This window comes from uncultured Phascolarctobacterium sp. (assembly GCF_905212365.1).
GTDB lineage: Bacteria > Bacillota > Negativicutes > Acidaminococcales > Acidaminococcaceae > Phascolarctobacterium_A.
Map to the genome: position 1 here is coordinate 1 of NZ_CAJMEH010000013.1, position 41,158 is coordinate 41,158.

34 protein-coding genes, 1 tRNA gene and 1 pseudogene are annotated in these 41,158 nt (G+C 51.7%); 1 reads left to right on the forward strand and 35 read right to left on the reverse strand.

From position 1 onward, the window contains the following. The 17 genes and pseudogenes from QZ105_RS03620 to QZ105_RS03700 all read right to left on the reverse strand — a co-directional run. Positions 1–472 (reverse strand): annotated as a pseudogene (locus QZ105_RS03620) (hypothetical protein); the annotation flags it as partial. Next, entirely contained in the window at positions 472–1,248 is a 777-nt protein-coding gene (locus QZ105_RS03625) for a carbon-nitrogen family hydrolase (protein WP_293728492.1), read from the reverse strand. The gene QZ105_RS03625 and the pseudogene QZ105_RS03620, both read right to left, overlap by 1 nt. Next, positions 1,245–1,763, reverse strand: coding sequence for a YqeG family HAD IIIA-type phosphatase (locus tag QZ105_RS03630; RefSeq protein ID WP_293728493.1), 519 nt, complete (start codon positions 1,761–1,763; stop codon positions 1,245–1,247). The genes QZ105_RS03625 and QZ105_RS03630 overlap by 4 nt, the downstream gene beginning before the upstream one ends. Then, positions 1,760–3,307: a HAMP domain-containing sensor histidine kinase gene (locus QZ105_RS03635; RefSeq protein ID WP_293728494.1), complete on the reverse strand. Its 1,548-nt coding sequence runs from the start codon at positions 3,305–3,307 to the stop codon at positions 1,760–1,762. The genes QZ105_RS03630 and QZ105_RS03635 overlap by 4 nt, the downstream gene beginning before the upstream one ends. A gap of 3 nt (positions 3,308–3,310) precedes the next feature. Further along, entirely contained in the window at positions 3,311–4,015 is a 705-nt protein-coding gene (locus tag QZ105_RS03640) for a response regulator transcription factor (protein ID WP_293728495.1), read from the reverse strand. Between the two features lie 131 nt (positions 4,016–4,146). Further along, positions 4,147–4,872 (reverse strand): SprT family zinc-dependent metalloprotease, encoded by a 726-nt coding sequence (locus QZ105_RS03645; RefSeq protein ID WP_293728496.1) that lies wholly within the window; start codon positions 4,870–4,872, stop codon positions 4,147–4,149. Continuing rightward, entirely contained in the window at positions 4,869–5,795 is a 927-nt protein-coding gene (locus QZ105_RS03650) for an HD domain-containing protein (RefSeq protein WP_293728497.1), read from the reverse strand. The genes QZ105_RS03645 and QZ105_RS03650 overlap by 4 nt, the downstream gene beginning before the upstream one ends. A 20-nt stretch (positions 5,796–5,815) precedes the next feature. After that, positions 5,816–6,601, reverse strand: coding sequence for a Nif3-like dinuclear metal center hexameric protein (locus tag QZ105_RS03655; protein WP_293728498.1), 786 nt, complete (start codon positions 6,599–6,601; stop codon positions 5,816–5,818). Beyond that, positions 6,598–7,281: a class I SAM-dependent methyltransferase gene (locus tag QZ105_RS03660; protein ID WP_293728499.1), complete on the reverse strand. Its 684-nt coding sequence runs from the start codon at positions 7,279–7,281 to the stop codon at positions 6,598–6,600. Before QZ105_RS03660 ends, QZ105_RS03655 begins: the two co-directional genes overlap by 4 nt. Before the next feature lie 17 nt (positions 7,282–7,298). Continuing rightward, positions 7,299–9,032 carry an ABC transporter ATP-binding protein gene (locus QZ105_RS03665; protein ID WP_293728500.1) on the reverse strand — a complete coding sequence of 578 codons (1,734 nt, stop codon included), beginning with the start codon at positions 9,030–9,032 and terminating at the stop codon, positions 7,299–7,301. 120 nt (positions 9,033–9,152) lie between these two features. After that, on the reverse strand, positions 9,153–10,670 hold the full coding sequence (locus QZ105_RS03670) for a hypothetical protein (protein WP_293728501.1): 1,518 nt from the start codon (positions 10,668–10,670) through the stop codon (positions 9,153–9,155). Between the two features lie 4 nt (positions 10,671–10,674). Beyond that, complete coding sequence (locus QZ105_RS03675; RefSeq protein WP_293728502.1) at positions 10,675–11,514, reverse strand: hypothetical protein; 840 nt, start codon at positions 11,512–11,514, stop codon at positions 10,675–10,677. A 14-nt stretch (positions 11,515–11,528) separates the two neighbouring features. Beyond that, positions 11,529–12,287 (reverse strand): hypothetical protein, encoded by a 759-nt coding sequence (locus tag QZ105_RS03680; RefSeq protein WP_293728503.1) that lies wholly within the window; start codon positions 12,285–12,287, stop codon positions 11,529–11,531. 41 nt (positions 12,288–12,328) lie between these two features. Then, the gene (locus QZ105_RS03685) at positions 12,329–13,102 is read right to left on the reverse strand and encodes a hypothetical protein (protein WP_293728504.1); all 774 of its coding nucleotides are present in this window, start codon (positions 13,100–13,102) and stop codon (positions 12,329–12,331) included. Between the two features lie 158 nt (positions 13,103–13,260). Further along, positions 13,261–13,404: a hypothetical protein gene (locus tag QZ105_RS03690; RefSeq protein ID WP_293728505.1), complete on the reverse strand. Its 144-nt coding sequence runs from the start codon at positions 13,402–13,404 to the stop codon at positions 13,261–13,263. After that, on the reverse strand, positions 13,394–14,368 hold the full coding sequence (locus tag QZ105_RS03695) for a YafY family protein (RefSeq protein ID WP_293728506.1): 975 nt from the start codon (positions 14,366–14,368) through the stop codon (positions 13,394–13,396). The genes QZ105_RS03690 and QZ105_RS03695 overlap by 11 nt, the downstream gene beginning before the upstream one ends. A gap of 67 nt (positions 14,369–14,435) precedes the next feature. After that, complete coding sequence (locus tag QZ105_RS03700; RefSeq protein ID WP_293728507.1) at positions 14,436–14,621, reverse strand: hypothetical protein; 186 nt, start codon at positions 14,619–14,621, stop codon at positions 14,436–14,438. 163 nt (positions 14,622–14,784) lie between these two features. Here QZ105_RS03700 and QZ105_RS03705 point away from each other — a divergent pair. Beyond that, positions 14,785–14,860: transfer RNA gene (locus QZ105_RS03705), tRNA-Ala, on the forward strand. Positions 14,861–15,554: 694 nt separating this feature from the next. Here QZ105_RS03705 and QZ105_RS03710 read toward each other — a convergent pair. The 18 genes from QZ105_RS03710 to QZ105_RS03795 form a co-directional block, all read right to left on the reverse strand. Next, entirely contained in the window at positions 15,555–17,219 is a 1,665-nt protein-coding gene (locus tag QZ105_RS03710) for a nucleoside kinase (protein WP_293728508.1), read from the reverse strand. A gap of 1 nt (position 17,220) precedes the next feature. Further along, the gene (locus QZ105_RS03715) at positions 17,221–18,465 is read right to left on the reverse strand and encodes an aminotransferase class I/II-fold pyridoxal phosphate-dependent enzyme (RefSeq protein ID WP_293728509.1); all 1,245 of its coding nucleotides are present in this window, start codon (positions 18,463–18,465) and stop codon (positions 17,221–17,223) included. Positions 18,466–18,526: 61 nt separating this feature from the next. Next, positions 18,527–20,908, reverse strand: coding sequence for an endonuclease MutS2 (locus QZ105_RS03720; protein ID WP_293728510.1), 2,382 nt, complete (start codon positions 20,906–20,908; stop codon positions 18,527–18,529). Then, positions 20,909–23,374 (reverse strand): U32 family peptidase, encoded by a 2,466-nt coding sequence (locus QZ105_RS03725; RefSeq protein WP_293728511.1) that lies wholly within the window; start codon positions 23,372–23,374, stop codon positions 20,909–20,911. It abuts the gene before it with no gap. Between the two features lie 6 nt (positions 23,375–23,380). Beyond that, positions 23,381–23,626 (reverse strand): cell division protein ZapA, encoded by a 246-nt coding sequence (locus QZ105_RS03730; RefSeq protein ID WP_293728512.1) that lies wholly within the window; start codon positions 23,624–23,626, stop codon positions 23,381–23,383. Positions 23,627–23,635: 9 nt separating this feature from the next. Next, entirely contained in the window at positions 23,636–24,484 is an 849-nt protein-coding gene (locus tag QZ105_RS03735) for a protease inhibitor I42 family protein (RefSeq protein ID WP_293728513.1), read from the reverse strand. A gap of 38 nt (positions 24,485–24,522) precedes the next feature. After that, positions 24,523–25,992, reverse strand: a complete 1,470-nt coding sequence (gltX, locus tag QZ105_RS03740; protein ID WP_293728514.1) for a glutamate--tRNA ligase — start codon at positions 25,990–25,992, stop codon at positions 24,523–24,525. Between the two features lie 146 nt (positions 25,993–26,138). After that, positions 26,139–27,620 (reverse strand): tripartite tricarboxylate transporter permease, encoded by a 1,482-nt coding sequence (locus tag QZ105_RS03745; protein WP_293728515.1) that lies wholly within the window; start codon positions 27,618–27,620, stop codon positions 26,139–26,141. Between the two features lie 12 nt (positions 27,621–27,632). Then, complete coding sequence (locus QZ105_RS03750; protein ID WP_293728516.1) at positions 27,633–28,103, reverse strand: tripartite tricarboxylate transporter TctB family protein; 471 nt, start codon at positions 28,101–28,103, stop codon at positions 27,633–27,635. Positions 28,104–28,152: 49 nt separating this feature from the next. Next, positions 28,153–29,397 (reverse strand): methionine gamma-lyase family protein, encoded by a 1,245-nt coding sequence (locus QZ105_RS03755; RefSeq protein ID WP_293728517.1) that lies wholly within the window; start codon positions 29,395–29,397, stop codon positions 28,153–28,155. 20 nt (positions 29,398–29,417) lie between these two features. Then, on the reverse strand, positions 29,418–31,244 hold the full coding sequence (hflX, locus tag QZ105_RS03760; RefSeq protein ID WP_293728518.1) for a GTPase HflX: 1,827 nt from the start codon (positions 31,242–31,244) through the stop codon (positions 29,418–29,420). A gap of 52 nt (positions 31,245–31,296) precedes the next feature. Beyond that, complete coding sequence (locus QZ105_RS03765; RefSeq protein ID WP_293728519.1) at positions 31,297–32,892, reverse strand: DEAD/DEAH box helicase; 1,596 nt, start codon at positions 32,890–32,892, stop codon at positions 31,297–31,299. 25 nt (positions 32,893–32,917) lie between these two features. Continuing rightward, the gene (locus QZ105_RS03770; RefSeq protein WP_293728520.1) at positions 32,918–34,174 is read right to left on the reverse strand and encodes a competence/damage-inducible protein A; all 1,257 of its coding nucleotides are present in this window, start codon (positions 34,172–34,174) and stop codon (positions 32,918–32,920) included. A gap of 31 nt (positions 34,175–34,205) precedes the next feature. Beyond that, the gene (rimO, locus tag QZ105_RS03775; protein ID WP_293728521.1) at positions 34,206–35,528 is read right to left on the reverse strand and encodes a 30S ribosomal protein S12 methylthiotransferase RimO; all 1,323 of its coding nucleotides are present in this window, start codon (positions 35,526–35,528) and stop codon (positions 34,206–34,208) included. A gap of 11 nt (positions 35,529–35,539) precedes the next feature. After that, positions 35,540–36,532, reverse strand: coding sequence for an extracellular solute-binding protein (locus QZ105_RS03780; protein WP_293728522.1), 993 nt, complete (start codon positions 36,530–36,532; stop codon positions 35,540–35,542). Between the two features lie 17 nt (positions 36,533–36,549). Next, positions 36,550–38,400 (reverse strand): YgiQ family radical SAM protein, encoded by a 1,851-nt coding sequence (locus QZ105_RS03785; RefSeq protein ID WP_293728523.1) that lies wholly within the window; start codon positions 38,398–38,400, stop codon positions 36,550–36,552. A 9-nt stretch (positions 38,401–38,409) separates the two neighbouring features. Next, positions 38,410–39,165, reverse strand: coding sequence for a helix-turn-helix domain-containing protein (locus QZ105_RS03790; RefSeq protein ID WP_293728524.1), 756 nt, complete (start codon positions 39,163–39,165; stop codon positions 38,410–38,412). Between the two features lie 17 nt (positions 39,166–39,182). After that, a partial coding sequence (locus QZ105_RS03795; RefSeq protein ID WP_293728525.1) for a DNA translocase FtsK occupies positions 39,183–41,158 on the reverse strand: 1,976 nt, incomplete at its 5' end.

Genomic DNA, 41,158 nt, shown 5'->3' on the forward strand with positions numbered 1-41,158 from the left:
CAGCCTCCGCACGCAGCTGCTGCCACTCCTCGTCCGTATGGGCAGGAAAGCGAAACTCCTTAGGCCGCTCGCCCGTACCCTGGCCGAAAAAGTAGCGGCTGTAAATATGCCCGCCTACGCGGCAGGCAATGCCATAGCCGTCCTGATCGCGTTCAAAGCGCACATTGGCTTCCGTACCGCTCATCGGCCCGGCCTCCGTCATTAAATAGGAATCAAAATGCTCCTTGGTCAGCGGATAAATATTAGCGCCGCCAAAGGCCTTGTCGCTTCGGGAAAAGCGGTACAGCAGTTCCAGACGGCCTTCGTTTTCACGAATCAGAATATTTTCTCCGTTGCCGTAATAAAAGCCCAGAATATGCTTCACATCCTTGGGCGCATCCGGCGGCACTGCAGCCAACGCATTAAGACAGCCCGTTTGGGCATACAAAAGCAGACCGGCGACAAGTCCGGTCAAAAAATTTTGCAGCTTCATTATTGGATCAACTCCTTGCGCACATCGGCTAAAGCGTTAAGCCTGCCGCGCACCCTGGCAATATCTGCCAAATCGATGGTACAAGAAACGATTTCCTCCTCCATACCCGCTTCCGCAAGAATTTTGCCGCTGGGAGCAATAACCATGGAATGCCCGTAAAAAGGCGCACCCTTAAAGGAACCGGCGCAATTTACGGCAGCCACGAAGATATGGTTTTCCGCCGCTCTGGCCTGAGCCAAAAGGCGCCAAATATCGCCGCGGGCTTCGGGCCATTCCGCAGGGCAGAAGATGATCTGCGCTCCCTGCAGCGCCAAATGGCGGTACAGCTCAGGGAAGCGCAAATCATAGCAAATTGTTGAACCGCAGCACAAGCCGTCCAGCTCGAAGGCTTGAAAATTACTGCCGGGCGCAAAAAATCTTTCCTCATTAAAAAGGCCGAAAAGATGCGCCTTATCGTACATATTAACAATGCCGCCATCCTTAGCGATGGCAACGGAGGTATTATAAATCTTACCGCCGCGGCGCATGGGCACCGAACCGGCGATAATAGCGCACTGCTTTTCCGCAGCCAGCCGCTGCAATTCCCCGATAACGGGAGAAGCAGGCTCTTCCGCCTCCTCCGCCAGATGGCCAAGGCTGTAGCCGGTTGTCCATACCTCCGGCAGTACCAGCAGATCGTGGTCAGCCGCAGCGCTGCGCGCCAGCTGCAAGCCATGGGCCACATTGGCCGCTTTATTCTTTTCCAGAATTTCTAGCTGCAGCAGGGCGATTTTCATAATACGCGCTCCTTAGGCATCATATTGTTGCTTTGCAGACGGCCTGCGAAGAATTTTTCCAGCTTGCGGGTGCAGCGGGTAATAAAATGCTCTTTGCCGCCTAAGGATTCCACCCAAACTACCGGGTGTCCGGCAATTTTGGCTCCCAAAACGTCGGTCATCAGCTGATCGCCGATGAACAGAATCTTACCGCCGCCCATAGCTTTGGTAATCTGCTTGTAAGCCATCGGCATCGGTTTAGCCGCACGCATAATAGTGCCCAGTCCGGTTTGGCGGGTAATGCCTTTAATACGGTCACCGCCGTTATTGGAAATGAGCGCTACGTTAATGCCAACCTGGTGCAGCTGGCGAATCCAGGTCATGGCGCGGGGGCCGACTAAATTTTTGTCGCGCGGCAGCAAAGTGTTATCGATATCGACAACAATCTTCATATAGCCGTTGCGTTTCAGCCATTTAGCGGAAATGTCAAATAAGCTTTTTACTCTGTAATCGGGACATACATACTCTAAAATCATACTACCTTATCCTTTGGAAATTTTATTTCAAATGCGGTACCAGACCCGCATTTGCTGATTACTTCGGCGCTGGCGCCGTGGACGCGGATAATCTCCTTGGCGATGGCCAGCCCCAAACCCGTACCCGGAGTACTGCGGCAATGAGATTTTTCCACCTTATAAAACCGTTCCCAAATAAAGGGAATATCGGCTTCGGGAATCCCCTTGCCTTGGTCCTTAACGGTCAGCAGCACGCTGCCATCCTCAAGCTTATTCGCTCCTATTGATACAGTACCATTTTCTGGCGAATATTTCAAGGCATTATCGCCTAAAATAATAATTAACTGTACCATTTGATCGCCGTCGCCTAAAATTTTAATACTTTCATCGACATGCACGTTAAAAATAACGCGGCGCTTGACCGCCTTAACGCTCAATTTTTCGGCGACATTACGGATAATAACCGCCAACGGCAGCTCCTCCATATTATTAGTCGTCAGCGGATCGCTTGATTCCAGGCGGCTGATATCCAGCAGCTCGCGCACCATGCGCTCCAGACGCACTGTTTCTTCATTGATCAGCGTTCGATAACGCTGCAAAACCTCAGGAGCCGTCACCATACCGTCGCTGATAGCTTCGTTATAGCCGCGGATAATCGTAATCGGCGTCCGCAACTCGTGGGATACGTTAGCGACAAAGTCGCGGCGGATTTTTTCCGTGCGCTCCATTTTAGCGATATAATCGCTTAAATCCTTGCCTAAGGAGTTCAGCGCTTTCGCCAAATCGGCAATTTCGTCCTCTCCCTTCACTATAAGGCGGCGGGAATAATCGCCCAACGCCATGGCCGTAGCGCATTCCTTCATTTCCAGCACCGGCTTAATAATCAGACCAGAAAGCTTCTTCACGAGGAACAGGCTGAGCAGAATCGCCATAATACCCACGATCATTATATAAACATAAACATTGCGCAGAAATTTTTCAAACCCGCTCAAGGGCTCAATCATTAAAATAGCGCCCGTGTTTCCCGTTGGGATTCTGTAGGGCACGCCTACCAAAATAACCTGCTCCTTGTAATAGGGATGATAAATCTGCGACTGAAAGGATTTTCCTGCATAAATATCGTGCAGAATAATTTTTACCCGATAAGAAATGTTGCTGCCTTTAATATCCTGATCCAGCTTAATAGCGCTGTGTTGCAGTTCGCTTTCCGACGGCGCGCCGTATTTCAGGTACTGCCGCAGGGGATCGGTTTCGTCAGCCTTTTCCGGCCCATCGTAATAGGAGGCGGCGATCAGCTCGTACTTATCATTATACAGCCAGATGCGCGCGCCCACCAGACGGTCGACGGCAATAATATAGCGGTACAGCATATTCTTATCATCCATGCGGATAAAGGCCTCGATGGTCTCGCCCATTTCGTGACCCTTTTCGGCCAGCTCCTGCTCCTTGATCTCAAAGAAATAATCTGCGACCAGATAGGATATACCTGCCGTAACACCGACAACGATGATAACGATGATAACCATAAAGCTATACATCAGGCGGGTACTAAGTGACTTTCCCATGAACTATTTATCCTTGATCTCGAATTTATAGCCTACGCCCCAGATAGTGGTAATGTCCCACGTAGAATCGGGGGGAATGTTAAGTTTTTGCCTGATGCGTTTAATATGGGTATCCACCGTGCGCGTATCGCCGTAGTAGGAATAACCCCAGATAGTTTCCAGCAGCTGATTGCGGGAAAAGGCCTTGCCGGGATTGGAAGCCAGACACCATAAAAGCTCCATTTCTTTCGTGGTAAAGGTCATTTTATTGCCAAAGGCAGTAACCTGATATTGGTCCATGTCGATAATCAAGCCGTCGTAAGTAATGCGCGAAACGTCGCCGTTCTTTTCCTGAGTGCCGGTGCGGCGCAGCACGGCCTTCACGCGGGCCACTACCTCGCGGGAATTGAAGGGCTTGGTAATATAATCGTCCGCGCCGATTTCCAAACCGGCGATACGGTCGTCGTCCTCGTCCTTAGCCGTTACCATAATGATCGGCAGCTCGCTCATTTTGCGCACCTGCTTGCACACCTCGATACCGTCCAGAACGGGCATCATAATATCTAAAAGCAGGATATCGGGCTTTTCAGACTGCACCTTCAAAATAGCGGCGGCGCCGTCCTCGGCTTCAATAACCTCAAAGCCCTCTTTCTCAAAATATATGCGCAGGATCTCCCTAATCTGCGCTTCATCATCAGCAATTAAAATCTTTTGCTTTGCCATAATCATCACTCCTGACATCTACATGATGTTGTTATTTATTATAACACAAAATGATGTAAGCTTTAGCCACGTTCACAAAAGATTTACATAAATATGGCTATTTTATCAAAATTCACGTCAAAAACGAGTTTTGTCCATTAAAATACGGGCCGAAAGCTTTTTAATACCTGCTCGCGCCGCTTCCAGTCAGGCAAATAGGTGTCCAGCGTTCGTTTAAAAGCCGGGCTGTGATTGGGCACTAAAAGATGCGCCAGCTCATGCACCACAATCAGCTCCAGACAGGGCTGCGGCCAGCAGGCCAGCAAAATATTCAGGGTAACGGCCCCCGTCCGCACGTTGCAGCTGCCCCACAGGCTTTTCATCTGGCGCAGGCGCAGCTCCGTATAACGCACACCCATGCGCTGCTGCCATTGATGCAGCAGCGGCAGCGCAGCCTGCTCCGTCAGCCGCTTATACAAGTTTTTGACCGTAGCCGCCTGCCGCTCGCCATCCAGCGAACTACGCACATATAAATTAACCCTGTCCGGCAGCACCTGCATCCTGCGCGCTCCCGCATCCTCAATGAATCTGACCGGCAGCCGCCGCCCCCACAGGTAAAGCGAGCGTCCGTCAAAGGGCAGCGACATATCATAGCGCAACAGGCGGCGCGGCGTACTTTCCAAAGCCGTGGCCTTCTCCCGCAGCCAGGACAAATGCTCCTCTAAAAAGCGTTTAACCGACCGCTTGTCAATAGCCGCAGGCACCGACAGGCAAATGCTGCCGTCAGGCTTCAGGCGCAGAGTAAGGTTTTTAACGTCCTTATACTGCACCAGCACGGCAAATTCTGCCAGTCCTACCCGTTCCTCCTTATATATTCTGCTCACAGCTTCTCCATCAGCAGGTTGCGGCCCAGCATACGGTTATATTCCCACGCGCCCTTGCCCTCGCGCTGCTCAAACTGGTTCATAACGGCGTTGATCTCGTCGGCATAGTGAACGATGAAGGCCTCGCGGGTAGCGCAGGCCACAGGCGAACCCTTTTCGTTATCCCCGTGATGGGACAGCAAAATATGCTGCAGCTGCTCCAACCGGCTGGCAGGAATGCGCAGCTTAGCCGCCGCCTCCTGCACCATAAGGCTGGTCATGGCTATATGCCCCATAAAGCGGCCTTCGTTAGTATAAGGGAAGCCTATCTGCGAGGAAATTTCCCTGATTTTGCCCAAATCATGCAGCAGCGCTCCGGCAATAATCAAGTCCTTATCCACGCCCTCAATCTGGCCTGCCAGGGCTACGGCCAGATCTGTCACATCCACAGAATGCTGCAGCAAGCCGCCGATATAAGCGTGGTGCAACCGCGTGCCTGCCGGATTGCTGACAAATGCCTCGTAGGTATTGCCGCTGAAAATAGTTTCCAGCAGCATGCGCAGCCCGGGAGTACGCACCGCCTTAATATAATTAGCCAGCTTATTTTTATAAGCCTGCACGTCAAAATCGCCGTGGGGCAGCAAATTGCTGATATCGTCCTCCGGCACCAGATCTTCCAGGCGCTGCACAATAACCTGCAAGCTCATATCGTTGGCAAATTTATTGATATCCACCGCGCCGCCTATCATAAAAGCGGCCGGGCCCTCCAAATCGCGCATTTTATCCACCAGCACGGCGTCAAAGCAGATAAAGGGAATGCGACCGCTGTTGTCCTCCAGCAGCCCGCGGGCAAATACGCCGCCGTTAGAGGAATTACCTACCTTCTGTACCCGCACCAAAACAGCCTGACAGATTTTCGTACCTGCTTTAAAATTACTTATCACTTGCTTCACCTTCTATATTCTTAAACATGCCGAAGCAGCAGCGTTTCCTGCGCTACCTTTAAAACTACATTCCAATTTTTTTCTGCAAAGCGCAGCGAAAGCCTGTCGGCCAAATCCTCCAGCACCGGCCATTCTGTAGCCTGATGCCCCGCGTCGATAATATTCAGTCCGCTGAAAACCGCCTGCTGCGCCGTATGATATTTAACGTCGCCGGTCACCAGCGTATCGGCGCCCTTAGCCAAAGCTATCTCCGCCAAATCTGCGCCCGCGCCGCCGCAGACGGCTACCCTTTTAACTTTGCGCCCTGCGTCGCCCACAACCACATAATCAGCCCGCAGCGCTGCTTTTACAAAGGCTGCGAACTCGTTCAGGCTGCAGGGCTCCACGCTGCCTATACGTCCCAAGCCGGTTTGGCTGTCCAGCACATCGTCGTCGGCAATGCGCAGCCGCTTAACCAAAGAATCGTTGACGCCCTGCGCCACGCAGTCCAGATTAGTATGCGCGCTGTACACGGCAACGCCCTTTTCCGCCAGCTGTAAAAGCAGCTCCTGCTGCCAGCCCGCGTCCGTAATGCGTCCCAGCTTATGGAAAATCGCCGGATGATGGGTCAGCAGCATATCAGCTTTATAGTCAACAGCCTGCTTCACCGTCTCCTCCGTCATATCCAAAGCCAGCAGCAGCCTGCGCACCGGCCTGTCGCCGCGCCCCAGCATCAGTCCTATATTATCCCAATCCTCGGCCAGCTGCGGCGGAGCTATTTCCTCCAAAAGCCGGACCATATCCTTGACCGTAACCTGTGTTTTCACCTTTGCAGCACCTCCAATGCGGCTAACAAAGCCTGCAGCTCCTGATATTTAGCGCTAACGCGCGCTTTTTCGCTACGCTCCATATTAGTCAAAAGCTGGCGGCAGCCGTTAATCTGTCTTGCCAGCTGCTGCGCCAGCAAACGATGCCCCTTACGCAGCAGCACCGGCCCCACCGCGTACTCCGCAGCGGAATAAGCCTTGTCCTGTCCCGGTCTGGCGCAGATAATTTCGTAAAAATGCGGCGGATCGTCCACCAGCTCCTCGTCCGTCAGCTGCCAGCCGTTTGCCGTCAGCCATTGGCGCAGTCCGGCGGCTCCTGCCATGGGCTGCAACACCAGCAGCTTGGCAGAACGGGCAATTTCCGGCGCAGCGGCCAAAATACTGCTGATCGTACTGCCGCCCATACCGGCTATCACAATGCAATCAGCCTCGCCCGGCTGCAAAACCTCCAGCCCGCTGCCCTGGCGTACCTCCACACTATCCTGCAAACCATGCATGGCTACGGTAGTACGGGCAGCCATACACGGCCCTGCCGCAATATCGCCTGCCACCGCCCGGCTGATACGCCCCTGCTGCAGCAGCCACACCGGCAAATAAGCGTGATCCGTACCAATGTCGGCCAGCACGCTGCCCGCAGGCACCAAACGACCTATTGTTTCCAAGCGTTCACCTATCTTCATGCTAATCTCCTAATATGTCACTTATCAGCGCCGTCCTTTTTAGCAAACTGCGCCATATATAATCTGTAATACTCGCCCTTGGCCGCCATCAGCGATTCATGGGAGCCCTGCTCCACCACGCCGCTGCGGGACAGCACAACAATTCTATCCACATTGCGAATCGTCGCCAGCCGGTGCGCTACCACCAGCGTCGTTCTGTTATGGGACAGCTCGTTCAACGCGCCCTGAATATTCTTCTCCGTTTCGTTATCCAGCGATGAGGTCGCCTCGTCCAAAATTAAAATCGGCGGATTCTTCAAAAAGACGCGGGCAATAGCGATGCGCTGCTTCTGGCCGCCGCTCAGCTTGACTCCCCGCTCGCCCAAAGGCGTGGCGTAACCCTGGGGCAGCTGCTCGATAAAACGGTCGGCCTCCGCCAGCTTCGCCGCCCGCTCGATTTCCGCAGCGCTGGCCTCCGGTCTGCCATAAGCGATATTGCTGGTAACAGAATCGGAAAAGAGAAAAATATCCTGCTGCACGACGCCGATATTGCGGCGCAGGGACGCCAGCGACATGCTTCTGATATCGCGTCCGTCTATTAAAATGCGGCCCTGCTGCGGCTCGTAAAAACGCGGCAGCAAATTGCATAAGGTACTCTTGCCCACGCCCGTGCTACCTACAAAGGCCACGGATTCGCCTGCTTTGATGTGCAGCGAAAAATCGTGCACCACCGGCTCCTTGCCATCGTAAGCGAAGGTCACGTTTTCAAAGGTAATATCACCCTTCAAACAGCCTGCGTCCACAGCGTTTTCCGCGTCGGCAATCTCCGGCTTGATTTGCAGCAGCTGCTCAAAGCGCTGGTAGCTGGCTATACCCTTCTGGTAGCTTTCCGCCAAAGCGTTCAAACGCAAAACAGGCCGCACAAAAATATAAACATACAGCAAAAACGTAATCAAATCGCTGATCTGCATACGTCCCAAGGTTATCAGCACACCGCCGGCCACGATGATTACCAGATTGGTAATATTAGAAAAGAAGACCATGCTGGTATTGGAATGCCCCAAAAGATAGAAAGACTTTTTGCGCGCCGCCAGCAGCTTAGCCGCCACAACGTCCAGCTTGCCGCATTCCAGCTCCTCGTTATGAAAGGACTGCACCAAGCGTACAGCGCTCAAGCTTTCCGTCGTCTGCGCCGTCAGGTTGCCCACCTGCGAACGAGCCTCTCGCCCAGCCCGCTTCAGCTCGCGGTTGATAGTAACGGAATCGTAGGCCTTAGCCAATAGTAAAAAATTAACCAGCAGCGCCAGCTGCCAATTAATATAAAATAATATACCCACAGTGCCCAGCATAAAAATTGTGCACACCAGCAGGTAATTAGGCCCCAGGAAAATCAGCTCGCGTATTTCGCCCACATCGCCTACAATGCGCGACACCAGCTGGCCCACGCGCTGATTATCGAAAAAGCGGAAGCTCATGGACTGCACATGGCGGAACAGCTCCCGCCGCATATCCTGCTCGATGCGCGCGCCAATCATGCGCCCGTGGCACATCACCTGATAATTTATATAGCAGTTCAGCAGGTACAGCAATAAAAGCACCGCTGCGGCCCGCAGCAGCAAAGGAATATCGCCCAAAGGCAGCACTTCGTCCATGATATAACGCAGATACATCGGGAAAAACAGCTCGGCCAAGGCCGAAAGTACAGCTCCCGTCAGCGTCAGGGCTAATATTTTTTTGTAAGGAAGATAATAGCGTAAAAAGCGTTTTAGCATGCTTACCTCGTATAGATAAATTATCAGTATATTATACCATACGCGCAGCAAATTGGGTATGAAAAAATCCCTTCGGCGATGGAGGGCTCGAAGGGATGAAATAATATTAAGAAGCGTCTACTACATAAAAAATACATCTATATCTTGTTTAGTAACCAAAATCTCACCTTTATCAACTCCACATGCTGAAGCTAAATATTGGCTATACTTAAATCTGAGTTCAATATTTAATTTTTTATTAAAAGCAGCTTCCATGATATCACCAAATTCATTGTATTTTTTTATAATTTCAGTAATCTTACATTGCGTCTTAGTATCAAAAAATTCTATCTCTTTTTCTAAACGCTCCCTATATTGAGCCAGTAATACTTTTTCTTCATCTTTCACTAAAGGTTGAAGAATATCAGCGGCTACACTACCTGCTACGCTGCCTACAACGGCTCCAAGCATAGGTATCGGAATAACAGCCTGCCCTATCATACTTCCCAAAACAGACGCGCTAGTATTAAGGCAAATAAGTTTGCTATTGTCACAAAACTCTTCAAAAGAAATTTCACCTTGACGATAGCCATTTAATATTGCCAACATACCAAAACTAGCAGAAACAACACCACCGGCAATGGGCGCTGCAACATTAGCATAATTAGTTAGGCCATAAATAGCGAAACCGCTTATGCCCGCTTTTGCAGAGCTTTTTGTAGTTTCTAAACCAATCTCTTGCCAATCCGAAGCCGTAAAATCTTTTAGTGCTTTCCCACTTGCTCGCTTACGATAAACATTCAAAATCAATGCCAAAGCTCCGCCGACAGCAGCGCCAACCAAAGCGCTTTTGCCAGCTTCAGCTATATTAGCTCTATGGCTAGAATCTATATCCTTTATTTTCTCGTCTGCTTTGTCTTTTATATTTTTAACGATGCCTTGATTTTCCTGCTTCAGCCCCTCTCTAATATCGCTTAACGTCTCTTTAACTTTTCCTAACTGAACATCTGCGTATTTTACATGCGCTGATTTAACTATATCAGCAAAATCCATTCCACTTTCATCTTCTATTTTATGAATAGTTTCTAAAATTTTATTTATGCTATTAACATTTCTCCCAGAAAGCTCTCCATCGGACAGCAAATGCATAATATTATCATATTGATCTTTAGGTATATGATAATATGAGCCATCACCACGAGCAAAACCAATTCCTTCATATTTTCGTAAGTGTTCCAAAACATGCTTTAATGTATTTAATTCTTCATGACTAAATTTAGATTGAACGGCAGCATTATCAATCAAATAATCTGCTGGCGCATTAACAGTCCTACCAACCACATCCGGATCAATAACGGCTCTATCCATCAAGCCATGTAAAGCAGCTTCAGCATTTACTATTCCAACTTCTACTTGCTCTGCTATTTCCCCATGTTTAGTTGCCATATTACCTAAAATGTGATTAGGTGCATTCACAAAATCTTCTACTATATTAATTTTAGACAATGCTTCAGCAAGATTATTATCTTGGCGGCTCAAAACTCCAGCAGTTTCAGTAATTACTTGCGATTTAAGTCCAACAGCTTCATTTATCCTGTCTTGATTAATACGGTCAATTATCGCCGCAATAGTCTGCATTTTTACATTATTGGTATCCATCTGCTCATACCTTCTTCGACAATAAAGCTGCTAAGGCTTTAGCGCTATTGACAAAAGAACCTAATCTATATTTTTGTTGGTCGGTCAAAATACTATAATCAGATATATGCTGCTTCAATAAATCTATAAATTCATCATTTAACGCCCAGTACAGATTATTAATCTCAACAGTAATGTGTCTGATTTCCACTTTTTTAGGTTTGATTTCAGTAATGCCTTCAACGATGTCCCGCCTGCATTTTTCCGCCTGCTCTGCGTTCTTTTTATTTTTACTACTCAAAAAATATGCGCTTGTCAATAAAGCGCCACCGCAGACAAACCAACCCACAGGTCCTGCTAAAGCAAGTAAAGCCTTACCAGTAACCATACCGCCGCCTCCGGCGCTTAACGCGCCTCCTCCTAACCAAGCTAAAGCTGCATTTTGAGCTGCCGCGCCGGATAAAGTAGCTATAGCTGTTCCCGTAGAAGCATGTCCAAATGTAGTTGCTACAGCCATAGCGGCGGTAGGTCCCAACGTAGCAACTCCTGCGCCTGCTGTAGCAATCGCAACACCGCTATTTTCAGCGACAATAAGTTTTTTGCGTTCTATTTCTAAATGTTGTAGTTCTTTTGCAAAATTTTTCAAAGCATACTGAATTTCGCTTAATTCTGCTTGCATTTCTTTAGGAGTATTGGCAATCTTATTTACAAAAACTTCTATTTCTGTTAATAAATTATTAGCGCTTTGTTTTTTACTATATAACCTCTGAGCACTATATAGAACTGCTTCACGTATTTCATTGTATTCATATTCTATTTTCCGTAAATCTGCTAAACTTTCTTCTCGTAAATCGCTATTAAACATATCTTCCTGCCCCCTTAGTCCTCAACCATAGCACACCATTTTTGATATTGGCGCAAAGAAGCTACAAACACTACGATAGCAGTTAATCTTTGCCATTTTTCATCATTAAAGACGCTTTCTTTAAGAAAAATACTAAATAGAAAAAAAGGATTTAAAACTGAAGCTACACAAACAAAAGGAAATACTTTTCCTTTCATATTCAATCTATCAATACCATAATACACCCCCGCTTCTAAGAAAAGCTGATTGATAATAAAATAATGAAAAACTCCTGGTAATTGGTTATTGCTTAATAATTTTTCCAAACCACTCTTCAAAAACTCATTTTCAATAGCATAAAATTCATCCCTGTCTATTTTTCCATCCAGCCACAACTCCTTCAATTTATCTAAAGCTTTACTCTCTATCTCTTTCCATAGAGCCCTGCCAGCATGAATAATAATATTATCCCGCATTACTTCCATCAACTTTACCAATACTAACCGCTCCAAACATTCAACATCATATAAAGACAGAGCCTGTTGCGGAATATACTTTATTTGTAAATTTTTAGCTACATCCTTTAATATCTCGTCATAATCCGGTGAATATTCGTCGGAAAAGAATGCATATAACCCTCTGATTTCCTTGTTGAAAGCACTGGCTTTCCCAAGATTAGTCAAATCTTCCAAGATAATTTTACCATAGCTATCGCACAAGCGTGCGAGCATATTCCATTCCTCATCATTTTTTATTCTTTGCAAAACCATATCCAATGCGTCATTTTTACTCATACATCATTTCTCCTTTATCAAAAACTAAACTTAAAATATCTTTAATCAGCATTAAGTCTGTCAGCAAATCTTTGCTTCTGGCGCATAACACCAATGAACACAACCGCACCTATTGTTTTTTTCCAATTAGTATCGCCTAAGCAATATAAAATAGACATCGCTGTCAACAACCAGCCTATCGGTCCTAATAAAGTGGATAAAACTCTGCCAATTACCGGTCCCGCTACCGCTACGCCTATTCCTAAACCCAAATATCTACTAATAGCGAAAAAGATTTGGTTAACAAGCACATATAAAGCAAAGCCTGCAAGTCGCCCAGCAACAATCGTCGCTAAAGCACCACCGGACATACTAACTTTTTTGAGTTTTGCATATTCTTCAGCAGTAATTTTTCCTTCTGCATAAAGCTTGTCAACTCCCCGCATTGCATCCTTCTCTATTTTATCCCAAGCGGCAAATCCTTCTTCTTTAATTATCTTCTCCCTAGCTTGTTCTAATACATTAGCAATTATGCTGTTCTCCAAATTTTCAATATGTCCAATACTTAATGAAGCAGGTATATTCTTAATGGATAATTTTTTAGCCGTTTCTTTTAAAATTTCATCATAATCAGGCTCATAAGCGTTACGAAATATATTTACGAAAGTATTGCCATAATTACTACGTATTTCCTGATTGAAAAATTTCACTTTTCCCGACAAACTTAAATTTTCCAATTGTACGCTAGAACTGCAATCGCAAATCTTTAATAAGCTCTGCCAGTCCTCCTCATCTCTAATTTGTTGTAATACTACATCCAATGCATCGTTTTTCATAATAACCGTGCCTCCCTTAATAACACTTCATTAATTTTTCTATATTTTAATTATCATCCTTTAGCATATCCATCAATGCTTCTTGGATAAGCTCGACGTCAGCTCTGGCTTTCTCCATTTGCACCATCTTGATGGAAAACTCCTGAATAACCTTTCTCCTAATCCTCCTCCATAACCTTATACAAAGCGTATGCCCCTCCTGCCAGGGCCGCCACTCCTACGGCGCAGCTAAATAAGAACGGCGCTGCCGGAGCCAATAACACAATACCGCCACAGGAAATTATAATCTTATTATCTAACATTTTCTTTACCTCCTTCTACCTCGTCGCTAACTAATTCTACATTGCCGCCCTGACTGCGCAGCCACATATCTATGCCATTGCCAAAAACCTCTGCCTTAATCAGCCATCCCTGCTCATCATGCCTGGTAATTTCAGCTGTAGGCAGCCTGTCCAGCACAGCTTCTACAGAAGGTCCTTTATAATAAAGCTTAATGCGGCGCAATCTTCCTCCATACATAAATTGTACGCGCTTACGAAATTCTCCCTCTTCAAAGCGGTCTGCATAAGGAACTTTAAAATGCTTATCTGTAACAGTAAAATTCTGAATTCTATCGATACGATAAATCGTAGGATACGGATCATTATCAACACTATAATTAATCTTTTCGTCTTTCTGTTTCACAATAAAGCCCATCAAATAAAAATAAAACTCAGAAAACATTATTCCCACCGGCTGCAAAACACGCTGGACAATTTTATCATCCAAAGTACGATGATAACTCAGCAATACTTCTCTCTGTTCCCTGACAGCCTCCGCTAAGCGCCAGATATCGCGCAAAATAAGCTTTCCATGCTTTGGCTCCACATAATGCAGCCTTTCGTTGCCAATCAACGCTGCCGCTTTAGTCTGACTAGCCAAAGGCGTACAAGCAGCTCCTATTTTATCTAAAATGGGATACAGCTCTTCTTTAGTCAAAGCTCTGCTCTCCAATAAAATTTTCAAGACAGCAAAGCCCTCCTCCGCAGTCAAGGTATTCTTAGAAGCAGAAATAAGCTTGTAGCCCTGTAGCTTTTTATCATAAATTATATCCTGATTTATTTCCGCATTTTCATTCTGATCATGCAAAAAAGAACGCAAATCATCAATATCACGCTGAATTGAACGCACAGAGCAGCCAAATCTCTGCGCCTCCGCCTTGCGATTCAATAAATTGCCCTGCAGCAAACGTGTATATATACTTAACAATCTATCTTTAGTCATCATAATACCACCAATTCATGTAAAATATATTTTCGCTTGAACAAAAAAAAATTCATATCTATATTTTTCTCTATTCGTTTAAATTTTCCTGCCAATCAGTAAAATTTCCATAATAATTTTTACTATGTCGTTTGCCATCGCAACAAATCTGCTCCTCTACTCCGGTAATCCAACCACCAAATTTCATTGCCGGAATAAAAATAATCACAAAATCAATTATTCCCTTAAAGCCGTATTGCTGGAGTAATACCCGCATAATTTACCAACTCCTTCGTTCAAAGTTAAACTTATCTTTATATTATTAATTATACGCGCATACAGTGTCATATTTTGTCACTCTGTTGAAGAAGTATAAAAATAAACCGTAATTTTTTGTTGACAAAACGAACGGCAGCCTTTATAATTAGGTATATAGTTTTGGGGGTATAGCTCAGCTGGGAGAGCGCTTGAATGGCATTCAAGAGGTCAGCGGTTCGATCCCGCTTATCTCCACCACTTGTTAATCAGCAGTCCGCAAACACGGACTGCTTTTTCATGCGCTTAACCATCCAAACTACAACGCTTCGATCCCGCTTATCTCCACCACTGGAAACACAGGCCCTGCCTTATTTGGCAGGGTCTTATTTTTATTTGGCGTCCAATTTTCAAAACGCCCTGGTGCCCATTTGGTGCCCAAACACTTCAGGCAGCTATTTTAAGGACAGCTACACCTAACAAAGATAGCAAAAATATTCGTTGCTTTTTTAGCGCACTAATTTTCGTTTTCTTCTCTTGCGCGTATTCTTTGCACGTAGCACTATAGAATTTATCGGTTTATGGGAAAAATTAAACAATCCTAATTTTAAACTGGTCGAATTCGACCAGTTTAAACAAGAAGCTGGTTCTAACGCATCGGTATAACAGCCGCTCAATGGCGGGCTGCCAATCCAACCGCCAAAGGTAATGTCCGGGATGTCGCAACGATAGAGCAGCTTATCGTATTGGCAAACCTAGAATGCTTGAACGCCGAATACGTACAGGAAGGCTTATCACAGTCCGAACGAATTTTAAGGCTTAATAAAACTGCCGCTTTTCAGTTAAACGCCTTGCTATCCAAGCCGTTAAAAAGTGTGCATAATCTTAAAAGATTGCAAAAATGGTAGCAAAAGCCGGAGCTTAACGCTCCGGCTTTCTTTATACCCTTACCATATTAAAATGCGTCTTTAAAAATACTACCGCCGACAAATTCGCGCAGAATGGAATTATTGGGCATGGCGTTATCGTCGATCTGCTTGACATAATACAGCATATTCAGCAAGCGGCGCGCCGTCATATAAGCCCTGCCGGATTTGGGCTGCACCGCTTCCAGCAAGGGCACAGCGTACTTTTTCAATACGGCCAGCTCGTAAATCAGCGTCGTATTAAAAATCACGTCTGCGCTGCACTGGAACGGGAAAATATACTTTTCCTCGCCCTCACGCACGTCCTTCCACAAGGCCAGCGTAGCCTCCGCATCGTGGGAGCGGAACTGGCTGTCGCGCACAATGCGCCGCAGCAGGCGCACGTCAGTCGTATGGATGCGGTTATAGGCGTCGAAGGACATGGGCGTCAACGCGCTAACGTACAGCTTCATTTTATTAGCCGCAGGGATGGAGGCCGTCAGCTTTTCGTTCAAGCCGTGAATACCTTCCACCACCAGCACCGAATTATCCGTCATCTGCAGCTCGTTGCCGCGGTACTCGCGGCAGCCGGTACGGAAATTGTACTTGGGCAGCTTAATTTTTTCGCCCGCCAGCAGCTTCTGCAAATGCTCGTTGAACAGCTCTAAATCGATAGCCTCTAAACATTCAAAATCATAGCTGCCATCGGCCTTGCGCGGCGTGTCCACCCTGTTCAGGTAATAATCGTCCATGGATATCGGCATAGGCCGCAGCCCGTTGACAGCCATTTGAATGCTTAGCCGCTGCGCCGTTGACGTTTTTCCGGACGAAGACGGGCCAGCAATCAAAATAAGCTTCAGCTCATTTTTTCTGGCGGCAATCATATCGGCTATGCCCGCCAGCTTCTTTTCATGCAGCGCTTCAGCCACCTGAATGATTTTATCGGCATAGCCCAAGCTGATGATGTTATTAAGCTTACCGATAGTATTGCACTGAATCATTGCGGACCATTCTTCCGCCTCCTGGTAAGCGTCGTTAAGACGCGGCTGGTCCACAAAGGGCGGCAGCTGCGTCCAATCCCCCGTATCGGGGTAATTGATAATAACGCCGTCGTCGTAAGGTAATAGTTCAAAGTTCGGCACATAGCCCGCATTCGGACACATTGCGCCGAAAAAGTAGCCTGGCATATCCTGCAAATAATATACCGTCAGCGTAGCGTCATCCGGCAGTTCGTCAAGCAGCGCTTCGCTGTCCGGCGTGCGCAAACGGCTTGTTTTCCCCATCGCTTCGCTTTTAGCAAAGCGTTTCAGCGTAATCAGCTCTTTAGCCGCCGCCATTTGCTTCATATAAGCTTCGATGGCTTTGATATTCTCAGGCGTAAGCTTGATGCTGCTTTTATCCAGGCAATACAGGGCGCTGCCCAGGGTATTGCGTACCTCCAAATCCACGTCGGGATAAAGCTTATAGCACGCCGCCAACAGCATAAAGAGCAATGTGCGCGTATAAGTCCGCATGCCCTCCGCCGTGTTGACCTCGATAAAATCTACCGTGCCATCCGTATACAGCGGCTTTTGTAAATCCACCGCTTCGCCGTTGAATACGCCTTCCACGATGGGCGATTTAAACTTATCCTGTATGGATAAAGCCAAAGGCAAAAGGCAGCTGCCTTCCTCCACCTGCCGCAGCTGCCCGTTCGGCAGCTTCCAGGCTAACATATTACCGCTCCACGGCTTGCATAGCCGCATTCACTTTGGCAGCCATACCGGCAATTTTCTTCAAAGGCACTGCGCATACAGCGATACGCACACCGGCAGCCAAAGGCACGGCAAAAATATTGTCCTCATGCAGCTTTTCGCAGATAGCGTCCGGGTTCTTAGCCGGAATAGACAGGAAGAAGCCTGCTACATAGGGCAGCATGGGCAGGCCGCATTCCTTAGCTTCTTTAGTAAAGAGGTCGGCGCGGGCCTTAATCATCTGATAGTAGTAATCGCGTTCCTTGCATACGGCGTCCAACAGCTGCGGGTCGCTGTAAATAGCGGCCAGAGTACGCATAGCGGGGCGGTTGATGTTGGACCAAGTAGCGCGGCTGGTATATTGGTTGATGGCGGCAAATTCTTCAATAACGTCCTTATCGGAGGAAATGCCGATCATAGCGCCCGTGCGCTGGCCGTACATGGTAAAGCCCTTGGACATGCTGTAACCGACGATAGCCAGAATATTAGCGGGGAGGTTGGACAGCTTTTTAAAGATTTTGCGCACTTCTTCCTTTTCACCGGCATAATCGATATAGGCTACGTCCAGGAAGAAAACGATATTTTTACCCGGTACGGCAGCCTCTTTCAGCACGCTCAGCACGCCGTCCATATCCTCCTCGGACAGGCTGTAACCCGTAGGATTATGCGCAGGCGTATTCAGCAAGTACAGCAGATTGTCCTGCTGCGCCAGCAGCTCGTCCACCTTCGCCTTCAAAGCGGGAAGATTGAATTTATTATTTTCGTCCAGCATTTTATAGGTGGTGAATTTGCGGCCCATATCGTCGCACAGCACCTTATAAGCGCCCCAGTACCAATCGGAGCACAGAGCGGTTTCGCCCTCGTCCAGATAGTTCCAGATGGCATGGTGGATAGCGCCGGTGCCGCCTGCGGTAGCTACGGCGGCAATATAGCCGTCGGGACGGGAATTGCCGAAGGCCGCGGTCAGTACGCAGTCCAAATATTCCGGCAGGCCGCTGATGGGAGCGTAAGCAATCAGCTCGTTGGTGCTCAGGCCGCGGTAAACCTTTTCGACGGTCGGCAGGCAAACCAGCTGCTCCTCCTCGTCCAGAATAGCGCCAATGGTAGCGTTGGTAACTGCGTCCTTGCCGTATTTGGCAGCGGCAGCCACAGCAGCGGCGTTAGCGCCAAAAATCTTATCCTGAGCAGATTTTCCCTTTGCATGCTTTGCAGCAATACTCATAGCCATGATTAAAACCCCTTTCACAATAGCCTTGTTTAAAATTTATTAGTAAACCCTGATGAACAAATTACAGGTCGATTACCGTAGCGCCGCTGCCGCCAGCCTCCAAGGCTGCCGTTTCCAGCTTTTTCACAAAGCGGTTAGTGCTTAAATAAGCCGTCAAACCGGCGCGCAATGCGCCCGTACCCTTGCCGTGAATCAAGCGCAGCTGGCCGATACCGGCGATTAAAGCGTCGTCGATAGCCTTATCCACCACGGGAATCGCCTCGTCCAGCGTCATGCCGCGCAGGTCGATTTCCTGCCGCGCGCTGCCGGACTTCGCTACAAACATCTGGTGCGCATAGTTGGCTGCGGCGTTCTTACTGAAGCCCTTGCGCTTCTTGGGCGCAGCGTCCGTACTAACGGGCTGCGCTTTCGTCAGCAGGCATTTGGCGGCAGGCACATTCATCTTCAAAATGCCCACCTGCACCGTTACCTCACTGCCCTTAACGTCGGTAACGACGCCGTTCTTGCCCAAGGAAATCACAAAGACATTCAGCCCCTTCTTCGCCGTTTTAGCGCTTAAAGGCGCGCCCTCCGGCAGCGGAGCGTCCTCGCTCAGGGTCTTGTTCAGCTTTTTGCGCGCTTCCTCCGCCGCCTGCTCCAACCGCTTGGTGTCGAAGTCCGCCTTCATAGAACGCAGCTCCTTAAGTACCGCTTCGGATTCCCGGCGGCTGCGGCGGTAAATTTCGTCCGCTTGCTCCCGCGCTTTACGCAGCATTTCGTTCTTGCGCCGTTCAAATTCCGCCTTGGAATAGGCCAGCGCGTTGCGCAGCTGCTCGCTTTCGCGGCGCAGCTCCTCGATTTCCTTGCTGCCGCTTTCGTAACGGCGGCGTTCGCTGTCCAGCTCCTGCAGCACATTTTCCATATGCACATGCTCCTGGTTCAGCAACAAGCCGGCACGCTCTATAATGCCTTCGCTCAGGCCCAAACGGCGGCTGATATTGAAAGCGTTGCTGCTGCCCGGCACGCCCATCAGCAAACGATAGGTCGGCCGCAGCGATACGGGGTCAAACTCCACGCTGGCGTTTTCCATGCCATCGTGTCCGTAAGCGAATGTTTTCAGCTCGCTGTAATGAGTCGTCACCATGGTCAGCACCTTTTGCTCGTGCAAATGCTCCAGCATGGACATAGCCAGCGCCGCGCCCTCGTTGGGGTCCGTACCGGCGCAGATTTCGTCCACCAGTACTAAATCGCCGCTGCGCACCTCGTTTAAGATGCTAATAAGATTAGTCATGTGGGCCGAAAAGGTACTCAAGCTCTGTTCGATGCTCTGCTCGTCGCCAATGTCGGCATAAACGGCGCGGAACACCGGCAGCTTGGCGCTCAGCGCCGGTATGAACATACCAGTCTGCGCCATCAGGGCGAACACGCCCACGGCCTTCAGCGCCACGGTTTTACCGCCCGTATTAGGGCCGGTAATCAGCAGCATGGTAAAGCGGTCGCCCAGCTCCACGTCCAGCGGCACCACCGTATCCTTGTTCAGCAAGGGATGACGTCCCTGCTGAATAGCAACGCCGCTGCCCAGCACCATCATGGGACGCACGGCGTGCTGCTCCTGCGCCAGCAAAGCCTTGGCGCAGATTACGTCCAACTTAGTGAAAAATTCCAGCGTCACCAGCAAGGCGCCAGCTTCCGCGCCTACGTTCTGCGTCAGCTGGCGCAGAATACGCTCCACCTCTTGTCGCTCTTCGGCAATATAACGCTTGATATCGTTATTCAGGTTGACAACAGCCAGCGGCTCGATAAACAGCGTCGCGCCCGTACCCGACTGGTCGTGAACGATGCCGGGGAAGTTCATTTTATATTCCTGCTTAATGGGAATAACGTAGCGGTCGCCGCGCATCGTCACCAGATTATCCTGAAAATACTTCTGATTATTGGGGTCGTGCAGAATACTGTCCAGCTTATCCTTAACTCTGTTTTTGGCAATCTGGATAGCTGTACGCAGACCGTTGAGCTTAGGTGAAGCGCTGTCCTTGATTTCGCCGTGCTCGTCCACAGCGCTCTCAATCTGCTTTTCCAAGCGGCCGAACTGCTGCATCTCGCCGCTGTATTCGGCCAAGACCGGCGCAGTTTCGGCATTGGCGTTCAAAAATTCCTTCATGGCGCGCAAAGCCTGCGCCGTAGTCAGCACATGCAGCAGCTCCTCCGGCTCCAGCACGCTGCCCAGCTCCGCCCGCTTCACGTCCGCCGTAATATTATAGGCGCCGCCAAAGGGAAAGCGCTTGCCTTCGTCCAAAAGCCGCAGAGCCTCCGCCGTTTCCTCCTGCAAGCGCTTAACTTTGCCGAAATCGCTTTCAATCTGCAGCGCCGTTACCGCCTGCTTGCCCAAAAAGGTTGCGGCCTTAGCGGCCAGCATATTTTTTACTTTATCAAATTCTAAGGTTTTTATCGCAAAGCGCGCCATTTACATCACACCTCTAAAATAATGCCCGCGCGTCGTACCCGGCAGATTTTCCGGCGCAGCCACAGCTCCGCCCAATACCTGACGGTACAATGTTACCAGCTCGCCCAAGCGCGCTTCGTCGTAATCGCGCCCATCGATGCGCAGGCTGGCTACGCCAATTTCCGCCATATGCTGCACATTAGCCAGCAAAGACAGCTCGTGAGCGTTCAAAATGTGCATGCGGCAGAACTGGTCCGTCGCCACAGGGAAGCGAGCCTCCTTGCGGTCGCCTAAATACAGCTGCTCGCGGCAGTTAAACTGGCACGGCCCTTCGTGCAGCCTGCCTAAAAAGCTGCCGCCCACGCAATATTCGGAAACCATCATTTCCAAGCGCCCCTGAATCACACATTCCAACGGCACCGGACTGACGGCGGCCAGATGCTCCACCTGCGCCATAGTCAGCTCCGGGCTGAGTACGGCGGCCGCAGCGCCGTTTTCCTGCCAGAACTGTAGGGCCTGGCTGTTAAAAATATTCAACGACATATCCGCAGCCAGCTTCAAGCCCGCATACTTCCTGCCCAGCGGCCACAAGCCGTTATTATTGATATACACAAGGTCGGGCTCCAGCTGCTGCCACAGAGCGAACAGCTTGTCAAAGTAACCCAGCTGCGCCTCCTTAACGATACGGGGCGTAGCGAAGGCCAGCTGCCTGCCAGCCTTACGGCACAGCTCCGCTGCCTTAACGTAATCCTCGTTGCTGGGCAGCTGATGATTAAAGCAATCGCCGCCGAACAAAATACGCTCCGCCCCTGCCCGCAAGGCTGAGTTTACCTTGCCCAGACTATCGCAATGCACCGTCAGCACGCTGCTTATTCCGGTACGTTTATGAGCCTTGGGCTGCAAGGGCTCGTCATATTTATGCACGGTCTGACGCGCAGGCGCGAAAGCAGCCAAACGCGCCGCATCCAAAGATTCGCAGGCCATGCGCCGCGCTTCGTTCATTTCGCTCATAGGCACCATAACGCCCTCGTCATGCTCAAAGCGCAGGCTATTCAAGAAGTATTCCGTCGTACCCAAACGGTCTATCTGCTTGCGCACCACGCCGTCGTCCAAAGCCCGCTTACGGGCGGCCTCCACAATAAAGTCCGTTTCGCCGTAGCCGGTATTGCCCTCGTCGTCGGTCAGCGTTACCGTCATGGACTGCCCTAAGCTGGCAGTCACCACGGCATCCACCGGAATGCGGCGTTTAGCGTCCGGCCCGAAGAACTGCTGAGCGTAAGCCATCAGGCGGCTGTCCAGCGTGCGGAACACGCGGTCGTTCAGGCGCACGCCGTTAGGCACGTCGATAACTACCTGCTGGCCTGCTCCCGCCGCTTCCACATTTTTGCCGTTTAAAAGCATACTGGTAACGGTCGTGCCTACGCGGCCGCCCACGCTTACCCAAAATTCTAGGCCGTCGCCCAAGTGCAGCTCCTTTTCCAGCTTTACGCTAGCCTTATTGCGCTGCTTGTCCAGCTTCGCCACACGGCCGATAAGCACGCCGCGGTTATTGGGGCGGCGGTCGCTCATCATTTCCTTGCCCGGACGGTTAGTTAAATAAGCCGTCGTAAAATCACGGTTAAAAATCTGCTCGATATTAGCCAAATCCTCCGGCGGCACATGATAATCGCCTGCCAGATAGCTGTCCATAGCGCGGCGGTAAGCGTCCACCACCACCGCCACATATTCGGGACGCTTCATGCGCCCTTCAATCTTATAGCTGACCACGCCCGCTTCAATCATCTGCGGCAAAATCGCCAGCGTATTCATATCCTTGGGGCTCAGCAAATACTGGCCTGCGTCCTTGCCTGCCAGCATATCCTCGCCCTTGCCGTTCAGCAGCTTATAGGGCAGACGGCATGGCTGGGCGCAGCGCCCTCTGTTGCCGCTGCGGCCGCCAATTAAGCTGCTCATCAGGCATTGGCCGGAATAACACACGCACAGCGCCCCGTGAATAAAGGTTTCTATCTCGCTGCCGCGGCTGCAGGCCGCCTGAATTTCCTTCAAGCTCAGCTCACGCGCCAGCACGCTGCGCTCCATACCTGCTGCCACAGCAAAATCCACGCCGCTGCTGTTAGTCAGCGTCATTTGAGTGCTGGCATGCAGCGGCAGCTGCGGCACCAGCCTGCGCGCTAGGCGGATAACGCCCATATCCTGCACGATGATGCCATCCACGCCCACATTATTCAAAAACAGCAGATAGGCCGCCAGCTCCTCCAGCTCACTGTCGTCCACCAGGGTGTTGACCGTAATATACAAACGCACCCGATGCATATGGGCAAAATATACCGCCCTGGCCATTTCCTCCTGATCAAAATTGCTGGCGTAGGCGCGGGCGCCAAAGGCCTTGCCGCCCATGTATACCGCGTCTGCTCCGGCGTTGACCGCAGCCTCCAGCGCTTCCCAGCTGCCAGCCGGAGCCAGCAGCTCCAGTTTTTTCTTCTCCATATTATTTCACCCTTCGCGAATGGCGGCCAGCAGCCTGTCATAGCGCTGCTGCAAAGCGTCCAGCTCCGCCGCCAAATCCAGCGCCGTCCACACAGCCAGCTTTTCCCGGTGCTGTATGTTCTTTTGCTCAGCCAGCCTCCGCATGCGCTCGTCCACCATCTGCGCCACGCGCAGCACCTGTTCCTGCGGCGCAGAGGTGCGCAGCATATAGGTGTCGTTACAAATTTTTACAGAAACAGCCGCCTTTTCCATACTTACTCCTTACGCGCCCTGCACAATTACCGTAAACGAAAAGCTGTCTAGAGAAAGCTTTTCCCAGGGGCGCTTGTATTCCATTTTAATATTATAGGTACCGGGCTGCTCCACATACAGGAAAACTATCTCCACGCCGGGAGTGCCTACGCGCTCCTCCTCAGCCCGCGGAATGGTAAAGGAGCTGCCCACCTTCTGCACATTGGACGAAGAAGCGCTCATAACCCAACCGTAGCCGGAAGAAGGATTAGCGTCTAGCTTTAAAGCGATTAAGCCGCTCTTTTCCATCACCAGCGTTTTCTTCGTCGCCGAAGCTGTCAGACGTGCTACCTGCATAATGCGCCCCGCTTCGCCGATACGGACAAAAGGCAGCACCTGGGAATAAGGCACCGCTAAAGCGTCATAGGACGCATATTTGCCGCGGCTACACAGCAGGCCGTTTTCGGTAAACAAAACGTCGTCATAGCCGTGCAAAGCGTCTTTAACAGTATCGTTATTGATAAAAAAATCCGTTACGCCAAACTCTGCCCCTGTGGTCAAATCAAGATTCAGCCCGCGGTAAGCCATTTTGCTGCCGTTCCTGGCAGTCAAAAGCACGCTGACTAGGCTGGGACGGTTCAGCGTTACCTCATAATCGATGCTGCCGCCGCCCACCTGACGCGACAGCTCCTGGGCCGCCGCTAAAATCAGGCCGTTGGCCTTTTTCTCTAAATCAACGCTGTTGCTGCCGTCAATATAGGGCAGCACAGCCTGCGCCTTACCTACGGAAGTTTCCTGCCGCAGCACCGTAGTCTGCTGGTCGGCAAATACCGGCAGGCACAGCGCTAAACATAATAAAGTAGTCAAAAGAATCTTCATGCAGCCGCCTCCTTTGCTCAGGCACACCGCTCACTGCTTTAGCAGCAATGAGCCTTAATATATTCCACCGCTTTATGCAGGCGTTCCAGCGTTTTTTCCTTGCCCAACAGCACCATAACATCGAACATGCCGGGAGAAACGGTGCGTCCGGTCAAGGCCAAACGGGTCGGGTGAATTACCTTGCCCAGCGCCAGCCCGTTATCGGCGGCAATTTTATTATAGGCCGCTTCGGTGCTGGCTAAATCGTAAACCTCGTCAGCCTCCACAGCGGCGATGCACTGCTCCAGCAGGCCGACGCTTTCAGGCTTAAAGTGCTTAGCCACACCCTTAGGATCGTATTCCGTTACGTCCTGGAAGAAATAGCTGGCGGCATCCGCTACCTCCTGCAAGGTTTTTACGCGCACGCGCACTACGTCCACCAATTTAGCGAAGTATTCCTCATGTTCTGCGAACCAATCCTCGGTCACAAAGCCGTCCTTAATAAAGAAGGGCTTGGCTTCGGGCAGAATCTTTTCCAGGGGCAGCTCGGACAAATACTGGCCGTTCATCCAGGTCAGCTTCTTGGTATCATAAATAGCGGCTTTTTTGGACATCTGCTCCAATTCAAACAGCTTGACAGTTTCCTGCAAGGTGAACAGCTCGCGCTCGTCGCCGGGGCCCCAGCCCAAAAGGGTCAGGTAGTTAACAATGGCCTCGGCCAGATAGCCCTGGCTGCGGAATTCCTCTACGGAGGTTGCGCCGTGGCGCTTGCTCAGCTTGGAACGGTCGGGAGCAAGAATCATCGGCATATGGCCGAATTTAGGCGGCTCCCAGCCCAAAGCTTCGTAAATCAACAGCTGCTTTGGCGTATTGGAAAGATGCTCCTCGGCGCGCAGCACGTGGGTCATACCCATCAGATGGTCGTCCACAACTACGGCAAAATTATAAGTAGGCATACCGTTGGATTTAACGATAACAAAATCGTCAAACTGGTCCATATTAAAGGTTACGTCGCCGTGAATCAAATCATGTACGGTAATAGTACCCTCCACAGGAATTTTTACGCGCACGGAATAGGGCTCGCCTGCTGCGGCGCGAGCCTTAGCCTCCTCCACCGGCAAATCGCGGCAGGTGCGGGCATAACGGAAGGGCTGCTTAGCGGCGCGCTGCTTTTCGCGCTGCGCCTCCAGGTCGGCAGAAGAACAGAAGCAATAATAAGCCTTGCCCTGCTCCAAAAGCTGCTCGGCATATTTTTGATAAATGGGCAAACGCTCGGATTGATAATAAGGGCCGCAGTCGCCGCCTACCTCCGGGCCTTCGTCCCAGTTAATGCCCAGCCATTTCAGACTGGTAAGAATCTGGCTGACAGAATCCTCCTTCAAGCGCTCCGTGTCGGTATCCTCAATGCGCAGAATAAGCTTGCCGCCCATTTTATGGGCAAACAGCCAGTTAAAAAGCGCAGTGCGGGCGCCGCCAATATGTAAATACCCAGTAGGACTGGGAGCAAATCTAACTCTAACCTCGGACATTGTATCGTCTCCTTTTAAAAATATAAAATAAAAATTGTATATCAGAATAATTATACCGCGAAGCGCTCAAAAGTGCAAATTTATTGCTGAAAGAGTAAAAATTAAAACAGCTCTCTGACAAAGCAGAGAGCTGTACATTTACAGTATTAAGCTTTTTTAAACAGCTTTCCTAACACCGGCGACAGCAGCGATAAGGCTGCAGCAGCCAGAAAGAACAGGCACAGAGGACGCTCGTAAAAAATTCCGAAGGTGCCGTCGCTCATAATCAGCGAGCCGACAAAATTCTGCTCCGCCATGCCTCCCAATATAATACCGATAATAATGGCCGACATGGAAAAGCCCAGCTTATTGAGGAAATAGCCGATAAAACCGCTCGCCACCATCAGATATACATCGTTGACAGAATTATTATAGGAATAAGTCCCCACAAAGGTCATCATCACGATAATGGGCAACAGAATATGAATAGGCACATTAACTACTTTAGTAAACAACCTAATCAGGCTGAAGCCCATCAAGCCCATGATAAGATTAGCCAGCAGCAAACCAATAAAAATAGCGTACACATCCGGAGCTTTTTCCACAAAGAGCAGCGGGCCGGGCTGCAGGCCCTGAACCATCAGCGCGCCCATCATAATGGCCGTCGCGCCGTCGCCGGGAATCCCCAGCGTCAGAACAGGAATAAACGCACCGCCGGAAACGGCGTTATTCCCCGCTTCGGACGCCACAATGCCTTCCGGTTCTCCGTTGCCGAAATTACTGCCGTGCTTGGACCAGCGCTTAGCCTGGTCGTAGGACACAAAGGAGGCAATGTCGCCGCCCGTACCTGGTACGCAGCCGATAAAGGTGCCGATGGCCGAAGAACGCACCAGAGTCGTAAAAACACGCTTGATATCCGTCAGGGACGGCAGCACGCGGTCGATAAGCATATGCTGCTCGCTGCGCTCGTGGTGGTAATATTCCTCGATGCTTCCCAAAACCTGGGCAAAGGCAAAAACGCCGATAAGCACAGGAATAAAGGATACGCCGCCCAACAAATAAGTCGTGTCCAGCGTAAAGCGAATCGTACCTGTCATATCGTCAATGCCGACGGTAGCCAAAAACAGGCCGATAAGACCGCCCATAATGCCCTTGATAACGCTGCCCGAGGATACGCTGGTAATAATGCTCAGGCCAAAGATGGCCAGCGCGAAATATTCTGGCTTGGAAAATTGCAGGGCCACCTTCGCCAGCTGCGGTGCCAATAAAATCAAACACACGGTGCTGAACACGCCGCCAAAGGTGCTGGCCATGGTGGACAGGCCCAGAGCACGGCCCGGCTGCCCCATTTTCGTCGCCATGGGATAACCGTCCAGCGTAGTCGCCACCGACGCCGGCGTACCCGGCGTTTTCAGCAGAATGGCGCTGATACTGCCGCCGTAAATAGCGCCGCAGTAAATGCCCAGCAGCATTAAAATACCGCCGATGCCATGAAAGGTAAAGGCCAGCGGAAAGAGCAGCGCCAGACCCATATTGACGCTAAGGCCCGGCATGCAGCCGAAGGCAATGCCCACCAGCACGCCGAAGAAAAGTCCTAACAGGTTGAGAGGAACGAAGATCATATTTAATGCAGTAATAACGTCGCCCATAAGTATGACCTCCTATTCCAAAAAGATGGACTCCGGCATGGACGTATGCAGCAAAAGTCCGAATACAAGATAAATAAATACCAAAGTCAGCACCGCCGTCAGGACGATAACCTTATTATTGCGGTAATCCATGAGCCGCATCACAGCGGCAATCAAGAGCGCAGCCGCCGGGTAAAAGCCCAGCAGGTTCATCAGCACGCAGAAGATTACCACTAAGCCCATCATCATATAGACGCGCTTGTTAGCCGTTGTCGTCAGGTTCACCCGCTGGCCGGACAGGTCGGTCTTGTTGCTGAAGGTGTACAGCAATAAGCCCACTGCCGCCGCCAGCAAAGCGCAGCCCAGGCTGAAGGGCCAAAAGCCCGGTCCAGGACCGTTTTCAGTAAAGCTCAGCGGAAATTCCGCGGCCGCCAGCATAATCAGCCCGCCGATAACAGCCCCCGCCAAACCCACAATATAATTGCAGACGGTCATATTATTCATCACAATCAACCTCTTATAAACATATTTCTTGGATACGCACCGGCGCAGCTTACAGGCCTGCTTTCTCCCCTACCCGCTTAGCTGCCGCCATAATAGCCAGTCTGCCGTGCTCGAAGGTGAGCCCGCCCTGGAAAAAGACGTTATAGGGCTCGCGGCAGGGCCCGTCGGCGCTCAGCTCGATGGGAGCTCCCTGCACGAAGGTGCCGGCCGCCATAATAATATCGTCCTGATAGCCCGGCAGCGGCGAAGGCACCGGCTCCACATGGGCGTCCACCGGCGAATTGCTCTGCACGGCTACACAAAAATCACATAAACGCTGCTTGCTTTCCAGCGTAATAGCCTGAATGATATCGCTGCGGCGCTCCTGGGGCAGCGGCTTTACAGCGTAGCCCAGGCCCTGGAAAACCGCCGCTGCGAAAATAGCTGTCTTAACGGCCTGCACCACGATATGCGGCGCTAAAAAGAGCCCCTGATAAAATTCCCGCGCCGTATCGCCTAAAGTAGCGCCCATTTCGCCGCCCAAGCCGGGAGCTGTTAAACGATAGGAGGCGTTTTCCACCAAATCCGCGCGGCCTACGATATAACCGCCGGTAGGAGCCAAACCGCCGCCCAAATTCTTAATCAGGGAACCGGCCATCAGGTCTGCGCCGACCTCCGTCGGCTCCTGCTTTTCGATAAATTCGCCGTAGCAGTTGTCCACGAAGCAAATAACCTTGGGGTTAGCCTCCTTGGCTGCCTGGCAGATGCGGCCGATTTCCGCCACGTCGATGGTCTTGCGCTCGCTGCTGTAGCCGCAGGAACGCTGAATATGCACCATGGTGGTTTTGTCGGTTACGGCCTTTTTCACGGTCTCTAAATCCACATGGCCGCCCGTCATGGGCAGCTCCTTATAGGTCACGCCCAAGTCCACCAGGCTGCCCGGAGTTTTTACGGGATAGCCGATGATGGTCTGCATGGTATCGTAGGGAGCGCCGGTAACGGCCACCAACTCGTCCCCCGCCCGCAGGTTGCCCAAAAGCGCCACAGCCAAAGCGTGAGTGCCGCTGACAAATTGGGAGCGTACCAAAGCCGCTTCCGTTTTAAACAGCTCGGCGTAAATAAGATCCAGCTTATCGCGGCCCACGTCGCTGTAGCCGTAGCCCGTAGTAGGCTTTAAATAATAATCGGAAACCATATTATGGCGAAAAGCGGCGATAACCTTTTCCGTATTATACAGCGCCGCCGCCTCCAGCTCCGGCGTGTGTTCAGCCACAGCTGCCAAAGCCGCTTGTTCAAGTGCTTGATAGTCGATCAAAATACTTCACCTTACATAAATTATTTTTGCAGATATTGCTCAAATTCGCTTAGCTGCTCTGCCTCCAGACGCACCTTCAGCAGCGTGCCCTCGGTCAGATATTCCTGTTCCAGCACCGTGCCCGCCTCGTGCAGACGCGCGGCGGCGGCAGAATCGCTGTAGGGAATCAAAAAGCTTGCTTCCACTGCCTTCAGCTTCAGATTTTCGGCAATCAGCTCCAGCAGTACGTCCAGATTAACGCCGCTCTTGGCAGAAATGCAGACGCTGTTTTCTTCCTTAGCCAAACGGTCCGGCAGACCGGAGCCCTCCGGCAGCTTATCGATTTTATTATAAACAGTAATGATGGTTTTATCCCTGGCGCCCAGCTCGTCCAATACCTGATACACGGCATTGCTCTGCTCCTTGTACAGCTCGTGGCTGACGTCGATAACGTGCAGCAGCACATCAGCCTCCACCACCTCCTCCAAGGTGGACTGAAACGCCGCCACCAGCTGATGGGGCAAGCGCTGAATAAAGCCCACAGTATCGGTCAGAATGGCCTGCTGCTTATGGGGCAGCTCCAGTTGGCGCGTCGTGGGGTCAAGGGTCGCAAACAGCTGGTCCTTGGCGTAAATATCCGAATTAGTCAGCGTATTAAGCAGCGTGGACTTGCCGGCGTTAGTATAACCTACAAGGCTTACCGTAGGCACGCTGGCCTTAGCTCGTCCTGCCCGGTGCAGCGTGCGCACGCTTTTCACCTTGCCGATGCACTCCTTAATATAAGCGATACGGTCGCGGATACGCCGCCTGTCCACCTCCAGCTTGGTTTCGCCGGGGCCGCGGGTACCGATGCCGCCGCCTAAACGGGACAGGCTCAAGCCCTTACCCATAATGCGCGGCAGGGTGTATTGCAGCTGCGCCAGCTCTACCTGCAGCTTCCCTTCGTTGGTACGCGCTCTTTGCGCAAAGATATCCAAAATAAGCGCCGTGCGGTCCAGCACGCGCACGCCCATAGCCTGCTCGATGTTGCGCTGCTGCGCCGGCGACAGCTCGTCGTCAAAAATACACAGGTCGACGTTTTCCTGCTGCACATACAGCGCCAGCTCCTGCACCTTACCCTTGCCGATGAAAAAGGCCGGATCGGGCTTGGGACGCTTCTGTAAAAATTTAGCCACAACCTGCGCTCCGGCAGTATCTGCCAGCTGCTTCAATTCCTCCAGGGAATCCTCCGCCGTCCAGCCGATGCTGCTGACGCCGCCGCCATATTCCATACCTACCAGAATGGCTCGTTCCGCGCTTTGCGCCAGACTAGAGCCGCCGCTCTGCTTTTCCAGAATACGCTCCACCATCGCCGCCAGATTGGGGAAGAAAACACCCTCCGCCTGCTCCAGCGTCAGCGGCCCGTAGCATTCCGTCTGGTACTGCTCGTTATCGTCCATACTGGTGATCATGCCGAAGCTCAGCGTGGATTGGGCAAAGTCCGGCGAAGTAACGCCGATAGCGACCATAGCGTCGAAACGGTTATTTTTCAGCGCCGAAATATCCACGCCGCTCAAGGCAGGATTGCCGTTGGGATGGGTATGCACGCAGCGCACGCCGCTTAAACGGCTGACACCGCGCCGCCCTTCGATGGGCGGCAGCTCCACGCTTTGGTCGTCGCCTACGGCCACGGCCAGCACCTGGCCGCTGCGGCTGATGTAAACGGACACCTCGCGGTTGATAAAATCCGTAATATCTGCCAGCTTCAGGGCCAGCTCCGCCGTGACCAGCTGCCCTGCCTCCAGGCGCAGCTCGTATAAGGTTTTCAGTTCTTCGATAACGGAATTTCTGAGGCCTTTCAGATTACCGTAAATATTATTCTGTGCCATGACGGCACCTCCATGCAATTTTCTCGCTGCCGGAAAAGCCAACTATCAAGCATCAACGGCGCTCTCTTACCCGCGCGGGCTCGATGTTCACCTTATAGCCCTTGATAAAGTTCTTGTGCATAGCGCCGATAACCTTTTCCGCTACGTCCTCCGGCACCTCGACGAAGGTAAATTTATCATAAATATTAATCAGGCCGATATCGCGGGCGGGAATATCCGCCTCGATGGCGATAGTGCTGACAATATCCTTAACCATAATCTTCTGGCTGCGGCCGATGTTCATAAACAGGCGCACCATTCCGGGACGGCCGCCGGTGTTCTGCAAATCCATAGCCAGCATATCCTCCTGCGGCGCTTCCAAAGCCTTATTGCCCTCCTGCATCAGCTTAATAGCTGCGGCAGCTACCTCCTCGGCGGAGTAATCGTCCAGCAGGCTTTCGGCAATGGGCATATAATCGTGATAGGCGTTAAGCTCCAGCACCGTCTGCATCTTGCTGATAATCTGGTCCCGCTGGCGCTCGATAACATTAGCCGCAGTCGGCAGCTGACGGCGCTGAATCTTGGTCTTAACCATGCGCTCGATAAGCTTTAATTGACGGAATTCCCGCGGCGTAATAAAGGTCATAGCCACACCCGTATTGCCTGCGCGGCCCGTGCGGCCAATGCGGTGTACATAGCTTTCCGGATCCTGAGGAATGTCAAAATTGATAACGTGGGTAATATTATCAACATCGATGCCGCGGGCTGCTACGTCCGTAGCAATGAGCACGTCCACTGCGCCCTCACGGAATTTCTTCATCACGCGGTCGCGCTGGTTCTGGCTCAAATCGCCGTGCAGGCCCTCGGCCATATAGCCGCGGCTGGATAAAGCGATGGATAAATCGTCCACACCCTTCTTCGTGCGGCAGAAAATAATCAGCTTGCCGTCTATTTCCGCATCCAGCAGGCGGCACAAGCCTTCGATCTTATCCTTGGTTTCAAAATAATACTGCTCGATCAGCGGTACTGTCAGCTCTTCCTTGGAAATGGTCACATTCTTCGGCGCTTTCATGTACTTTTTGGTCAGGCTCAAAATCGGACGAGGCATGGTTGCGGAAAACAGCAGCGTCTGACGCTCCGTCGGCAGCGCGCGCATAATCTCCTCGATATCGTCCACAAAGCCCATATCCAGCATTTCATCGGCCTCGTCCAGCACCAAAAACTTAATGTTGTCCAGCTTAATCGTACCGCGGTTGATGTGGTCGATCAAGCGGCCGGGAGTGCCGATGACGATCTGCACGTTATTTTTCAGCGCACGAATCTGGCGTTCGATGGGCTGGCCGCCGTAAACCGGCAGCGCGCGCACGCGGCGGGTGCGGCCGATCTTGCCCACCTCCTCGGCTACCTGAATAGCCAGCTCGCGGGTCGGGCACATAATCAAAGCCTGAATATGCTTAAAATCGTCGATGGACTGCACCAGGGGAATGCCGAAAGCGGCAGTTTTGCCCGTACCCGTCTGGGCCTGGCCGATAACGTCGTTACCCTCCAGCACCAGCGGAATCGTGGCTGCCTGAATGGGAGAAGGCTCTTCAAAGCCCATTTCCGTCAATGCCGCTACGACCTTTTTATCCAGTTCCAGTTCACCAAACATTTCTTTTTGTGTTGTCATCAATAAAATTCCTCCGCTCAGAAGCTTACGCTTCCTTATTCTTCTTTTCTTCCTTTAATTTATCAATAGCCATGGAAATAGCGGTCAGCGCTATCCGCAGCTTATTTTCTGTTCTCGTTGAAGCAAAACGGTGCTCCTGGCAATACACCACGTCCTCCGTAGCCACGGCGATATACACAAGCCCTACCGGCTTGCCCTCGCTGGCGCTTGGCCCGGCGTTGCCCGTAATGCTGACGCCCAAATCGCTGCCCAGCAGACGGCGCACGCCTGCGGCCATTTCGCAGGCCGTTTCTCTGCTGACGGCGCCATAGCGGCTCAAGGTATCCTGCTGCACGTTGATGAGCTTGTTTTTCGCCATATTGGTATAGGTTACTACGCTGCCCAGCAGGTATTCGCTGCTGCCCGGCACGTCCGTAACCAAACTGCTGGCCAGGCCGCCGCTGCAGGATTCGGCAAAGGCAATTGTTTTGCCCTGCTTCAGCAGCTCCTGGCCTAAACATGCAGCCAAAGTGGCGTCATCCACACCGTAAATATATTCGTCGACATACTGGCGCACCTGCTGCTCGCAAGTATCCAGCATAGCCTTAGCCTGCGCTTCACCGGCAGCCTTAGCCGTTAAGCGCACCAAAATTTCGCCGTAGCGGGCATACAAAGCAATCGTCGGATTGCTTTGGGCCATAATTAAAGCGTCCAGCTTTTCCGCCGCCAGCGATTCGCCCAAGCCGCGCAAATGCAGCGTGCGGGACAAAATAACGCCATGGTCGGCAAAGCGGCGCAGCAAGCGGGGCCACAGCTGCTTTTCACACACGTCCGTCAGCTCGGAGGGAGGCCCTGGCAGCAGAATAAAAAGCTTGTCCTGATATTCCAGCCACAGTCCCGGCGCAGTTCCCACATCGTTCTGCAGTATTTCCGCCCCCAAAGGCACATAGGCCTGCTTATCGTTATTGGCCGGGCGGCAGACGCCTTTTTTGGCAAAATAAGCGTCGATGCGTCCCCAGGTGTCCAAATCCAGATAGCTTTCCGTATGGCACACCTGCATCACCATTTCTTTGGTAATGTCGCCGCGGGTAGGCCCCAAGCCGCCGCTAGTAATAATAATATCGGCGCGCTCCATGGCCTTTTCCAGCACCGCCAGCATACGCTCCGGGTTATCGCCCACCGTAGTGTGGTACAAAACGTCGAAGCCCATGCTGTTCAGCCTGCGGGAAAGATACTGCACATTAGTATTAAGAATTTCGCCCAGCAGCAGTTCAGTTCCTGTCGTTATGATCTCTGCCTTCATTTTCATCCCTCCAGCCGCAACGGAGCGTCTTTTACAGCTCCTGCTCAGCCACCATTTCGTAAGTAAAGCCCTGTAAAATGCGGGTCCTTACCATCTGTCCAATCTCCAGCTCTCCGGCATTTTCAATAAAGATGGTGCCGTCGATTTCCGGAGCCTCGTGCTGGCTGCGGCCATAGGCCAAATGCTCCTCGTCGAAGCCCTCGACCAAAACCTCCAGCACTTCATCCTCTCTCTCCCGGTGAATTTCCTCCGAAATACCGGCCTGCAGCGCCATCAGCTCGTGATAGCGGCTTTCCTTAATTTCCGGCGCAATCTGGTTTTCCATAGCGCCTGCCACCGTGCCCTCCTCCTGAGAGTATTGGAACACACCGGCGTTTTCAAAGCGCTGCTGCTCTACAAAATCCATCAACTCGGCAAAATCATTATCCGTTTCACCGGGGAAGCCCACAATAAAGGTAGTACGAATGGTAATGCCGGGTATGCGGGTACGCAGCTTTTGCAGCAGCATTTCCACCTGCGCCCGCGTATCATAGCGGTTCATGCTGGCCAGCAGGCTGTCGCTGGCGTGCTGCAAGGGAATATCGATATATTTGCACACCTTGTTCAAAGAGGCAAAGGCGTCGATGAGCTCGTCGGTAAAATTATTGGGATACAGATACATAACCCGTATCCAGCGGACGCCCTCCAGCTCGTTCAAATCGCGCAGCAGCTGGGGCAGCAGCAGCTTGCCGTATAAATCCTCGCCGTAGCGCGTAGTATCCTGCGCCACTACGATAAGCTCCTTAACGCCGCTGGCAGCCAAGGCTCTGGCTTCCGCCATAACCTCCTCGTAAGGGCGGGAGGTATAAGGGCCCCGCAGCTGAGGAATGATGCAGTAGGAGCAGCAGTTATCGCAGCCCTCGGCAATCTTCAAATATGCCATATAGCTGGGCGTGGTCAGCATACGCGGCGGCAGGGGCACGTTCTTGCTTTCCAGCTTGCGCAGGTGCTTCAGCCGTTTGCCGTGCATCACCTGCTCGATAACCCAGGCGATATCCGTAAAGCAGTCGGTGCCGACGATAGCGTCCACCTCCGGCATGCTCTCAAACAATTCGTCAGCATAGCGCTGGCCCAGGCAGCCGGTCATCACCAAATATTGGCAGCTACCGCTCTTTTTATATTCTGCCATCTGTAAAATAGTGCCGATGGATTCCTCCTTGGCGCTTTCGATAAAGCCGCAGGTATTGACGATAATCAAATCTGCTTCCGCCGGGTCGTTCGTGATATCCAGCTGCTTTTCGCGAATCAGCCCCAGCATTACCTCTGAATCCACAAGATTTTTAGGACAGCCCAAGCTGACCATACCTATTTTCATTCTGTATCCTCCTACTTGCTAAAGCGTACTCTTTCCAGCCATTTCTTAGTCAAGGCTTCCTGCGCGGCAGGCTGCAAATAGCTTTTGTTCAGCCACAGCTTGGACGCATCGGCCGCGCCGCCCTCCAAGCCCCGCGGGAATAAAAAGAGGAAGCCCGTATTATTGGCCTGCGAAACGGCCTGCACCCTTTCGTCAGCCAGCAGCCATTCCATAAAGGCCAGCGCCTGCACCTCTTCGCCGCAGCTTTTAAAAAGCCCCACACAGTAAAGGTTGACCGGCGTGCCCTCTCTGGGCTGCACTACATAAGCCGGAAATTTATTTTCCAGATATTTAAAAACATAGCTCTGCCGGGTAATCGCTATATCCGCATCGCCAACCGCCGTCATGCGTACCGGCGTAAAGGGAAATTTAGCGTATTGCCCCACAAAGCGGTTGATATTCCACAAATAATTCAGCGATGTCGTCTCGCCCATGGCGTCGGCAAAAGCGCCCAAAAAGTTTTGGGTGCTGCTGCTGTCCGACAAATTTTCCATCGCGATACGCAGCTGCTCGTTATTTTCCAAATCCACCCAGCCGGTCAAACTGCGCTGCCCTATAACGCGGGCAAACTGCTGATTGACCAAAAACACCGTCGGGTCGTAAAATACGCCGTACCAGCACAAATCGCCGTCCCGCAGCTTTTCCGGCAGCCTGTCGCCGGCGGCAAAGGCCACGGGCTTTAAGCTGCCCTCCAGCTTCAGCCGGTTCAGGGTGCGCTGCTCGGCCAGTACGATATCCGGCTGCGGCGCGTCCTGCTTCAGCTCGTACACACCCTTAACCACAATTTTTTTCTCATTGCTTTCGTTAAAGCTGCGCAGCAAATCCTCTGTAAATTTTTGGTCCAGCTCCGAATATACTGTTAAGATATGCTGTTCCTCTGCCTGCGCAGCCTCCTGCTTATCGCCGCAGCCGGCGGTCAAGCTCATGGCGGCCAGCAGCAGCGCCAGCGTCAGCCAACGTAACATAATATAACCTTTCCGCTCTAAGAGCGCCTTTTTGGCCTGCGCGCCGCTTCCCTGGGCTTGCCGCCGCGGCGTCCGCTTTCCTGCTTTTCCGCCAGCAGGCATTTAGGCCCGCTGCCGATTAAATCCAAACGCCCGGCCTTTTGCAGCGCCTCTAGCACCAGCTGCCGGTTGCGCGGCGCTTTATACTGCATCAACGCCCGCTGCATAGCCTTATCGTGAGGATTGCGCGCTACAAAAACGCTTTGGCCGCTTTTGGGGTCCACACCGGAATAATACATGGCCGTGGCCTCGCTGCCCGGCGTAGGGATAAAATCCTGCACCTGCTCCGGCTGATGCTTGATATCCCGCAGGAATTCCGCCAGCTCGACAGCGTTGTTCAGCGTACAGCCGGGGTGACTGCTGATAAAGTAAGGCACCAGATACTGGGGCAGCCCCAGCTCCTTATTTTTCTGCGCAAACAAGCGCATAAACTTCACATAAACCTCTTTGCCCGGCTTGCCCATGCGCTGCAGAACCGGCGGCGCAATATGCTCCGGAGCAATTTTCAAAAGACCGCTGATATGATAACGGCACAGCTCGTCCAAAAATTCCTGCTTTTTATCCGCCAGCAAATAATCGTAGCGAATACCGCTGCGGATAAAGACCTTTTTCACACCCGGTAAAGCGCGTACCTTACGCAGCAAAGCAATATAATCGCTGTGGTCCGCGTCGATGTTGGGACAGGGCGACGGGAACAAGCATTGTCTGTCGCGGCACACGCCGTATTTCAGCTGCTTGGCGCAGGAGGTATGCCGGAAGTTGGCCGTAGGACCGCCAACATCGTGAATATAGCCCTTAAAGCCAGGCAGCCTGGTTAAAATTTTTGCCTCGCGCAGAATGGATTCATGGCTGCGCGCCTGAATGATGCGCCCCTGATGGGCGTGAATGGCGCAGAAGGCACAGCTGCCAAAGCAGCCGCGGCAGCTGACGATGCTGAACTGCACCTCCTCCAAAGCCGCCACACCGCCCTGCGCGTCGTAGCTGGGGTGCCAGCTGCGCATATAGTCCAAATCGTAAATAGCGTCCATTTCCTCCTGTGTCAGAGGATAAACGGGCGGGTTCTGCACAATATATTTATTCTGCCCCCGCTGCACTACAGGCTTGCCGTAAAATGGATCCTGCTCCCTGCTCTGTAAATGGTAGGCCTGCGCGAAGAAACGCTTATCGTCCCTGATGGCCTTCCAGCCCGGCAGCTTGACATATTCCTCCTCCGGCAGCGTATCAGCAGCATAAGCCGTTCCGCGGATATACCGCATATCCTCGATGCTGGCGCCGCCGCTTAAATAATCGGCGATTTCCACCACCTGCTTTTCACCCATGCCGTAAACCAAAAGGTCAGCGCCGCTGCTTTCCAAAATCGAAGGCAGCAGCCTGTTTTCCCAGTAATCATAATGCACAAAGCGGCGCAGGCTGGCTTCAATGCCGCCGATAATCACCGGCAGGTCGGGCCACAGCCTTTTGACCATTTGGGCGTAAACCGCCGTAGCATGGTCAGGACGCTTGCCTACAGCGCCGCCCGCCGTATATTTATCAACGCTGCGTTCATGCTTGGCCGCCGTATAGCGGCACAGCATGGAATCCAGATTGCCGCCGGATATGAGCACGCCTAAGCGCGGCTTGCCCAGCGCAGCAAAATATTCAGGTTTTTCCCAACGCGGCTGGCATAAAAGCGCCACCTTGTAGCCCTGCGACTCCAGCACGCGACAGATAACTGCCGGGCCAAAGGAGGGGTGATCCACATAGGCGTCGCCGCTGACGAACAGAAAGTCCAGCTGCTCCCAACCGCGCTCCGCAATTTCCTCCTTGGAAATTGGTAAAAATTGCTTCATCAGATTCTCCTACTTTAATCTGTTATAGGTTTTCACGGCCACGCCATGCTCGCCCTGCATATCCACGGGCTCGCCGTTGACCTTTACGCTCATAACGCCTATATTGCCGTATTTTATAATTAGCTTATCCTTAGCCTCATAGCTTCTTTTATCCTTAGGCTGCAGCATACCGGCAAAAATTTCCTTGCCGTCGGCGTTGACCTCCAACCAGCAGGGGCCATTGGCCTCCATCTCCACTACTACCTTATCCAATACTGCGGGAGCAGGCTTTGGCTCCTCCGCTGCCGTTGGCGTACTCTGCGGACGGTTCTTAAAATAATCTATGGCTTGGGGTACGGCAAAATAGCCGCCTGCTAAAACCACGACTACGGCCAGACCTGCCAAACACTGCCGAAGCGAAAAGCTCGGCAGCTCCACACGTCCGGTACCGCTGCCAATATCTCTTTTTTCCTTGAGCTGAATATTCAGGCGCACCTTATCCACCTCGCGGATACCGGCGCTGCGCACGGAATCCTTAGCCACACCGGCGACCGCAGCCTTGTACATATCCACCAGCTCCGGCCCGTTCAGTCCCAGATAATTGCCGTAATTACGAATGATGCCCTTCAGGAACACTTCACCCGGAGTTTTATCGTATTCCTCCTTTTCCACAGCCTCCAGATAACGGCTGCGGATGCTGGTTCCCTTTTCCACCTCTGCCAAGGACAGGCCCTTGGCCAGGCGTGCTTCCCGCAAAATCGCACCAACGGTTTTTTCAGTATCCATTGCCAGTACCTCCACCTTTATTCACGCTTCAGGAAGCGCTCCTCCGCCTCCTGCCTTGACATAATAACCTCGCGGGGCTTGCTGCCCACGGACTGGCCAACAATGCCCAGCTCCTCCATAGTATCCACCAGACGGGCCGCGCGGGTATAGCCGATGCGAAAGCGCCGCTGCAGCATCGAGCTGGAGGCCTGCCCCATATCCAGTACCAGATTTAAAGCGTCCTCGAAAAGCTCGTCCTCCATAGGCGAGGACGGCATATTTTCCTCCGCTCCGCCGTTGCGGCCATCGCATTCCAGCTCCTGCTGGGTCACTTCCTCACTGTAATTAACGGGTATGGACTGTTGAACGATAAAGTCCACTATATTATTAATTTCGGCGTCAGTCACAAAAGCGCCCTGCACACGCACGGGCTTGTTGAAGCCGATAGGATAAAACAGCATATCGCCCTTTCCCAGCAGCTTTTCCGCGCCGCCCATATCGATAATGGTACGGGAATCAGTCTGCGAGGAAACGGCGAACGCTATGCGCGAAGGAATATTGGCCTTTACGATACCGGTAATAACGTCCACAGAAGGACGCTGCGTAGCCAAAATCAAATGAATACCGGCGGCGCGCGCCTTCTGCGCCAAACGCAGAATGGCGTCCTCCACGTCCACCTTAGCTACCATCATCAAATCGGACAGCTCGTCGATAATGATAACGATAAAAGGCATCTTTTCCTGTGCCTGCGCGTTGTAGCTATTAATTTCGCGCACATGATTATCCGCAAACAGCTTATAGCGCCGCTCCATTTCAGCCACAGCCCAGTGCAGGGCGGAGGCAGCCTTTTTCGGCTCTGTCACAACAGGCGTCAGCAAATGTGGGATACCGTTATAATTGGACAGCTCCACCACCTTAGGGTCCACTAAAATCAGCTTGACCTCCTCCGGGCGGGCCTTATATAAAATTCCTGTAATAATCGTATTGATGCATACGGATTTGCCGGAACCGGTAGAGCCTGCTACCAGCAAATGAGGCATCTTGGACAAATCCGCGGAAATAATATTGCCGCTGATATCCTTGCCCAAGCCGATGCACAGCCGCGACGGCGCATTACGTACCTTCGCGTCGTCCACCACCTCGCGGAAGCAGACCGTATCGTTTTTCGTATTAGGCGCTTCGATACCGATGGCTGATTTGCCGGGAATGGGTGCTTCAATACGCACGCCGGGAGCGGCCAGACGCAGGGCAATATCGTCTGCAAGATTGACTACGGAGCTTACCTTGACGCCGGGCGCTGGCTCCAATTCAAAGCGCGTAACGGAAGGCCCGCGGGTCACGGCGATAACATTGGCGCGGACACGGAAATCCTTCAAGGTCTGCTCCAAAACGGCGCACTGCTCCATAATATCCTTCTGATAGGAAACCGGGTCGCTAACCTTGGGCATATCCAAAAGCTCCAGCGGCGGCAGTATATAATCCGAACCCTGCTGCGGCGCTTCCTCCTGCTTCACAGCAGCGGCTGCCGCTGCGGGTGCAGGCGCAGTCTGCTCCGGGTGAATTTTTTCCGCGCTGTCAAAAATTTCTATGCGGCGCGGTTCCTCCGTCTGCGGCACAGGCCGTTCTGCCGGACGAACAGGCTGCGGCTTCTGTGCCAGCTGCTCGCGGTATTCATTATGAATAACGGAACGCGGCTCCGGCTGAGGCTCTGCCAAACGCGGCGGCTCCTCCTCCGGCACGCTTTCCTCCAAAAAGCGGCGGGACGGCATTGGCACGGGCACGTCGTCATAATTAATTATAGGACGCAGCACAACGGCAGGCTTCCTCTCCGTCTGCCATTCCGGTACCTGGATAGGGTCCTGCTCCACCTCCTGCTTCACAGGCTCCTGCTCATACACGCTGCTGTTAAAGCTCAATATCTGCTTAAACGAAGATTTCTTTTCAATGCCGTCGGTAAAAGCGCCGAACTCGCCGCTGCGGTATACGTTTTGAATCGGGCTGCCATTGGCCGCTC

Coding starts and splice junctions, on each gene's coding strand:
- QZ105_RS03625 (WP_293728492.1), bottom strand. CDS start 1,248: ATGAAAATCGCCCTGCTGCAGCTAGAAATTCTGGAAAAGAATAAAGCG.
- QZ105_RS03710 (WP_293728508.1), bottom strand. CDS start 17,219: ATGTTAGCCTGGAAGCTGCCGAACGGGCAGCTGCGGCAGGTGGAGGAA.
- QZ105_RS03635 (WP_293728494.1), bottom strand. CDS start 3,307: ATGGGAAAGTCACTTAGTACCCGCCTGATGTATAGCTTTATGGTTATC.
- QZ105_RS03640 (WP_293728495.1), bottom strand. CDS start 4,015: ATGATTATGGCAAAGCAAAAGATTTTAATTGCTGATGATGAAGCGCAG.
- QZ105_RS03630 (WP_293728493.1), bottom strand. CDS start 1,763: ATGATTTTAGAGTATGTATGTCCCGATTACAGAGTAAAAAGCTTATTT.
- QZ105_RS03730 (WP_293728512.1), bottom strand. CDS start 23,626: ATGGAAAAGGCGGCTGTTTCTGTAAAAATTTGTAACGACACCTATATG.
- hflX (WP_293728518.1), bottom strand. CDS start 31,244: ATGGCACAGAATAATATTTACGGTAATCTGAAAGGCCTCAGAAATTCC.
- QZ105_RS03745 (WP_293728515.1), bottom strand. CDS start 27,620: ATGGGCGACGTTATTACTGCATTAAATATGATCTTCGTTCCTCTCAAC.
- QZ105_RS03695 (WP_293728506.1), bottom strand. CDS start 14,368: ATGATGACTAAAGATAGATTGTTAAGTATATATACACGTTTGCTGCAG.
- QZ105_RS03790 (WP_293728524.1), bottom strand. CDS start 39,165: ATGGATACTGAAAAAACCGTTGGTGCGATTTTGCGGGAAGCACGCCTG.
- QZ105_RS03770 (WP_293728520.1), bottom strand. CDS start 34,174: ATGAAGGCAGAGATCATAACGACAGGAACTGAACTGCTGCTGGGCGAA.
- QZ105_RS03715 (WP_293728509.1), bottom strand. CDS start 18,465: ATGGCTATGAGTATTGCTGCAAAGCATGCAAAGGGAAAATCTGCTCAG.
- QZ105_RS03785 (WP_293728523.1), bottom strand. CDS start 38,400: ATGAAGCAATTTTTACCAATTTCCAAGGAGGAAATTGCGGAGCGCGGT.
- QZ105_RS03670 (WP_293728501.1), bottom strand. CDS start 10,670: ATGGATACCAATAATGTAAAAATGCAGACTATTGCGGCGATAATTGAC.
- QZ105_RS03685 (WP_293728504.1), bottom strand. CDS start 13,102: ATGAAAAACGATGCATTGGATGTAGTATTACAACAAATTAGAGATGAG.
- QZ105_RS03700 (WP_293728507.1), bottom strand. CDS start 14,621: ATGCGGGTATTACTCCAGCAATACGGCTTTAAGGGAATAATTGATTTT.
- QZ105_RS03725 (WP_293728511.1), bottom strand. CDS start 23,374: ATGGAGAAGAAAAAACTGGAGCTGCTGGCTCCGGCTGGCAGCTGGGAA.
- rimO (WP_293728521.1), bottom strand. CDS start 35,528: ATGAAAATAGGTATGGTCAGCTTGGGCTGTCCTAAAAATCTTGTGGAT.
- QZ105_RS03720 (WP_293728510.1), bottom strand. CDS start 20,908: ATGGCGCGCTTTGCGATAAAAACCTTAGAATTTGATAAAGTAAAAAAT.
- QZ105_RS03675 (WP_293728502.1), bottom strand. CDS start 11,514: ATGTTTAATAGCGATTTACGAGAAGAAAGTTTAGCAGATTTACGGAAA.
- QZ105_RS03765 (WP_293728519.1), bottom strand. CDS start 32,892: ATGACAACACAAAAAGAAATGTTTGGTGAACTGGAACTGGATAAAAAG.
- gltX (WP_293728514.1), bottom strand. CDS start 25,992: ATGTCCGAGGTTAGAGTTAGATTTGCTCCCAGTCCTACTGGGTATTTA.
- QZ105_RS03750 (WP_293728516.1), bottom strand. CDS start 28,103: ATGAATAATATGACCGTCTGCAATTATATTGTGGGTTTGGCGGGGGCT.
- QZ105_RS03660 (WP_293728499.1), bottom strand. CDS start 7,281: ATGAAGATAGGTGAACGCTTGGAAACAATAGGTCGTTTGGTGCCTGCG.
- QZ105_RS03680 (WP_293728503.1), bottom strand. CDS start 12,287: ATGAGTAAAAATGACGCATTGGATATGGTTTTGCAAAGAATAAAAAAT.
- QZ105_RS03690 (WP_293728505.1), bottom strand. CDS start 13,404: ATGTTAGATAATAAGATTATAATTTCCTGTGGCGGTATTGTGTTATTG.
- QZ105_RS03735 (WP_293728513.1), bottom strand. CDS start 24,484: ATGAAGATTCTTTTGACTACTTTATTATGTTTAGCGCTGTGCCTGCCG.
- QZ105_RS03780 (WP_293728522.1), bottom strand. CDS start 36,532: ATGTTACGTTGGCTGACGCTGGCGCTGCTGCTGGCCGCCATGAGCTTG.
- QZ105_RS03665 (WP_293728500.1), bottom strand. CDS start 9,032: ATGCTAAAACGCTTTTTACGCTATTATCTTCCTTACAAAAAAATATTA.